Annotated in this window: 50 protein-coding genes and 1 pseudogene (2 of these 51 cut by a window edge); 34 read left to right on the top strand and 17 right to left on the bottom strand. The window is 66.0% G+C overall.

The features are described 5' to 3' along the window. From tsaD to groL, 3 genes are all read left to right on the top strand, one after another. Positions 1-840 carry the 3' portion of a tRNA (adenosine(37)-N6)-threonylcarbamoyltransferase complex transferase subunit TsaD gene (gene tsaD, locus ACOQPH_RS14115; RefSeq protein ID WP_420622003.1) on the top strand. Its footprint begins 168 nt before the window's first position, so the window shows 840 of its 1,008 coding nt (coding positions 169-1,008); the start codon falls outside the window, past its left edge; it ends in the stop codon at positions 838-840. A 157-nt stretch (positions 841-997) separates the two neighbouring features. Beyond that, the gene (gene groES, locus ACOQPH_RS14110; RefSeq protein ID WP_419554702.1) at positions 998-1,288 is read left to right on the top strand and encodes a co-chaperone GroES; all 291 of its coding nucleotides are present in this window, start codon (positions 998-1,000) and stop codon (positions 1,286-1,288) included. A 34-nt stretch (positions 1,289-1,322) separates the two neighbouring features. Beyond that, entirely contained in the window at positions 1,323-2,978 is a 1,656-nt protein-coding gene (groL, locus tag ACOQPH_RS14105; protein ID WP_420622002.1) for a chaperonin GroEL, read from the top strand. 404 nt (positions 2,979-3,382) lie between these two features. Here the strand turns inward: groL and ACOQPH_RS14100 are convergent, their stop codons facing one another. Continuing rightward, entirely contained in the window at positions 3,383-3,712 is a 330-nt protein-coding gene (locus ACOQPH_RS14100) for a hypothetical protein (RefSeq protein ID WP_420622001.1), read from the bottom strand. Between the two features lie 319 nt (positions 3,713-4,031). Here ACOQPH_RS14100 and ACOQPH_RS14095 point away from each other — a divergent pair, with 319 nt between their 5' ends. The 5 genes from ACOQPH_RS14095 (at position 4,032) to ACOQPH_RS14075 (ending at position 8,828) form a co-directional block, all read left to right on the top strand. Next, positions 4,032-4,721: a response regulator gene (locus tag ACOQPH_RS14095; protein ID WP_420622000.1), complete on the top strand. Its 690-nt coding sequence runs from the start codon at positions 4,032-4,034 to the stop codon at positions 4,719-4,721. 50 nt (positions 4,722-4,771) lie between these two features. Then, the gene (locus tag ACOQPH_RS14090) at positions 4,772-6,325 is read left to right on the top strand and encodes a sensor histidine kinase (RefSeq protein WP_420621999.1); all 1,554 of its coding nucleotides are present in this window, start codon (positions 4,772-4,774) and stop codon (positions 6,323-6,325) included. 137 nt (positions 6,326-6,462) lie between these two features. Next, on the top strand, positions 6,463-8,040 hold the full coding sequence (guaA, locus tag ACOQPH_RS14085; protein ID WP_420621998.1) for a glutamine-hydrolyzing GMP synthase: 1,578 nt from the start codon (positions 6,463-6,465) through the stop codon (positions 8,038-8,040). A gap of 94 nt (positions 8,041-8,134) precedes the next feature. Beyond that, complete coding sequence (locus tag ACOQPH_RS14080) at positions 8,135-8,521, top strand: hypothetical protein (RefSeq protein WP_420621997.1); 387 nt, start codon at positions 8,135-8,137, stop codon at positions 8,519-8,521. Between the two features lie 151 nt (positions 8,522-8,672). Continuing rightward, positions 8,673-8,828 (top strand): hypothetical protein, encoded by a 156-nt coding sequence (locus ACOQPH_RS14075; RefSeq protein ID WP_420621996.1) that lies wholly within the window; start codon positions 8,673-8,675, stop codon positions 8,826-8,828. A 239-nt stretch (positions 8,829-9,067) separates the two neighbouring features. On the opposite strand, the gene ACOQPH_RS14070 is transcribed toward ACOQPH_RS14075, so the two are convergent. The 3 genes from ACOQPH_RS14070 to ACOQPH_RS14060 all read right to left on the bottom strand — a co-directional run bounded on the left by ACOQPH_RS14070 (position 9,068) and on the right by ACOQPH_RS14060 (position 11,042). Beyond that, positions 9,068-9,349: a hypothetical protein gene (locus ACOQPH_RS14070; RefSeq protein WP_420621995.1), complete on the bottom strand. Its 282-nt coding sequence runs from the start codon at positions 9,347-9,349 to the stop codon at positions 9,068-9,070. Between the two features lie 83 nt (positions 9,350-9,432). After that, positions 9,433-9,714: an HNH endonuclease gene (locus ACOQPH_RS14065; RefSeq protein ID WP_420621994.1), complete on the bottom strand. Its 282-nt coding sequence runs from the start codon at positions 9,712-9,714 to the stop codon at positions 9,433-9,435. A 44-nt stretch (positions 9,715-9,758) separates the two neighbouring features. Next, positions 9,759-11,042 (bottom strand): ATP-binding protein, encoded by a 1,284-nt coding sequence (locus ACOQPH_RS14060; RefSeq protein WP_420621993.1) that lies wholly within the window; start codon positions 11,040-11,042, stop codon positions 9,759-9,761. Positions 11,043-11,459: 417 nt separating this feature from the next. On the opposite strand from ACOQPH_RS14060, the pseudogene ACOQPH_RS14055 reads away from it, so the two are divergent. The 3 genes and pseudogenes from ACOQPH_RS14055 to ACOQPH_RS14045 form a co-directional block, all read left to right on the top strand. Next, positions 11,460-13,010, top strand: a pseudogene (locus ACOQPH_RS14055) (thiamine pyrophosphate-dependent enzyme); the annotation flags it as partial. A gap of 204 nt (positions 13,011-13,214) precedes the next feature. After that, on the top strand, positions 13,215-14,411 hold the full coding sequence (gene argJ / locus ACOQPH_RS14050; protein ID WP_420624355.1) for a bifunctional glutamate N-acetyltransferase/amino-acid acetyltransferase ArgJ: 1,197 nt from the start codon (positions 13,215-13,217) through the stop codon (positions 14,409-14,411). A gap of 69 nt (positions 14,412-14,480) precedes the next feature. Then, positions 14,481-16,862 carry an ATP-dependent helicase gene (locus tag ACOQPH_RS14045; protein ID WP_420621992.1) on the top strand — a complete coding sequence of 794 codons (2,382 nt, stop codon included), beginning with the start codon at positions 14,481-14,483 and terminating at the stop codon, positions 16,860-16,862. A 33-nt stretch (positions 16,863-16,895) separates the two neighbouring features. Here the strand turns inward: ACOQPH_RS14045 and ACOQPH_RS14040 are convergent, their stop codons facing one another. Then, positions 16,896-17,195 (bottom strand): hypothetical protein, encoded by a 300-nt coding sequence (locus ACOQPH_RS14040; protein WP_420621991.1) that lies wholly within the window; start codon positions 17,193-17,195, stop codon positions 16,896-16,898. Positions 17,196-17,371: 176 nt separating this feature from the next. Between ACOQPH_RS14040 and sucC the strand changes: the two genes are divergently transcribed. From sucC to ACOQPH_RS14025, 3 genes are all read left to right on the top strand, one after another. Beyond that, positions 17,372-18,520 (top strand): ADP-forming succinate--CoA ligase subunit beta, encoded by a 1,149-nt coding sequence (sucC, locus tag ACOQPH_RS14035; protein ID WP_420621990.1) that lies wholly within the window; start codon positions 17,372-17,374, stop codon positions 18,518-18,520. Positions 18,521-18,606: 86 nt separating this feature from the next. Further along, entirely contained in the window at positions 18,607-19,491 is an 885-nt protein-coding gene (sucD, locus tag ACOQPH_RS14030; RefSeq protein WP_420621989.1) for a succinate--CoA ligase subunit alpha, read from the top strand. Between the two features lie 63 nt (positions 19,492-19,554). Beyond that, entirely contained in the window at positions 19,555-19,767 is a 213-nt protein-coding gene (locus tag ACOQPH_RS14025) for a hypothetical protein (protein ID WP_420621988.1), read from the top strand. Here ACOQPH_RS14025 and ACOQPH_RS14020 read toward each other — a convergent pair. Then, on the bottom strand, positions 19,764-20,978 hold the full coding sequence (locus tag ACOQPH_RS14020; protein WP_420621987.1) for a glycosyltransferase: 1,215 nt from the start codon (positions 20,976-20,978) through the stop codon (positions 19,764-19,766). The two genes, ACOQPH_RS14025 and ACOQPH_RS14020, sit on opposite strands and share 4 nt — an antisense overlap. A gap of 403 nt (positions 20,979-21,381) precedes the next feature. On the opposite strand from ACOQPH_RS14020, the gene ACOQPH_RS14015 reads away from it, so the two are divergent. Further along, complete coding sequence (locus tag ACOQPH_RS14015) at positions 21,382-21,582, top strand: hypothetical protein (protein WP_420621986.1); 201 nt, start codon at positions 21,382-21,384, stop codon at positions 21,580-21,582. Positions 21,583-21,586: 4 nt separating this feature from the next. Here ACOQPH_RS14015 and ACOQPH_RS14010 read toward each other — a convergent pair whose 3' ends face one another. Together ACOQPH_RS14010 and ACOQPH_RS14005 are read right to left on the bottom strand one after the other, a co-directional pair. Next, positions 21,587-21,715 carry a hypothetical protein gene (locus tag ACOQPH_RS14010; protein ID WP_420621985.1) on the bottom strand — a complete coding sequence of 43 codons (129 nt, stop codon included), beginning with the start codon at positions 21,713-21,715 and terminating at the stop codon, positions 21,587-21,589. 18 nt (positions 21,716-21,733) lie between these two features. Continuing rightward, positions 21,734-21,925, bottom strand: coding sequence for a hypothetical protein (locus tag ACOQPH_RS14005; protein ID WP_420621984.1), 192 nt, complete (start codon positions 21,923-21,925; stop codon positions 21,734-21,736). A 127-nt stretch (positions 21,926-22,052) separates the two neighbouring features. On the opposite strand from ACOQPH_RS14005, the gene ACOQPH_RS14000 reads away from it, so the two are divergent. From ACOQPH_RS14000 to ACOQPH_RS13965, 8 genes are all read left to right on the top strand, one after another. Further along, entirely contained in the window at positions 22,053-23,039 is a 987-nt protein-coding gene (locus ACOQPH_RS14000) for a lysylphosphatidylglycerol synthase transmembrane domain-containing protein (protein WP_420621983.1), read from the top strand. Positions 23,040-23,072: 33 nt separating this feature from the next. Continuing rightward, the gene (locus ACOQPH_RS13995) at positions 23,073-24,344 is read left to right on the top strand and encodes a geranylgeranyl reductase family protein (RefSeq protein WP_420621982.1); all 1,272 of its coding nucleotides are present in this window, start codon (positions 23,073-23,075) and stop codon (positions 24,342-24,344) included. A gap of 37 nt (positions 24,345-24,381) precedes the next feature. Next, positions 24,382-25,227 carry a bifunctional 5,10-methylenetetrahydrofolate dehydrogenase/5,10-methenyltetrahydrofolate cyclohydrolase gene (locus tag ACOQPH_RS13990; RefSeq protein WP_420621981.1) on the top strand — a complete coding sequence of 282 codons (846 nt, stop codon included), beginning with the start codon at positions 24,382-24,384 and terminating at the stop codon, positions 25,225-25,227. 223 nt (positions 25,228-25,450) lie between these two features. Next, positions 25,451-25,993, top strand: a complete 543-nt coding sequence (locus ACOQPH_RS13985) for a hypothetical protein (protein WP_420621980.1) — start codon at positions 25,451-25,453, stop codon at positions 25,991-25,993. Positions 25,994-26,062: 69 nt separating this feature from the next. Continuing rightward, a complete protein-coding gene (locus ACOQPH_RS13980; protein ID WP_420621979.1) occupies positions 26,063-26,608 on the top strand; it encodes a PIN domain-containing protein in 546 nt (181 codons plus the stop codon). A gap of 57 nt (positions 26,609-26,665) precedes the next feature. Next, positions 26,666-27,670, top strand: coding sequence for a malate dehydrogenase (locus ACOQPH_RS13975; RefSeq protein ID WP_420621978.1), 1,005 nt, complete (start codon positions 26,666-26,668; stop codon positions 27,668-27,670). Positions 27,671-27,765: 95 nt separating this feature from the next. After that, on the top strand, positions 27,766-28,089 hold the full coding sequence (locus ACOQPH_RS13970; RefSeq protein WP_420621977.1) for a helix-turn-helix domain-containing protein: 324 nt from the start codon (positions 27,766-27,768) through the stop codon (positions 28,087-28,089). 293 nt (positions 28,090-28,382) lie between these two features. Beyond that, positions 28,383-28,544 (top strand): hypothetical protein, encoded by a 162-nt coding sequence (locus ACOQPH_RS13965; RefSeq protein ID WP_420621976.1) that lies wholly within the window; start codon positions 28,383-28,385, stop codon positions 28,542-28,544. 38 nt (positions 28,545-28,582) lie between these two features. Here the strand turns inward: ACOQPH_RS13965 and ACOQPH_RS13960 are convergent, their stop codons facing one another. Both ACOQPH_RS13960 and ACOQPH_RS13955 read right to left on the bottom strand, forming a co-directional pair. Beyond that, the gene (locus ACOQPH_RS13960; protein ID WP_420621975.1) at positions 28,583-28,960 is read right to left on the bottom strand and encodes a hypothetical protein; all 378 of its coding nucleotides are present in this window, start codon (positions 28,958-28,960) and stop codon (positions 28,583-28,585) included. After that, positions 28,936-29,070 carry a hypothetical protein gene (locus tag ACOQPH_RS13955; RefSeq protein WP_420621974.1) on the bottom strand — a complete coding sequence of 45 codons (135 nt, stop codon included), beginning with the start codon at positions 29,068-29,070 and terminating at the stop codon, positions 28,936-28,938. The genes ACOQPH_RS13960 and ACOQPH_RS13955 overlap by 25 nt, the downstream gene beginning before the upstream one ends. Before the next feature lie 471 nt (positions 29,071-29,541). Between ACOQPH_RS13955 and ACOQPH_RS13950 the strand changes: the two genes are divergently transcribed. Both ACOQPH_RS13950 and ACOQPH_RS13945 read left to right on the top strand, forming a co-directional pair. After that, complete coding sequence (locus tag ACOQPH_RS13950) at positions 29,542-38,997, top strand: Calx-beta domain-containing protein (RefSeq protein ID WP_420621973.1); 9,456 nt, start codon at positions 29,542-29,544, stop codon at positions 38,995-38,997. A 1-nt stretch (position 38,998) separates the two neighbouring features. Then, entirely contained in the window at positions 38,999-39,439 is a 441-nt protein-coding gene (locus tag ACOQPH_RS13945; RefSeq protein WP_420621972.1) for a cell wall-binding repeat-containing protein, read from the top strand. A gap of 28 nt (positions 39,440-39,467) precedes the next feature. Here ACOQPH_RS13945 and ACOQPH_RS13940 read toward each other — a convergent pair whose 3' ends face one another. After that, positions 39,468-39,911: a hypothetical protein gene (locus ACOQPH_RS13940; RefSeq protein WP_420621971.1), complete on the bottom strand. Its 444-nt coding sequence runs from the start codon at positions 39,909-39,911 to the stop codon at positions 39,468-39,470. Positions 39,912-39,975: 64 nt separating this feature from the next. Then, complete coding sequence (locus ACOQPH_RS13935) at positions 39,976-40,218, bottom strand: AbrB/MazE/SpoVT family DNA-binding domain-containing protein (RefSeq protein ID WP_419554638.1); 243 nt, start codon at positions 40,216-40,218, stop codon at positions 39,976-39,978. Between the two features lie 303 nt (positions 40,219-40,521). Between ACOQPH_RS13935 and ACOQPH_RS13930 the strand changes: the two genes are divergently transcribed. The 9 genes from ACOQPH_RS13930 (at position 40,522) to ACOQPH_RS13890 (ending at position 51,526) form a co-directional block, all read left to right on the top strand. Next, positions 40,522-41,598 carry a DUF917 domain-containing protein gene (locus ACOQPH_RS13930; protein WP_420621970.1) on the top strand — a complete coding sequence of 359 codons (1,077 nt, stop codon included), beginning with the start codon at positions 40,522-40,524 and terminating at the stop codon, positions 41,596-41,598. After that, positions 41,595-43,151, top strand: coding sequence for a hydantoinase/oxoprolinase N-terminal domain-containing protein (locus tag ACOQPH_RS13925; protein ID WP_420621969.1), 1,557 nt, complete (start codon positions 41,595-41,597; stop codon positions 43,149-43,151). The genes ACOQPH_RS13930 and ACOQPH_RS13925 overlap by 4 nt, the downstream gene beginning before the upstream one ends. Further along, positions 43,148-44,206, top strand: a complete 1,059-nt coding sequence (locus ACOQPH_RS13920; protein WP_420621968.1) for a dipeptidase — start codon at positions 43,148-43,150, stop codon at positions 44,204-44,206. The genes ACOQPH_RS13925 and ACOQPH_RS13920 overlap by 4 nt, the downstream gene beginning before the upstream one ends. Before the next feature lie 8 nt (positions 44,207-44,214). Next, positions 44,215-45,801 (top strand): helix-turn-helix domain-containing protein, encoded by a 1,587-nt coding sequence (locus tag ACOQPH_RS13915; protein ID WP_420621967.1) that lies wholly within the window; start codon positions 44,215-44,217, stop codon positions 45,799-45,801. Between the two features lie 8 nt (positions 45,802-45,809). After that, complete coding sequence (locus ACOQPH_RS13910; RefSeq protein WP_420621966.1) at positions 45,810-46,937, top strand: NAD(P)/FAD-dependent oxidoreductase; 1,128 nt, start codon at positions 45,810-45,812, stop codon at positions 46,935-46,937. 128 nt (positions 46,938-47,065) lie between these two features. Next, complete coding sequence (locus ACOQPH_RS13905; protein WP_420621965.1) at positions 47,066-48,247, top strand: sugar ABC transporter substrate-binding protein; 1,182 nt, start codon at positions 47,066-47,068, stop codon at positions 48,245-48,247. Continuing rightward, a complete protein-coding gene (locus tag ACOQPH_RS13900; protein ID WP_420621964.1) occupies positions 48,244-49,785 on the top strand; it encodes a sugar ABC transporter ATP-binding protein in 1,542 nt (513 codons plus the stop codon). The genes ACOQPH_RS13905 and ACOQPH_RS13900 overlap by 4 nt, the downstream gene beginning before the upstream one ends. Next, on the top strand, positions 49,785-50,762 hold the full coding sequence (locus ACOQPH_RS13895) for an ABC transporter permease (RefSeq protein WP_420621963.1): 978 nt from the start codon (positions 49,785-49,787) through the stop codon (positions 50,760-50,762). The genes ACOQPH_RS13900 and ACOQPH_RS13895 overlap by 1 nt, the downstream gene beginning before the upstream one ends. Positions 50,763-50,797: 35 nt before the next feature. Next, positions 50,798-51,526, top strand: coding sequence for an aspartate/glutamate racemase family protein (locus ACOQPH_RS13890; protein ID WP_420621962.1), 729 nt, complete (start codon positions 50,798-50,800; stop codon positions 51,524-51,526). A 40-nt stretch (positions 51,527-51,566) separates the two neighbouring features. Here the strand turns inward: ACOQPH_RS13890 and ald are convergent, their stop codons facing one another. The 5 genes from ald to ACOQPH_RS13865 all read right to left on the bottom strand — a co-directional run. After that, a complete protein-coding gene (ald, locus tag ACOQPH_RS13885; RefSeq protein WP_420621961.1) occupies positions 51,567-52,679 on the bottom strand; it encodes an alanine dehydrogenase in 1,113 nt (370 codons plus the stop codon). A 66-nt stretch (positions 52,680-52,745) separates the two neighbouring features. After that, positions 52,746-53,744 carry an ABC transporter permease gene (locus ACOQPH_RS13880; RefSeq protein WP_420621960.1) on the bottom strand — a complete coding sequence of 333 codons (999 nt, stop codon included), beginning with the start codon at positions 53,742-53,744 and terminating at the stop codon, positions 52,746-52,748. After that, positions 53,741-55,249, bottom strand: coding sequence for a sugar ABC transporter ATP-binding protein (locus ACOQPH_RS13875; RefSeq protein ID WP_420621959.1), 1,509 nt, complete (start codon positions 55,247-55,249; stop codon positions 53,741-53,743). Before ACOQPH_RS13875 ends, ACOQPH_RS13880 begins: the two co-directional genes overlap by 4 nt. Before the next feature lie 118 nt (positions 55,250-55,367). Further along, positions 55,368-56,459 carry a sugar ABC transporter substrate-binding protein gene (locus ACOQPH_RS13870; protein WP_420621958.1) on the bottom strand — a complete coding sequence of 364 codons (1,092 nt, stop codon included), beginning with the start codon at positions 56,457-56,459 and terminating at the stop codon, positions 55,368-55,370. 136 nt (positions 56,460-56,595) lie between these two features. Then, positions 56,596-57,671, bottom strand: the 3' portion of a protein-coding gene (locus ACOQPH_RS13865) for a hydantoinase/oxoprolinase N-terminal domain-containing protein (RefSeq protein ID WP_420621957.1). Its footprint extends 478 nt past the window's final position; only the last 1,076 of its 1,554 coding nucleotides appear in the window; the start codon falls outside the window, past its right edge; it ends in the stop codon at positions 56,596-56,598.

Below are 57,671 nucleotides of genomic sequence, written 5' to 3'. Positions count from 1 at the left end.
ACCCCGGTGGTGGCCGAAGCGCTGGTGGAAGCCGGCGCGGCCGACAGCGACATCGACGCCGTGGCGGCCACCTGCGGCCCCGGCCTCATCGGCAGCCTGCTCGTGGGTGTAGCTGCCGCCAAAGCGCTGGCGCTCGTGTGGGATGTCCCCTACATCGGCATCAATCACCACGAGGCGCACCTGTACGCAGCATTGCTCGACGAACACGACGCCGAGGTCCAGTTCCCGCTCGTCACCCTGCTGGTCTCGGGCGGGCACACGATGCTGGTCACGTTCGAAGGCCACGGGCGCTATCGCCTGCTGGGCGCCACCCGCGACGACGCAGCTGGGGAAGCCTTCGACAAAATCGCCCGCTACCTCGGGCTGGGTTACCCGGGCGGTCCTGCCATCGACCGTTTGGCAACCGACGGAGACCCCACTGCGGTTCCGCTGACGAGAGCCATGCTGGACGACGGCTACGAGTTTTCGTTCTCGGGCATCAAGACCGCGGTTATCAACTGGGTGCGAGTGCACCCGGAGGTTGACACCGCCGACGTTGCGGCATCGTTCCAAGCCTGCGTGGTCGATGTGCTGACCCACAAGGCTCGCCGGGCAGCTCGCGATGTCGGCGCCGCGGGCATCTGCCTGGCCGGCGGCGTGGCGGCCAACAGCGCTCTGCGCGAACGCACGCTCGACATCTGCATGGAAGACGGCCTCAACGCCTACCTGCCCAGCCGTGCGATGTGCACTGACAACGCAGCGATGATCGCCGCGACCGCCTGGTATCGACTGGCCAGCGACGGCCCGTCAGCCCTCGACAGCGGCGCCGATCCAAACCTGCGGATCGACTTCCAAGTCTGAACCACGGCGCCGCCGTCAGACCCGTCGAAATCGGGTGTCTGGGAGGTTGTGGCCCGTTCCCTGGGCTCGTATCGTTAGCACTCGCCCGGTGAGAGTGCTAAGTGCTGCCGGGCAGTCCAATTGGACCCGTCATGAGCCACAGGAGGCACATCCGACCATGAACCTGAAGCCACTTGAGGACCGAATCGTCGTGCGTCCCAGCGACGCAGAGGAGACCACCGCCAGCGGGCTCGTCATCCCCGACACCGCCAAGGAAAAGCCCCAGCAGGGCGAGGTACTTGCGGTCGGCCCCGGCAAGCGTTCCGACCATTCGGGCGAGATCATCCAGATGGACGTCGGCGTCGGCGACACCGTCGTCTACAGCAAGTACGGCGGTACCGAGATCACCGTGGCCGGCGAGGACCTGCTCATCCTGAGCGCTCGCGACGTCCTGGCCGTCGTCGCCTAACTCACTACGCGACGACAAGAAAGAGAACCAACACATGCCGAAGATTCTGAAGTTCAGCGAGGAGGCCCGCCGCGGCCTTGAAGCTGGTGTCAACAAGCTGGCCGACGCTGTCAAGGTGACGCTGGGCCCCAAGGGCCGCAACGTCGTGCTCGAGAAGTCGTTCGGGGCGCCGACCATCACCAATGACGGCGTGAGCATCGCCCGTGAGATCGAGCTCAGCGACCCGTTCGAGAACATGGGTGCGCAGCTGGTGAAGGAGGTCGCCACCAAGACCAACGACGTCGCTGGCGACGGCACGACCACCGCGACGGTGCTGGCCCATGCAATGGTACGCGAGGGCTTGCGCAACGTGGCAGCCGGCGCCAACCCGATGGAGCTCAAGCGGGGCATCGAGGCCGCTGTTGCTGCAGCCGTCGACTCCATGGGCGCCATGGCCATCGACGTGTCCGATGACAAGGACAAGATTGCCAGCGTGGCTGGCATCTCGTCTGCGGACAGCACGATTGGCGAGACGCTCGCCGAGGCTTTCGACAGGGTCGGCAAGGACGGCGTCATCTCGGTCGAGGAATCCAACACGTTCGGCGTAGACCTCGAATTCACCGAGGGCATGCAGTTCGACAAGGGCTTCCTGTCGCCCTACTTCGTGACCGATCCCGACCGCCAGGAGGCCGTCTTCGACGATCCCTACCTGCTGTTCGTGAACGGCAAGATCGGCTCGGTGACCGAGCTGGTCCCCGTGCTCGAGAAGGTGATGCAGGCAGGAAAGGGCCTTGTGATCATCGCCGAGGATGTCGAGGGCGAAGCGCTGGCAACGTTGGTGGTCAACAAGATCCGCGGCACGTTCTCATCGGCGGCGATAAAGGCCCCCGGCTTCGGCGAGCGTCGTAAGGCGATGCTGGCCGACATGGCCATCCTCACCGGCGGTGAGGTCATCTCTGAAGAGGTGGGCCTGAAGCTGGAGAACACCACGGTCGATCTGCTCGGCACCGCCCGCAAGGTGATCATCACCAAGGACGAGACCACCATCGTGGACGGCGGCGGCGGGTCCGGCGACGTTGAGGGTCGCGTGGTGCAGATCAAGCGCGAGATCGACGACACCGACTCCGATTGGGATCGCGAGAAGCTGCAGGAACGGCTGGCGAAGCTGGCTGGCGGCGTGGCGGTGATCCAGGTCGGCGCGGCCACCGAGGTCGAACTCAAGGAAAAGAAGCACCGCATCGAGGACGCCGTGTCGGCGACCCGTGCCGCCATCGAAGAAGGCATCGTGCCTGGTGGCGGCACCGTGCTGCTGCGGGCTCGTGCCGCTGTCACAGCGCTGGACCTCGATGGCGATGAAGCCACCGGGGCCCGCATGGTGCACCGGGCGCTCGAAAGCCCCAGCCGCCAGATTGCGCAGAATGCCGGCTACGAGGGCGCCGTGATCGTCCAGCAGATCGAGCAGGCCGAAGGCAACACGGGCTTCAATGCCGATACCGGCAAGTTTGAAGACCTGGTTGCCGCTGGTGTGATCGACCCGGCGAAGGTGGTCCGTGCGGCGCTGCAGAACGCGGCGTCGATCGCGGCCCTGCTGCTCACGACCGAGACGCTGGTTACCGACAAGCCCGAGGAGGCTGACCCCGCAGCCGCTGCTGCCGCTGCTGCTGCCATGGGCGGCATGGGCGGCATGGGTGGCATGGGCGGGATGATGTAGCTCCCGCTACTTCTCTCTACAACGCACGCACAGGGTCGGCGGATTCGCCGGCCCTGTGTCATTTCCGGGTGCCGTATCCCGCAGAGCGCCGAAGGTCCAGCGACAAGGCTGTGTGACCGTCGCGGCAGATACTCGGAGCCTGACTATCGGGACAAGTCGAGAAGTTCCTCGAGAGGCTGATCGTCGAAGTAGTGGAGCCGTGCTGGCTGGCTAGGAGGGTGGTCGGCAATAGGTGTCAGACCCAGACCGCAAGTCTCTGACCTGTGGTTTCGCGTTCACCAAACGGCCGAAATGCGACTTTCCGACCACCCTCCTAGGGCGGCGGCGACGATGGCCCGAGCCGTGGTGCCTTCGGGTAGCTCATCATGTCGGTCGGCACCGCCGGCTCGGTCAGGCAGGCGATTTCAGGAGCCGGCCTGCTCGTCGAGGTCCTCGAAGAGGTGATCGTCTTGGACCGTTTCCGGATCGATGTCGGGCAGCTCGAAGCTGCCGCTGTCAGCCTGCTCATCGAGCGTCTCGTAGAGCGCGGCGTTTGGGCGGACCTTCTCGGGATCGTTCGGGTCAGTGGACACCCCATCACCGATCATGCCGGTGACGTCGACCCCGCCGGGTTCGAGGGCGACGCCAGCCTCGGTGGGGCTCGACTGCGACTCGATCGAAGGCGGCGAGTCCGACGCTTGCGCGGCGTTGGCTTGAGTCGCGGCGAGGGCCAAGGTCAGTGCAGCGACGGTCACCGCAGCCGCCGTTCGTGTTCGAGTTGAGAGGGAAGGCATTGAAGCTCCTTTTCTGTGTTGGTGGTTGCTTCCCTCGGCAAGGTAACGACCCCGTATAAAGCGGTGATGAAGATGACGTCACATACCGGACAAGATCGACAAAGATCGCATCGGCTAGCCCGCTGCCGTCGCCGAAGCCGGGGAGCTTGTGGTAGCGGTTTGACCTACACGATTCCTTGATGAGGATGAAGGCATCCTTGATCAGTCCCGCTCACAGCAAGGGCGGGCCAACACTGAGTCGGCCTGCACAACTGCGGCGACGACAGGGGAGGCGAGGAGCATGAGAGGACGGATTCTGGTCGCGGAGGACGACCCGAAACAGGCTGGCCTCATCCGCGTCTACCTCCAGCAGGCGGGATTTGCGGTGGTGGTGTCGAACACTGGAAGCGAGACCCTCGCTCAGGCGCGACGCCGTCAGCCAGACCTGGTGCTTCTCGACATCATGATGCCGGGGATCGACGGCCTCGATGTGTGCAGGATCTTGCGCCGCGAGTCGCAGGTGCCCATCGTGATGCTGACAGCTCGCTCGGCCGAACACGACATGCTCCACGGCCTCGAACTCGGTGCCGACGACTATATAGTCAAGCCCTTCAGCCCCCGCGAGTTGGTGGTCAGGGTGAAGGCCATTCTGCGCCGCGCCGGCCGCGCCGACGCTCCCAGTGAGCTCGCTGTGCGAGGACTGCACATTGATCTCGACCGCCATGAGGTCACGAGGGACGGACTGAGCGTGGACTGCACCCCCCGCGAGTTCGCGATCCTCGTGGCTCTCGCCAAGCGACCGGGACGGGTGTTCAGCCGAACGGGACTTCTCGAAGCCGCTCTCGGCTTCGACTATGAGGGTCTGGAGCGAACGATCGACGTCCATGTCGGCAACCTGCGAAAGAAGCTCGAGCCCGACCCGACCAACCCCTCCTACATCGTTACGGTGTTCGGGGTCGGCTACAAGCTCGACGACAGCGGCAGCCCGTGAGGGCTGTCGCTCGTCGCCTCTCGATCCGGGTCGCGCTTGGAGTTGCATTGGTGGCAGTCGTCTCCATCGTGGTGACCGCCCTTCTCGTCGAGCGCCTGGCCGAGCGAGGACTCCGATCCGAGATCACACGCAACCTCGACGCAGAACTGGAGATACGTGATGCCATTGCCAACCACGGCATCCAGTTTCAGGGGTGGAACGGAATCGAAGATACCGTCATCGAACTCGCCCGTCGCCACGACGAACGCATCGTTGTCGCCACCCTCACCGGAGAGGTCCTTGTTGACACAGCCGTCGAGATCGGCGGCGCTGCTGCCCCCCTGCCGAGTCAATCATCCGTCATCGATCCAACCGACAGCCTGATCAACTACGGCCGGTTGGACGCATCCCTGCTGCAGTCGGCCCTTGAGATGGTGTGGCTCCGCGAGTGCTTCGACCAGGCCGACGTGCCCTACCAGCTTGGCCGAGACGAGACGGACGGCCTCGACGTCCCAAGGCCCGACCGCTCACTGACCCCAGCAGAATCCGACATTGCGACATCGTGCCTGAAAGGGCGCGGAGTGGGTGACGGCGAGTTCTATCTCCACCGGGACTTCACATTGGACACCGCAGGCCGGGACCCTGAGCAGGAGCATCTTGACGTTGAGCCCGTGCGGCTCTTCATCGGCTACGGCGACGACAGCAACGACCCGCTCGCAACCTCACTGCGATCAAACACGTTCTGGGTGGCGATCGGAATTGTTATCGCCGCAGCAGCCATCTCCGCGGTTGCTATCTCGCGGCGCCTCACCCGGCGACTCGATGCCGTCACTCGTGCGGCCGACCGAGTGCGCTCAGGTGACCTCGACTCACGCGTCCAGGTCGGCGGCATCGACGAGATCGCCAGGCTCGGCGACTCGATCAACAGCCTTGCCGCATCGCTACATGCCGAACACCAAGCACGCAAGACCCTCACCAACGACGTAGCCCACGAGCTTCGCTCCCCGCTCGCGAACCTCACGGGCTATTTGGAAGGTATCGAGGACGGCCTCATCGACGCCGACCGGGCAACGATCGCATCGCTGCAGGAAGAAGCCAACCTCATCGCAACGCTGGTCCAGGACCTGCAACAGCTATCCGAGGCCGAGTCGGGGTCCCTCAACCTCGAGCCAGTCGACGTCGCAGACCTGGTCCACAGAGCCGTCGTCGCCCACCAACCAGCCGCGGACGCGGCAGGGGTTGTCCTGAGCGGGGATCCGGCACCCGGGCGGATCGGGCTGCTCGATCCCGAACGCATCCGACAGATCCTCAACAACCTGATCACAAACGCCATACGCCACACACCGCCAGCAGGCTCCGTCTCCGTCTCAGTCGCGCAGACCCACGGTGCAACAGTCGTCACGGTCAAAGACACCGGCGAAGGCATATCGGCACACCATCTGCCCCACATCTTCGACCGCTTCTACCGAGCCGACCACTCCCGGTCGCGCAGCACCGGCGGCATCGGACTAGGTCTGGCGATCAGCCGGGAACTCGCTCACGCTCATGGCGGCTCACTCACAGCATCGAGCACGTTTGGTGTCGGTTCCACACTGACCCTGCGAATCCCGCGGCTCGACCCTTGAATCCAGCCGCCGCGAGCGACGCTGAGCAGCCGAGCGAGACGTCGGCACCCCGCAGGCGTCGAATCCCACGGTGAGGCGAAGGCTCAGCGGTAGCCTCGTTGTTTTCCCGAACTTGGCGCAGCTGCGACGCCGGACCTATGCCCCCACACTCGCCGGCGGCCAGCTCGGTCGCCCACCCGACGGTCCTCGTGGTGGATTTCGGCGCGCAGTATGCGCAGCTGATTGCGCGGCGGGTGCGCGAGGCGCAGGTCTATTCCGAGATCGTTCCTCACTCGTCGAGCGCTGCCGAGCTGGCCGAGCGCTCGCCCGCGGCCATCATCTTCAGCGGCGGGCCGGCCTCGGTGCACGTGGACGGCGCCCCCGGCATCGACTCGGGCGTGTACGAGCTGGGCGTTCCGATCCTGGGCATCTGCTACGGATCGCAGCTGCTGGCCCGCGACCTCGGCGGTCGGGTGGACCGCAGCGGGCGGGGCGAATACGGGCGCACCACGCTGAGCCGCTCCGACGCCGCATCGGAGTTGCTCGACGGCTCGTCTCCGGGAGAACCCTCGACGCAGTCGGTGTGGATGTCGCACTTCGATGCGGTGACCGAGCCTCCCGATGGCTTCGTGGTGACGGGCACGACGCCCGACAGCCCGGCCGCGGTGATCGAGGATTCCCAGCGGCGCTTCTACGGAGTGCAGTACCACCCTGAGGTGGCTCACACCCCGAGCGGGCAGACCCAGCTGGAGCGCTTCCTGCACGAGGTGTGCCGGATCAACTCCGAGTGGACGATGACCAATGTCATCACCGAGAGCGTCGAGGCCATCCGGGCTCAGGTCGGCTCGGCACGGGCAATCTGTGGGCTGTCGGGCGGCGTGGACAGTGCCGTGGCCGCCGCGCTGACCCAGCGGGCCATCGGCAGCCAGCTCACGTGCGTGTTTGTGGACACGGGGCTGATGCGGGCCGGCGAAGGCGAGCAGGTCACCGAGACGTTCCGTCGCACACAGGGGATCGAGCTGATCCACGAGCGGGCTGCCGACGAGTTCTTCGAGGCGCTGACGGGGGTGACCGATCCTGAGGACAAGCGCAAGATCATCGGCGAGAAATTCGTGCGCATCTTCGAGCGAGCCGCGGGTGGCATCACCGATGCGCGCTTCCTGGTGCAGGGAACGCTCTATCCCGACGTGATCGAATCCGGCTCGCCAACCGCGGCGAAGATCAAGAGTCACCACAACGTCGGCGGGCTGCCCGAAGACATGACCTTCGAGCTCGTGGAGCCGTTGCGAAACCTGTTCAAAGACGAGGTTCGTGCCGTGGGCACCGAGTTGGGCCTGCCGCCCGAGATCGTGCAGCGCCAGCCGTTCCCGGGGCCGGGCCTAGGCGTGCGCATCGTGGGCGAGGTCACACCCGAAGCCGTCGAGACGGTGCGGGCTGCCGACGTCATCGTGCGCGAAGAGATCTCGAAGGCCGGACTCGACGGCGAGGTGTGGCAGGGGTTTGCCGTGCTGGCCGACATCCGCAGCGTCGGCGTGATGGGCGACGAGCGCACCTACGCCCGCCCCATCATCGTGCGGGCTGTCACCAGCGAGGATGCGATGACCGCAGACTGGGCTCGCCTGCCCCACGATCTGCTCGAAACCATTTCGTCGCGGATCGTCAACGAGGTGCCCGGCGTGAACCGGGTCGTCTACGACATCACCTCCAAGCCCCCCGGCACCATCGAATGGGAATAGGCGCTGGTGTGAATGCGCGCACAAGGACGGGCGACGCGGTGGTGAGAGGGTTCGCAATTGTGTCGATCTGCATGCTCACGTTGACATCGCTGGCTTGCGCGACAGCGATACATCCCATACCTACCGAGGCTTCGGGCGTGCCAGCGGCGACGGCACAACCGATCCGAACTTCCATCCCACCCAGCACCACCACGACTGCTGCGCCGCCGAATACGACGGCGACCACCGTTGCACCTGCCGCAACCACGACCGCCACTGCAGCGATCGCAACCACGACGACGACGAGGCCTCCATTCGTCTGCTGGGACGGATCGACCGCCAAGCGCTCGGACCTGTGTCCGAGCCAACCCGGCTGGATACCGCAGAGGGGAACCGACCCCTTCGGCGATCTGATCTCGAGGGCGACGATGATCAGCGACGACGGGGGCGCAATGATCTTCTTGAGTTGCTACGAAGACGTGCTGAGCGTGTTCGTAGGTGATCAGGCAGATCTTGGTGAAGGAGAGTTTGCTTGGCGACCGGACGCCCCGGGAAACTCGTCAGGGCGCTATCGAGGTGGGGGTCAGGAATCTTCCACGAATGTGCATTGGCAAGCCTTGGTGAAGGCTTCTGGCGAACCGACTGTTCGTGGGGTGTTCCTTCCGAAGTCGAACCGCCGAGACTTCGTCGCAGCACTGCGTTCCGGCACCAGCCTGACCATCGACTGGTTCTACGGCGTCAGCACCTTCGAATGGCACGTCGCCGATTACGTCATCTATGAGATGCCATTGGTTGATTGCGATTGGTAGGCGCTACCGGCATGCCAACCTGAGTCATGTGATGGTGCCCAATCAAGTCGGCAGGACGAGGCATCGCGTGCACGTCAGCAATGCAGGAATCACCGCTGACAGGGTCGAGGTTCCTGTCGATCCGGACGCGTTGACCGTTCAGCGCGGGAGCCCCTGTGATGTTCGAGCGACACATCGCTGGTAGCGCATCGGCGTGATCCTGACGAATGAATGGCGCGGGCATGGAGCCCTTGCCGCCGTCATCCGATTGCCCACCAAGCGAACCACGCTCGGAGGATCTGCTTGTACTTGGCTTGCGTGCTGGGAGCCATCAGCGTGCCGGGTTTGGTTAACAGGGTGAGCTGGCTGACCCAGATGTTCACCGCTGGCTCGTCCCGCCGAGTGGGATCAATGTTCTCCGACAGGCAGTGCTTGACCCACCGCCCGAGGCGTCGCTTGACCTCGGCGGGCGTCTGTGACGTGGTCTGATTGGCAGCGAAGTCGAGGATGACGCGCTGCCAGTGCTCAAGATCCGTTGACATAGCTGGAGTATCGCATTCCATGACCAGGGTGACGATCAGCTGGTCCTTGAGTGGCGCGCTCTGATCTCAGTCCTTGGAGTGATCTAAACGCCGAGAGAGCGTCTGAATCGTCGACGCCGCCAATACTCGCCGTTCTCCCGCATCACCTCGGTTACCTTTCCCGAAGCGAGCCACTGCCCCGGCGCCATGTCTCCCTTGGACGCGTTGCACTCGCGGCACGCCGGTATGAGGTTGCCGCGCCGGTTCGTCCCTCCGCGGCTGCGGGGGTACACGTGGTCGCGGGTACGAACGCCGTCACGCAGCGGAGCACCGCAGTACGCACAGCGGCGGTTCTGGTAGCTCTTGCGGGTTCGCTTGGCGGGCATTGACAAGGACTGCAACCACCGGCCGCTCAAGCTGGGAGAGAGACTCAGGTGGTCCAGAGCGACGAGATCGGCCACATGCTGAGCCGGTCTCCGAGGCTGAGATGGTGTTCGCCCATGTGCAGCAGCACGCCTCCGGTGAAGGTGCCCGGCGCAGTGTCGTCGAGGCGGTCTCGAAGCCATCGGAGGTGGTCTGCGGCCCGTGGCGAGGGCGAACTGCTGGCCTTCACTTCCACGGCGACGATCGAGCCATCGGGCCGCTCGAGTATCAGGTTCACCTCATGGCGGGCATCTCGGAAGTGCCACAGGCTGAGGCGACTCGCCGAGCTAGCGGCTTGGCGGGCAATCTCGGCCACCACGAATGACTCGGTCAGCGGACCGAGTGCTCGCGATGTCGGTACGAGCAACGCATCGGCATCGACACCGAGCAGGTGGGCAGCGAGGCCGGTGTCGGAGACATGGAGCTTGGGTCGCCGGACAGCCCGTGCTGACAGGTTCCGTGACCAAGCTGGCAGCTCGTGAACGAAGAACACCGTGCGGAGCCGCTCGAGGTAGGCGATCACGGTGGGCTGGCCGATGCCGAGCCGTCTCGATGCCTCAGCGACGATCAATTCCTGCGACGTCTGGGCCGCAGTCCATCGAAGCAGCGGAAGCAGCGCTGTGGCGCGTCGGATGTCGGCGAGCGCTGTGATGTCGCGCTCGACGACCGTCTCGATGTAGCTCTCGAACCAGCCGGTTCGAAGCCGGTCCGGCAGCCGAAGGACCTCGGGATAGCCGCCGGTGCAAATCAGGCGCGTGTAGTCACGGCGGGTCGGCGGAGGCGCCGCGCCGTGCTGGGTGGGCACGCGGGCGGCGCCGGCTCGCTCCATCCATGCGTCGAGCGGCGGAGTCGCGGTTTGGGCGCACTCGGCTTGCGATAGCGGCGAGAGTCGTAGCAGGCGAGCCCGTCCCGCGAGTGATTCGCTGATGGTCGGAACGGTGAGGAAGTGAGAAGAGCCGGTCAGCAAGTAGCGGCCCGGTGTCTGATCGGCATCGACGAGGCGCTTGACCGCCTTGACTAGCCGGTCGCCGGCGACTTGGATCTCATCGACGGCCAGCGGCATCGGCCAGCCCTCTAACAGCGCGATCGGGTCGTCGAGCGCCGATCGCAGGATCTGCGGATCTTCGAGCGTGAGGTAGGTACCGCCTGCGCGTTGTGCCGCTCGCTGCGCCAGTGTCGTCTTGCCCGATTGACGCGCTCCGTGGAGGACGACGACCCGGAATCCTGTGAGCGCGTCATCGACATGGACGCTGAGATGACGGGCGATGTGGGCGACCGCTTCCGTCTCCATGCAGCAAGGCTAGCGTTAAATTGAATTTTGCATGCCTGCTATTGAGAATGTTGCACGCACACTACGTGGACGTCTGCACACGACCGGGCTAACGATCAGGCTCCCATCATTCTCTCCGGTCCGGCTCAGGCGAGTGCCAATTGGAAGTCGAGTTCTCATCAGCCACCTTCCGCCATGACGGCACGAGGCTGGTTGAGCGGGAACTGTCGGGTCGGCTGCGCGAGGCCACAGCGCCACCTCAATGCCCGAGGGGGTCTGACGGCTTCAGTCTGGCGCCGCAACCGGCGCTCGTCGAAGCGGCCGATCCATCAATCCCACTGGGCAGCGAGGATCTGAACCTGAGACTCGGGCCGGAGTTGGCTGTCTGAGGCCGGAACAGCAGCGTCGGGTACGGTCGCCTCGGTCCGGAGGGGATCCATGGCGAACACGGTTGCGAGCTTGACGGTCGAGTCGCTCATCGCGAACGGCTTCACCGACTTGTACTGCCTGCCGGGGGTGCAGAACGACCCGTTCCTCAATGCGCTGTACGACCGCCGCGACGCCGTGGCACCGATCCAAACGCGGCACGAGCAGGGCGCGGCCTACATGGCGCTCGGCGCGGCGCTGGCAACAGGCGAGCCCCAGGCATTCTGCGTGGTGCCGGGGCCAGGTCTGCTGAACACCGCTGCGGCACTTAGCACGGCGTATGCCACCAACGCGCCGGTGCTGGGGTTGGTCAGCGAGATCGCGACTGCGTCGATCGGTCAGGGTTACGGCGCCCTGCACGAACTGCCCGATCAGTTCGGCGTGCTGCAGCGGCTCACCCGCCACGCCGAGCGCATCAGCGACGGTGCGGGCGCCCCCGCTGTGCTGCAGCGCGCCATGACCGCCCTGCGCTCGGGGCGGCAAGGGCCGGTCGGTGTGGAGGTTCCGACCGACATCTGGAACGCGACAGTCGAATCCGCACCCGGTGATCTCGTTGCCCCGGTGCGCCCAGGCCCGGAGCCTGACCAAGCAGCCGTCGTCGAGGCGGCGCAGCTCATGGCCGTCGCAGAGCGGCCGATGATCGTCGTGGGCGGTGGCGCACAGGAGTGCTCGGAGCACGTCACCCGAATCGCCGAGCGGCTGTCTGCGCCGGTCGTCGCCTTCCGAAGCGGGCGCGGTGTGGTGTCCTCGGATCACCCGCTGAGCATCACCACGCCGACCGCCTACCAGCTCTGGCCGCGGGTCGACGTGGTGATCGGGCTGGGCACCCGGATGGCCATGCAGCAGTCCACGTGGGGCGTCGACGACGATCTCAAAGTCGTCCACATCGACATCGACGCCGATGAGATCGGCCGCTTCGGACCTCCGACCGTGGGCATCCATGCCGATCTCGCCGACGCGCTGCCCTTGCTTGCCGATGCGCTCGGTACCACGCAGGCTGAGCGTTCGGAGTGGCGAGCCGAACTCGAGATCGCGCGGGCCGATGCCGAATCCGCCACCGCCGCGGCGCTCGCGCCCCAATATGGCTGGCTCGGTGCCATCCGGGCCGAATTGCCGCCCGAGGGGATCTTCGTAGACGAGATGACCCAGTGCGGCTATGTGTCCTGGCTCGGGTTCGACGTGTACCGGCCGAGGACGTTCCTCAGTGCGGGGTACCAGGGGACGCTGGGTTACGGATTCGCCACGGCGCTGGGGGCAGCACATGCCCGGCGCGACGTGCCGGTGCTGTCGATCGTCGGCGACGGTGGAGCCCTGTTCACCATCAACGAGCTGGCGACCGCGGTGCACCACCGGATCCCGCTGACGACGATCGTGTTCAACGACCATGCCTACGGCAACGTTCGCCGGATCCAGCGGGAGCGCTTCGATGGCCGGGTCATCGCCAGCGATCTCACGAGCCCGGACTTCGTGAAGCTGGCGGATTCCTTCGGCGTCAGGGGCATGCGGGCGAGCACGCCCGACGAATTGCGCCCGTGCCTGCGCGAAGCGTTGAGCTCCGATGAGTCGACCGTGATCGAGGTGCCCTTCGGCGAGGTGCCCTTCCCGTGGCCGCACATCGTCTTGCCCGCGTCCGGGGCCAGCAACCCGATCGTTAGCGCCCGTCCCGCACCTGCCCGCTGGATTGGCAGAGGCTCTGGGCACAACCGCAACTACCTTGGCCCCACAACCGCGGCCGGGCCGCGGGAAAGCGTGCGACAAGGGTTGATCATGACTTCGACAGGGGCCGGAAATGCGGCTGCATCGGTGGACTTGCCGGCTGGCTTCGCCTGCCATGCTGGCAATGTCGGCATGAAGGACGAGTCCGACGATGTGATGGTCTTGGCTGCTGATCGGGTGTCGGCCGTAGCAGGCGTGTTCACCAAGAGCCTGTTCGCCGCGTCCAGTGTGAGGCTGAGCCAGATCAACGTCGCCGATGGGCAGGCACAGGCAGTCGTGGTGGTGTCGAAGAACGCCAACGTGGCAACCGGCGAACAGGGTGAGCGGGACACGGCGAACCTCGCGCAGCGGGTCGCCGAACTGGTGGGTTGCAAACCCGACCAAGTCTTGGTGGGCTCCACCGGCGTGATCGGCGTGCCCTACCCCGAAGGCGCCGTGGACAGGTATTTCGACCGGCTGGCGCAGGCGCCGTCGCAGGCCTTGAATTCCCGGGACGCTGCGGCTGCGGCGACTGCGATCATGACCACCGACACGCACCCCAAGACCGCCCGTGCCTCGGCGGGCGTAGCCGAGGTGGTGGGCATTGCCAAGGGTTCGGGGATGATCGAGCCCGACATGGCCACGATGATCTCGGTGATCACCACCGATGCCGAGATCGCTCCCGACCGGCTCGACGCGATGCTGCGCCGCGTCTGCGACGTCACGTTCAATGCGCTCAGCGTGGACACCGACACTTCCACCAACGACATGGTGGTGATGCTGGCGAACGGAGCGGCTGGCGCGGTCGACGAGGCTGAGCTGGAGTCTGCGCTCGGTGCGGTCAGCCTGGACCTGACGCGTCAACTGGCCTTCGACGGCGAGGGTGCCGAGACTCTCATCGTGGTGACGGCGAACGGCGCCCGTGACGATGTGCAGGCCAAGCGTGTCGTCAAGGCGATCGTGAACTCCCCACTGGTAAAGACCGCCGTGCACGGCCGTGACCCCAATTGGGGCCGGGTCGCGATGGCGATCGGCAAGTGCAGTGACGAGACCGACATCGACCCGGATCGCGTCAGGATTCGCTTTGGCGACCAAGAGGTGTATCCCACGCCCGCAACTCCCGAGGCGCTTGCCGAACTTGAGGCCTACTTGGCGTCCGACGAGGTGCTGATCTCGGTGGACTTGGGCATCGCGGGCGGGTCGTTCACCGTGTACGGCTGCGATCTCACCGACCAGTACGTCCGCATCAACGCCGACTACACAACGTGAAACGACCCGCATGAGCCAACCTGCGCCGAACCCTGCTCACGGACGCCACGCGAACCGCCATTGCCCCCAATGAGCGCAGACGACGACCCGATCCTCGCGCCGCTGAATGCTGGCCAGCGGGCCGCCGTGTTGCATGGCAACGGTCCGGCGCTCGTAGTAGCCGGGGCTGGGTCGGGCAAGACACGCGTGCTGAGCCACCGCATCGCCTACCTGCTCGCACACCGCCACGTCAGCCCGTTCGGCCTGCTGGCGATCACGTTCACCAACAAGGCGGCAGGGGAGATGCGCGAGCGCATCGGCGGGCTCGTCGGCCAGGTGGCACACCGGATGTGGATCTCCACCTTCCACAGCGCTTGCGCCCGGATCCTGCGCAGCCACGCCGACGTGCTCGGCTACCCCTCCACGTTCAGCATCTACGACCAGGCTGACTCGCGGCGGCTCACTCGTGATGTCGTCCGCAAGTTGAAACTTGACCCCAAGCGATTCAGCGATCGAGGGGTGCATGCGACGATTTCGATGATGAAGAATCGCCTCACCACGCCATCTCAGGCAGCCGAATTGGCTGAAGGACCAAATGGCTCCGGTCCGTTCGACCGCCATGTTGCGCGCATCTACGCCGAGTACCAGAAGCGGCTGCAGCAAGCCGGTGCGATGGACTTTGACGATCTGATCATGCTTGGTGTGTGGCTGCTTGAGAACCATGCCGATGTGGCCGAGTATTACCGGCAGCGCTTCGAGCACATCCTTGTGGACGAGTACCAGGACACCAACGCAGCACAAGTACGGCTGATCGGCCAGTTGTGCGGGCCGGCACGCAACGTCTTTGTGGTGGGTGATTCCGATCAATCTGTGTACGCATTCCGTGGTGCCGACATCACAAACATTTTGAATTTCGGCACCACGTTTGGCGACAGCGCTACGTATGTGTTGGATCAGAACTATCGCTCCAGTCAGGCGATTCTCGACGCTGCGAACTCGGTGATCCGCAACAATCTCGGCCGGCCGCCCAAGAACCTGTGGACCGACCGATCCGGTGGCGCAAAGCTGATTCGCTACCGCGGAACCGACGCCGAAGACGAAGCCCGCTATGTCGGTGCCGAGCTGCGACGCATGTACGCCGACGGCCAGATCGATTGGTCCGATGCTGCAGTCTTCTACCGATCCAATGCACAATCGCGTGCGATTGAAGCAGCGCTCGTCGCTGGCAAGGTGCCGTATCAGATCATCGGCACCCGCTTCTACGACCGCCGCGAGATCAAGGACGCGCTGGCGTTCTTGCGGGTGACCGTAAACCCTTCCGACGAGGTGTCTCTCAAGAGGGTTGTCAATGTGCCTGCTCGTGGAGTCGGCGAACGCACGATCGCAAAGCTTGAAGACTTTGCCGAGCTAGAGGGCGCGCCGTTCGCTGCTGTGCTCGACCGAGTTGATAAAGCGGGTGTGCGCGGAGCGGCTCGTGCTGGGCTGCTTCAGTTCCGCAGCGTTATCGAACGTGCTACAGCCCAAGTTGCCAACGGCCCCGCTGCGGTTCTGAGGGCAGCGCTCGAGGCTTCCGGTTACTTCCAGCAACTCGAAGACGAGATCAGCGCGCAACCGGAAGCAAGTATTGAGCCCCGTGGGCGCATTGAGAATCTTGAAGAGCTGATCGGGGACGCCGAGGGATCCGAATCGTGCGGTGAGTTCCTTGAGCGAGTGTCGCTTGCGAGCGATGTGGACGCAATGCGCACCAACTCGCAGGTGACGCTCATGACGCTGCATTCCGCCAAGGGGCTCGAGTTTGACGTGGTCTTCGTGACCGGCATGGAGGAGGGTGTTTTCCCACACTATCGATCCATAGCCGATCCCGGCGAGCTGGAAGAAGAGCGCCGGCTGGCCTACGTCGGCATTACCCGCGCTCGCGAGCAGCTGCACCTGACGCACGCTTGGAGCCGGATGCTGCACGGTCAGACTCAGTACAACCCGCCCAGTCGGTTTCTCTCGGAGATACCCGAGGACTTGCTCGACGACCGTTCACCCGACACCGGCCGCTACGGCTCGTCGTGGCGGTCGGCGACGAGCGACTGGGGCGCCAATCGCGGTGCTGGCGTGCGTAGCGGCAGCGGAACTGGCCCTGCCAGCGAGTACAGCCAGCTGGACGAGACAGAGCTAGCCGGCCGGAGCCAGCCGCGGACTGAACCTGCCCGCCACGATGACAGCACCGCAAAGGGCCGCGAGACTCGGCGGGAGGAGGCTCGCCGCCGGGTCGCTGCCCGGATGGGGGAGCCCAAGCCTGCGCCGTCGGCAGGGCTCGATTACGGCGTCGGCGACGACGTGTTGCATGCCAAGTTCGGCGCTGGCGTCGTCCAGGACGTGCGTCCAGATGGGGATGACTGGGAGGTCACCGTCCACTTCGCCGACGGCGGCCCCAAGACGCTCGTCGCCAGCTTCGCCGACCTCCGCAGCATCCGATCCTGACCGACGCCGGTGCGTCGGCGGGCCGGGTATAGCTCAGGTGAGCGCGCCGATGGTCAACGGCACCCAGATCGTCAGCATGAAGCTGGCCATTGTCAGCATGAGCATGCGTGTCTGCTTGGCGAGAGCCGTGCTGATGGCCGCGTCGACGTAGTGCTCCAGTGCGCGCAGGTCGGCTTTGGTGGCTGTCTGCAGTGCACGCAGGTCGGCTTTGGTGGCCACTTGGTCTGCGCCGTCGGGGAGGATGCACTTCATGAGCGTGTTGGCGGGCTGCTCGCCCAGGGTGTTGATGAGCTGCTGCACCATTGCGGTGCGTTCGATCTCGTCGATCGCCACGCTGGTCTCCTTTACGATAGAGGGTGCCCGAAGGGCCGGATGGCAGGGAAGGACGCCACTCAGCAGCAATGGGCAACTGTAGGCAGGGGGTGCCGGGCCGCTGGCTCGATTTCTTCGGCAGCGTCCGTGCGGCGGGCAACAGCGGGCGACAAGCCTCCCCTCCTATGCTCCCCGCCGTGGATCTCTTCGAGTATCAGGGCAAGCAGTTCTTCAAGAGCTATGACATGCCGGTATCCGACGGCGAAGTTGCCTTCAGCGTCGACGAAGCAGTAGCCGCTGCGCAGCGCCTGGGTACGCCGGTGATGGTCAAGGCGCAGGTGCACACGGGCGGTCGTGGCAAGGCGGGCGGCGTGAAGTTCGCCGCCACCGTCGACGACGCGCGCACGCACGCTGACAACATCCTGGGGCTCGACATCAACGGCCACATCGTGCGGCGGCTGTGGATCGAACAGGCGTCCGACATCTCCGAGGAGTACTACGCCAGCTTCACGCTGGATCGCTCGGCCAAGAAGCACCTCGGGATGCTGTCCGCCGAGGGCGGCGTGGAGATCGAGACCGTTGCGGCCGAGAACCCCGACGCCATCAGCAAGGTGTTGGTGGATCCTGCCGAGGGACTCACCGCGCAGGCCGCTCGGGCCTGGGTCGAGGGTGCCAACCTCAACCCGGTCGCCACCGATCAGGCCGTCGAGATCCTGCAAAAGCTCTACACGGCCTACACCGAAGGCGACGCCGACCTCGTCGAGATCAACCCGCTCATCCTCACGCCCGACAACCGGGTCCACGTCCTGGACGCCAAGGTCACGCTGGATGCGAACGCGGTGTTCCGCCATCCGGACTATGCCCAGTACGACGAGACGCAGCCGCGTGACGAACGCGAGGAAGCCGCGCACGCCAAGGGGCTGCAGTACGTCGGCCTGGCCGGAAGCGTCGGCGTGATCGCCAACGGCGCCGGACTGGCAATGAGCACCGTCGACGTCGTGAACCAGGTGGGCGGGCGCCCCGCCAACTTCCTGGACATCGGCGGCGGTGCGAATGCTCAGGTGATGGCCAACGCACTCGAGGTGATCAACAACGACTCCGACGTGCGAGCCATCTTCATCAACATCTTCGGCGGCATCACCCGCGGCGAGGAAGTGGCCAACGGGATCATCGGGGCGCTCGAGGCCGTTGACATCGAGGCGCCGATCGTGCTGCGCCTCGACGGCACCAACGCCGCAGAGGGTCGCGAGATCCTCGCCCCCTATCTCAACGAGAAGCTGATGATGGAACCGACCATGCTCGACGCTGCCCGTCGAGCCGTCGCGCTGGCCGCGGTTGCGAGCTGAACGGGAACGTCAGATGAGCATCCCCCGAAGGGCAATTCGTGCAGATCATCGTGATGCGGTCGCGGCGGCCGTGACAGGAGCGTGACGTGAGCATCTTCGTCGACAAAGACACCAAGGTCGTCTACCAGGGCCTCACGGGTTCCCAGGGGCGCTACTACGGCATGCTGAACCGCGACTACGGCACGAACGTGGTGGCGGGCACCAATCCTCGCAAGGCCGGCACGGACGTCGAAGGTGTGCCGGTGTTCGCCAACTGCACCGAAGCCGTTGCAGCGACGGACGCCAATGCCTCGTGCATCTTCATTCCAGCGCCGGGGGTGTTCGGTGCGGTGCTCGACGCCGCCGAGGCTGGCATCGAATTCGTGGCCTGCATCACCGAGGGCGTGCCGGCACACGACGAGGCCCGGTTCTTCAACATGCTGAAGCGCGACTATCCCGGGGTACGGCTGCTGGGGCCGAACTGTCCAGGCATCATCACGCCTGGCGAGTGCAACATCGGCATCACCGCAGGGCACATCGCCAAGGAAGGCGGGCCGGTCGGGATCGTGAGCCGCTCGGGCACGCTGACCTACCAGGCGCTCTACGAGCTGCAGCAGAAGGACATCGGCGTCACCACCTGCGTGGGCATCGGCGGCGATCCCGTGCCGGGCACCTCGTTCATCGACTGCCTCGAAGCGTTCGAAGCCGATCCTGACACCAAGGCAGTGATGATGATCGGCGAAATCGGTGGTTCAGCCGAGGAAGAAGCCGCTGAGTTCATCAAGCACAACATGTCCAAGCCGGTGTCGAGCTACATCGCGGGGGTGACCGCGCCCCCGGGCAAGAAGATGGGCCACGCTGGCGCCATCGTCTCGGGCGGCAAGGGGACGGCTGCGGCCAAGATGGATGCGCTGCGTGATGCTGGCGTTCGGGTTGGGCTCAATCCGACTGAGGCTGGCGAGCTCATGGCGGAGATTGTCGCCGCTTTGTAGGGCATCGATGGCGTTCACGTAAATCTGAGCCGACCTGAATGGCCAGCGTGTTACGGTGCCGGCATGGACCCGGCGGCGTACGTGCAGATCGCCTCGATCCTTCTCGGCGTGCTCGCAATCGTCTGGCATCAACAGCGCAGTCTTGACAAGGTGCGGACCGAGGTCGCGCAGCTTGGGCAGCGGCTGGCGCGCATAGAGGGCTTCCTCGGCATCGGCGTTCCTGCCGAGGCATCTCAGCGGACTCCAGGGGCTGCCGCGCCGCAGGCCGACGCTTAACCCGCCGCTGCGGCAATCTCCTCGTAGATCCGCAGCAGGGTCGCTGCATGGGCTTGCGGGCCGAACGGCGCGAGCGCGGCCGTGCTGGCTGAAGCCGCGACGTCAAGGTTCGACTGCAGGGCGGTGCCGAGCGCATCAGCCAGGGCGTCGGCGTCGCCGGGCGGGACGAGGCGGCCGTTGTCACCGTCTGCGATGAGGTTGGGCGCGCCTCCCACTGCGGTTGCCACGACGGGGCGTCCTGCGGCGAGCGCTTCGGCGACCACCATGCCGAAGCCCTCGCGGCGGCTTGGCACGCACACCAGGCGGGCTCGCTGATACCACTGGCCGACTTCGCTGGGGGCCACCGCGCCGACGAACTGGACTGTCACACTGCGTCGCAGAGCCAACGCTTCGAGCAGAGTCCGGTCGGGGCCGTCACCGACAATGACGACCTCGGGCCGTTCGGCGGTCGGCATCAGCGCCACGGCCTCGATCAGCACGTCGAAGCCCTTTTCTGCCATCAGGCGTCCGACAGCGACTACGGGGCCGTCGGTGGGCAGCAGCGTGGGCGATCCGAGTCGTTCGGTCCTGACGGGCATAGACACCACTTGAAGCAGCGGCCCGGCTCGGCGTCCCGTTCGTTCGGCACTGGGCGGCGGATGCAGGTCACCCGGGCGCGGCACCAGCGATGCCGCCCAGCCACGCAGGTCTTCGGACACAGTGACCACGGCGCCTGTCCGGCGCAGCACCCGGCGTGCCAGCCAGCGATGCACCGCGTTGGTGGTGACCGCGGCGTCGGAACCGTGAATCTGCACCACGCTGGCGGCACCCCTCCCCGCTGCAGCGGCTGCAACTGCCACCAGCCCGCAGGGGAACCACCAGTGGCCGTGAATGACAGCGGGGCCGCCACCTGAGCGGGAACGAGCCTGGCGCGCGGTGGCCAGGGTGAGCCTGGCGATCATCGGGATGACCCACAGCGCTGACGGGCCGGAGAACACCCGGTAGCTCTCGCCGAGCGCCACCCGGGCCTCGACTCGGCTGGGGGCGAAGCGGACCCGGTGCACCTTGACGCCGCCCACGTCGTGGCGACGTGGTGCATCGGGATGGGCGGGGCACACCACCGTCACATCCGCACCTGCAGCGGCGAGCGCTCGAGCATGATCGGCAAGGAACGGCTTGTGATGGTCATCAAGCGAGGTCGGAAACCCCGGCGCAACCAACACCACTCGCATGCGCCCAGTCTGGCAAGCGAACCGTTGGCGGCAACGGGAGCGCGAAGTACTCCCCGCTGTGCACTCGCGGCAAGACGTATGAGTTGAAGATGGCCCTCAGTTCGCGTGCCGATGTGGGGGTTGTGTACTGCATGCCACGGAGAATGTGAATGTGCCCTCCGGCGTGACCTCAAAGATCGTTTGGTCATCATTCTGGGCTCCGACCACATATGATACAAAGACATTGAAATATATTGAAAATGATTTACACAGCTTGCTATCTGGCTGCTAGATTGGTTGATCGGTGAGTGCAGACGGATCGATGGCACGTTCTCGACGGCCAACGTCGAAAGGTGATTCGCGCGCAATCTTGGAGTCGTGGCTGCCGACGGGACCCGCTGATGTGACAGGCCTCCTCGCTGACTTGACGATGTTGACGGTCAATGGCGACTGGTCGCCGCTGACACTCGAAGCGTCACGCCTCGTGAGCGAAGCCACATCCGCATGCTGGGCCGATCACCGGCTGGTCGAGGCGCTCGACGAAGTCTTGGCGGCTGATGCGCGCGGTGAACTCGGCGACCAGCCGATTGAGCTTGCAGCGCCGGGAGCGAGCCCGCTCGACTGAATCGCTAGTTCGGGATTCCCGCGTTGGGGATCATGAATGCCCACCACGCGAGCTGCACTGGCAGCGACGCCAGCGCGGCATAGCGCACGACGCGGACACGCATGCACCACCCGATGACGGCGATCGTCGCCATGGAGATGAGCGCGACGGATCAAGCGGCGATTGGGTTCGGCGGGTGCGGATCGTCCCAATCCCCGATGAGGCCCATCCACACCACTGCGGACGACTGCCACCACACGAAAGCGCTCGAGAGCGCCCACGCGGTGAGCCGGCCGAACTTCGACCACCCGCCGAGTTCCCGGGGCGGCACGTTCGCAGGTGGTGCTGCAGGCACTGGACGCACATGATCAGTCTCGCGTTGAAGCGGACGCCGGTTGCTTCATGCTTGAGCGGGTGACCTCTCGAGGCCTCAGTACGCTCGGCGGGATGCTGGCGGGGCGCCATGCGGATGGCTTTGAGGGCCCACCGTCGTGAATAATCAGACCGGCAGCAAGGCGCAACGCCGAGTTGGCACAGCCGTGCGGTGGGTGCTCGGGTTGGCGACCGCTGCGGTGATCATCTGGCTGGCCGTCCGGAACTGGGATGATCTGCGCCAGATCGACCTCGATGTCGAAGCCGGCTGGCTGATCGGCGCGATCGCCACGTCTTTCGCGGCGACTCTGCTGCTGGCGGCCGGGTGGCGCGAGCTGATCGGCGGCTACGGCACACCGTTGGCGTGCCAGCCCGCGCTTCGCATCTGGATGCTGTCCCAAGCCACCCGCTACTTGCCCACTGGCCTGGTACCCATCGCTGCCCGTGCCTCCTTGGCTGCCCCGTTGGGTGTCAACCGGGCTGCCGCGGGCGCCTCAGTCGTGGTCGAAACCGCCACGCTCGTCGGTTGGGCCGCCGTATTCGCAGCGCTGTGGGCCCCGAGCGACTGGCTGGGCACCGCCGGCGGCTGGCTTGTGCGCATCGTGATCGGAGCCGGCGCAGCAGTCGGCCTGGCGACGCTGCCGTGGACGCTCGCTGGTGCCAGCACCTGGTGGCGGCGCGTCGACCGGCTCATGCGGCGTGTGGTGCTCCTGCGGCCGATTGCCGACCGCATCCCTCCCAGCGCGCTCAGCGCACAACGGTCGACGGTCTGGCAGGCGACGTTGATGTACGGCTCCTCGGTGGCGCTGCGGCTCGTGGCAACGGTGCTCCTGGCCCTTGCCGTGGTCGGAGCCGGTACCGGCGATGTCTGGCTAGTCGCGGGCGCAACGGCAGCCGGCGTGCTCGTTGGCATGGTCGGCATCACGCCGGCGGGGCTTGGCGTGCGGGAAGTCGTCGTGGCGGCGCTGCTGGCCGATCGTTTCGGCATCGGCGACGCGGCCGCGTTCGCCATCGCCGTGCGAGTGCTGGAATTCGCCCATGAGCTCGTGTTGCTGCCCATCGCCGCCGCAGTGGGCCGAGCGAGTTCGGCAGAAGCTCCCCGTTGAGCGATCCGGCGTCTGGGTCGGCAGGCTGTAGCGGTGCCGCACCGTGACATGATCGTGATCGGGGCTGGTCCCGCCGGTGCGGCGGCGGCCATGCGTGCCGCGGGCGCCGGTATCAAGGTGACTGCGTTCGAGAAGGCACCGCCGGGTCGCGACAAGGTCTGCGGCGACGGCCTGACGCCCCGTGCGGTCGCAGCGCTCGACGAGCTCGGCGTTTCGCTGGACGAAGCGCATCGCATTGCGGGGCTGCGGATGATCGCCGGGCGGCGTGTGCGCGAGCTGGACTGGCCCGCGAACGGGCAGTTCGGCCCGTACGGCGCCGTATGGCCCCGGCGCCGTCTCGACAGCGCTCTGTGTGAAGGCGCCGCTGCGGCAGGTGCCGAGCTGTGCTTCGGCACCGAGGCGCTGCCGATCGTCGAGGACGGCCGTGCGGTGGGGGTCACCGCCGCTCGAGAGCGCTGGACCGCCGATCTCGTCGTGCTCGCCGCCGGTGCTCAAGGCCAGGCCGCCCGCATGCTCGGCGCGCTGCGCGACCCCGCCGAGCCGTTCGGCCTCGCCATCCGCACCTACGCCGAGACGCCCCGCCACGCAGACGAATACCTCGAAGCGTGCCTGACGCTGCGTGACCCCGACGGCATGGCGGTGCCCGGCTACGGCTGGCTGTTCCCCGCTGGCGACGGCACGGTCAACATCGGTGTCGGTGCGCTCAACACCATGAAGGGCTTCGCGAAGCTCAACCTGAATCGGCTGTGTGACAGCTACCGCGACCTGGTGGCCGACAGCTGGCAGCTCGGCCCGTATCTGGAGCGCCCGCGTGCCTGGCGACTGCCGATGAGCGCCACGAAGCGCCACGGCCCCGGCTGGGTGGCCATCGGCGACGCGGCCGGGCTGATCAACCCGATGAACGGCGAGGGCATCGACTATGGCCTCGAGACCGGCATCCTCGCCGCCGACCTGTTCACAGTCGACCCGGCAGCGGTTGCCGACACCTACGACCGCATTGTCGCCGAGAAGTTCGACGCCTTCCTGCGCACGGGCCGACGATTCTCGTTCCTCATCGGGCACCCGCGCATCCTGCGAACGGGCCTGCGCCTCGCGGTCGGCACCGACGCGATCGCCAGCCTCACGCTGGCTGTGATGGGCAACCTCATCGACAACGAGACCCCCGGCACCGCAGGCCGGGTACTGGCCGCCGCCGACCGAGCGCTAGCGGCAGCGTCGCCTGCGCTGCGTCGCCTCCACAAGCGCCGCACCGCCCGCAACCGCAGCACCGCCTCCCACAACGCAGCCTCCAACGGCACTGCGTGAGGCCCGAGCACTCTGGGGTGGCACTACTGTTCACGCCGTGACGGCAGTGCTCTTGGACGGTCAGGCGCTGGCCGATCAGATCAAGGACAGCTTGCGAGCCAGGATCACCGCCCAGCGATTGGAACCCGGGCTTGGCACGATCCTGGTCGGTGACGACCCGGCGTCGCACAGTTACGTAGGCGCCAAGATCCGCGACTGTGCTGAGGTCGGCATTGACTCGGTGCACGAGCACCTCCCGGCCGACGTCACCCGAGCCGAGCTCAACGCCGTCATCGAACAATTCAACGCCGACCCGATGGTGCATGCCTACATCGTGCAGCTGCCGCTCCCGCGCCAGCTCGACGAGGAATCGGCGCTGCTCGCCATCGATCCCGACAAGGACGCCGACGGTCTGCATCCGGTGAACCTGGGCCGGCTGGTGATGGGCGCCGACGGTCCGCTGCCGTGCACGCCCCGTGGCATCCAGGTGCTGCTCGAGCACTACGGCGTGCAGATAGAGGGACGCCACGTGGTGGTCGTGGGCCGAGGCCTCACCATCGGACGCCCGATGGCGTTGCTGCTCGCGCTCAAGCGCCCGAACGCCAACGCGGCCGTCACCGTCGTGCACACCGGCGTGGCCGATCTCGGCGCTTACACCCGTCAGGCCGACGTTGTCATTGCGGCGGCCGGCGTACCTGGCCTCATCACGCCCGACATGGTGAAGCCGGGTGCAGCGGTGGTCGGCGGCGGGATCTCGCGCGAGGGCCGCCGGATCCTCTCTGACGTCGACGAGTCGGTCGGCGAAGTGGCTGGCTGGGTGACTCCCCGACTGGGCGGTGTCGGCCCGATGACACGGGCGATGCTGCTGGCCAACACGGTCGACGCAGCGGCTGAGATCGGCTGAGAGATCTCGCCTCAGTCATCAGAGCTCCGACAGATTTAACTGTTCGCGTCAGTATGTGATCGCTAGCGATCACATCTGAGCGCGGGCAGGCATACACTGAACTAGTCTTCCGTTGGGTGTACGCAGACAGAGGCACGCGATGACGAAGCATCCGGAGTGGCAATCTGCTCAAGAGTTTTTGGCTGCTGCGACCGCGACCGCGGCCGCAACGAGGAATACTCGATTGAGCAGGTGGGCAGTCGACGACGAGCGCCGCGAGTCCTGGAAGCGCCATTGCGTCAGGCTCGGACTCGAGGTGCTCACCCCGACTGCTTGCGCTTACCTCTACGACCGCAGCCCGACAACGGTGCGAGCCGTGAGGCGAAAGGAACAGGCCGAGGCCGTGGCGTTCACCGTCTGCCTTGGCGGAGAAAGCGAGCGCGATATGCACTTGCTCCGGCTCGCGTGGGCAGAGACCAAATGGCCGCGGCCCAAGGACTTCACCGATCGGCTCGCACTACTGCGCGAGCAGGGTGAGGTGATGAGTTTCGGAGGCGGCGTGTCGTATCTCGTTCTATCGCCGACGCCGATTCGAATGGCCGGCGACTCGGAGATCCCTCAGGCCATCGCGAGGGAGGCCGCTGAGCGCAGGGACCGCGCACGACGGGAAATCCTGAAGTCGCGTGGAAAATACCGAGGCGCTTCCGCTTACCTTGATGCAGCACGCAGAGAGGACGCGGAGATCGAACGGCGCCGAGAAGCAGAGCGCGTTGAGCGGCTTGAGTGATCCCAACAACAGCAGCCGCGCTCGCAGTCCACTCCCTCGATCGAGCTGTAGGTGCCGGAACGTCCGCCAGTGGTAGTTCTCGACGCGTGGGTCGTCGTGGGCTTCTACGACGGTGAGGAATTCGCAGCGTCCGAGTTCGGTCGACTGCTGGAGGCAGACGACGCTGTCACTGTCATGAGCACAGTCAATTTCGCTGAAGTGTGCAGCGGTCTGGCGCGTATTCGCGGCTTGGCCTCGACTTCACGCGACACCGAGTGGTTGCGTGGCTATGTGGTCCTCGATCCAGTGACATCGGACTTGGCTGAGACAGCGGCTCGGATCAAGCTCGGCTTTCACATGTCGCTCGGCGATGCCTTCGCTGCTGCTACCGCGCTTGCGTATGACGCGCCGCTGTGGACCGGTGACGCAGAGTTGTTGTTTGACAACGCGTTGTGGCAGGCGACCGATCTGCGACATGACGAGCGTCGTCAGCTGCACGCCGATCAGATTGAAGACGGCACGAAACAGGTCGGTCGACGTTCCTCTGGGCCGCTGGCCGGCCTTGATTCGGACACGCTGGCCGAGTATGTCACTGCTCCGCTTCGAACAGGTGCGGAAACGGAGGCGCTGCGCTAGAAACGCTCGCGCCTAGCGCGACGCAATCGTGCCCGCACGTGACCCATGGAGAACGCCGTGAACGATCCAGCCAGGAAAGAGCCAGTCCGGGTTGCCGTGACCGGTGCTGCGGGCCAGATCGGCTACAGCCTGCTGTTCCGGATCGCCTCGGGAGCGATGCTCGGCCCCGACCAGCCGGTTGAGCTGCGAATGCTGGAGATCCCGCCGGCGATGGGTGCGCTCGACGGCGTGATGATGGAACTTGACGACTGCGCGTTCCCGCTGCTGGCGTCGCGCACCGGCACTTCGGATCCGAACGAAGCGTTCGAGGGCGCCGACTACGCATTGCTGGTGGGCTCGATGCCTCGCAAGGCGGGCATGGAGCGCAGCGACCTGCTGGCGGCGAACGGCGGCATCTTCACCGTGCAGGGCAAGGCGCTGAGCGACGCTGCGAACCCGGGCGTGCGGGTGTTGGTGGTGGGCAATCCGGCCAACACCAACTGCCTGATCGCCATGCGTAATGCGCCCAACATCGCCAATGGGCAGTTCACCGCCATGACCCGCCTCGACCACAACCGCGCCATTGCCCAGCTGGCCAACAAGGCCGCCATGTCGGTGAATGACGTGACCCGCATGACGATCTGGGGGAACCACTCCGCCACGCAGTATCCGGACATCTTCCATGCCGAGGTGGGCGGCCACAACGCCGCGGCGCTGGTGGACGACCAGGCGTGGCTGGAAGACGACTTCATCCCGACCGTGCAGCAGCGGGGCGCGGCGATCATCAATGCCCGTGGCGCATCGTCGGCTGCCTCGGCAGCATCGGCCGCGGTGGATCACATGCGCGACTGGGCGTCGGACACTCCCGGCGGCGATTGGGTGTCCATGGCTATCCCCTCCACCAGCGACTACGGCGCACCCGAGGGCATCATCACGTCGTACCCGGTGACCGTGGCAGGCAGCCAGTACCACGTGGTGACCGGCCTCGAGCTCGACGGCTTCAGCCGCTCCCGCATCGAGGCCTCATGGGCCGAACTCGTCGAAGAGCGCGACACCGTCGCCGGAATGGGCCTCCTCGGCTGACTTCTCAGCTCGAGCGCCGCACTATCGACGATGTGCAGGTGGTTTAGCTGCGTATAAACTACCTGGCGATGGCGCCGGGACGCTGGAGGCCTCATATGAAGATCACCAACACCGGAAGTTCGGACGACTTTGAAGAGGTCGACGACGTCCTCGATGGAATCAACCTCACTCACGCCGAACGATCCCGGATCGAGGACAGAACTGCCGGCTTGCTCGCCTTGGACGCCTGCTTGAAGAGCCTCCGAGTCGCCGCAGGAGTCCGCCAGACAGATGTGGCACGAGCGATGGATGTCACCAAGTCTGCTGTTTCCCAGCTTGAAGCCCGCGGCATGCTCGATGCCAAGCTCAGCACGTTGACTCGGTACTTCGCTGGCCTCGGATATCAGATCGAAATCACCCTCACCCCCATCGACGCGTGACAGCAAGGCCATCTGAGGTTCGCTTCGGCGCGAAATGCCTGCCGGGCAGAGGTCTCGTCGGTGCTAGCAGAACGGAATGCGGATCATCCGGTCTCGGCTGTTCACCGAGTCGCTCAAACGACTCAGGGCAAGCGACAGCGATCTGTTCATCGCCACTGCAGCTGATCTGCGGTATCTGATCGAGAAGCGCCGCGCCGCCGAACTCCCCCAAAGTCCGGTTCGGACTCGCCCAGTCGCATCACCGCAATCTGATGGGGGAGGTCCGCACCCATATCCGTGGACACCCCGCGTTCGTGAGAACCATCTTTGCGATGCCCTCCGACGAGTCAATGTGCGCCTTCCTGCTGCTAGGCGACAAGAACTCCCAGACTGCAGGTGCAGCAACTGGCAACGACTGGTACGACGAGGCCGTCCCTCTTGCAGATTCCCTCTGGGAAGCCCTCAACGCTTCTTAGCCGTCGGGCTGAAGGACGGCGTGACGTTTGAGCTTGGGTTACTCCGCGTCTGCGCCGGATAGCGACTCTTGTATTGGGTCCGAGTCGGCGGTGCTGCGCAGGTCGGACCAGATCTGGGCAAGCGCGTCGGTGGAGCGGCCGGTGCGCAGCTTGTAGAGGGGGTGGGGGGAGATGCCGTTGTTGGCTGCAGCCTGCTGAGCAGCCAGGGCGAAGCACACCACGAATCCCTCTGATTCTTGTCCCCGACCGCCCTGCTTCGTCGCGGAGACCGCGTCGGCGAACGACAGACGATGGACCTTCGCCATCGGCCCGGGCCAATCGAAGTCGTGACTCGCCAGATCGCTGAGTGCGATGTCGGCCCCGGTCTCCATGTCGACGGCCGCAACCAGCACTAGGTCGCGCCGCCCGCCTGACATTTCTTCGTGTAGTTCAGGATGCGCAATCCTTCATGGCAGCGTTCGCGCACCAGCCCGTCACGAATGGCCGCACGCAGTTCGCGGGCAGGCACCAAGTCGTCGATATGCATGGGCGGGAGTTTCACCCACGAGTCCCGTAGGGCCAAAGCGGTTTATTTCAGCCGGCGACGTGAGCTCCCCGCCTCGCAGTTGCCGAGAGCGGCGATCTCGACTGCTCCTCCAGCGGCGATCCCCCATCGGCGGCGTGTCTCAACCGGCAGCGTTGGCTGACCGCTCTCCGAGACTCGATGCTGCGCGACTGCCATGGCGTCACTCCTGCAAGGGACACGCGTGCGTTTGCAAGTGCGCATGGCGCGTCGAGGTAGTCATCGAGCGCGACACCGTCGGAGGCAAGGTTGTGAGTAGCTCATGAATGAGTGCGAGTGTCACATAGGATGACCCGGCGACGAGGGGGGTATCTGCATGACGCTCGACAGACCGGTCCATCCAGCTGGGACGGGGGACGCAACGATGGTTCCGGCCATCGCTCCTGTGTCCGCGCTGGCGTCTTACCCCCCCCCCCCCGACTTTGGGGGTAGGCCATGACCACCGTCCAGCGTCTTGCGACGCTCCCGCTGCTGGTCCTGGCGCTGGTCGCCGTGCTCCTCGTGCCGGTGCCGCCGCCGGCGGATGCGCAGTCTCTGACGACCACCTTGGTCAAGAACACGGGGCAGTCCGCCGGAATCTCTATTAGTATGAGCAGTACCCAGCCCAGGCTGGCCCAGCAGTTCACCACCGGCACCAACGAAGCGGGCTACACGCTGGGCTCCATCGGCATCAGTTTCAACCTCATCACCCACACCGGGTTTGTCGGCAGCCAGCTGACTGTCACGCTGAACGCGGACAGCGGTGGCAATCCCGGCGCCGCTCTGTGCACGCTGAGCGACCCGGGGACCTTCTCCGGCTCGGGCCTGCATACCTTCGTTGTGCCGGCGACATGCGCCACCCTTGCGGCGAGTACGGACTACTTCGTTGTCGCCGAACGGTCGAGCTTCATCGGCACCATCTCATGGCGCGCAGCCAGCACGGACAACGAAGATGCTGGCGGCGCGATGGGCTGGTCAATCGGGAATGACCGCCATTTCTATACCAGCGGTTCGTGGGGATCCTTTTCGCAATCGCACAAGATTGAGATCAAGGGCTCCGCGTTCGTGCCGCCCCCGCCGAAGCGGGTGACGGGCTTTGACCTGCACAGCAGCAACATTGCTCCCACCGGCATGTGGGGCAACGAAGACACCTTCTGGGTCGTCAACAACGGAGCCGCCCTCGGCAACAAGATCTACGCCTACAACCGCTCCGACGGCTCCCACGACAGCGCCAACGATTTCGAAAACGTGACCGGCGCCGGCAACCTCAGCCCCACCGGTATCTGCTCCGACGGCACGACCATGTTCGTCGGCGACAGCGACGATGACAAGCTCTACGCCTACAAGATGTCCGACACGACCGCCGACTCGACCAAGGACATCACCCTCAACTCGGCCAACACCGAGCCCAGGGGCATGTGGTGCGACGCGACGACCGTATACGTGGCCAACGATGACGCCACCAGCGCCAACAAGGTCTTCGCCTACAAGATTGCCGACGGCACCCACGACACCGCCAAGGACTTCGAGCAGCTCTACCTCTCAACCAACACCGCCGCCCAGAACGCCGAGACACCGCGCGGCATCTGGTCCAACGGCACCACCATGTTCGTGGCGGACAGCGACGACGACAATGTCTTCGCCTACAAGCACTCGGACGAGTCCCAGGACTCGGCCAAGAACCTCGCCCTGACCAGCGCCAACGACAACCCTAAGGGAATGTGGTTCGACGGCCGGGTGCTGTGGGTGGTCGACGACACCGACGACAAGATCTACGCCTACGACCTGCCCGACGCCCAGCCGGACAACACCCCCGCCGACGGTGCCCCGCAGATCAGCAGCCCGTTGTTCACCCAGGAGGTCTTCACGGCAACAGTGACGCCTGCGGAAGTGATCGTCGGTTCGTCATTCGAAGCAAGTGGATACGCCACGGCGGACGCAACTGCGAACCTTCTCGGTTTCGGATCCATCTCTGAGTCGCTGTTCACCGTGGATGGGGTCACCTACACCGTTCTCGCCGTATTCGACGATGAACGCGCCGTCAACTCCGGTGATCTGGTCATTGTGCTGGACAGGGAACTGCCACGCGGGTTCACGTTCAAAGTGAACGGTGTGTCTTTCTCCTCCGACGACGCCGCTGAGAGCGAACCGGGCGCAGGCCTCTATCAGTACCAGTGGGCCGCCAGCCTCCACTGGCCCGGCAACGTGACGGTGGTTTTGAACGTCGAGACGCCGAAGGAGGGCGAGGAGGTGACCGCCGACGTCTCCGGCATCACCGACTCCACCGACGGTGTCGCAAGCGCCTACTTCCAGTACCAGTGGATCCGGGTGGACGGAACCGACGAGGCCGACATCGACGGCGAGACCGGCGCTACATACACGCCGACCGCCGACGACGTGGACAAACACCTCAAGGTGCGGGTGGTCTTCGACGACGACGCGGGCTACCGGGAATACCCCCGCACCAGCCCCCAGCTCGGCCCCGTCGTCGGCCTGCCGCCGGAGATCACATCGGTTGCCATCACCTCGGACCCGGGCGCCGACAAGACCTACGCCATCGGCGACGACATAGTCGTGACGTTCACCTTCGACAAGAACATCACGCTTACCGACGCCAGCCCACATACACCGCACATCTTCCTCTACTTGGGAATTGGCTTTGCAGATGAGAAGGAACCGGAATGCGCGCTCGGCACGGCGCCGACGAAGGTCTTGGCCTGCACCCACACCGTCGATGAAGACGACGAGGACACCGACGGCATCGTGGTGTGCGGCGTCGCCGTACAGCACTTCGATCGGATCGTCGGTCCTTTCGGGCAGATAGTGGACGCCCATCATTCCGGAATCACCGCCGACTCGAACCACAAGGTCGACGGCGTGCGGCCGACGCTCACCGGGGCTAGGGCCTCTGCCGACAAGTCGAAGATCACCCTCACCTTCAGCAAGGCCATCGGCAGCGTCGACCGCACGAAGATCACCTTCCTGTCGGGCACGACGACGCTGACCACCACGGCGGACTCCACGAGCGACAACGAGGTCGAGATCACCCTCACCACGGCGCTCACCGCCACCGACACCAACGTGACCGTTGCGCTGGCCGCCGACGCGGTCACCGACGCGGTCGGCAACGGCAACGCCGTCCTGGCGGCCACTGCCATCGTCGACGAGACCGCGCCCACGCTGTCGGAGACGTCCACCCCGTCCAACACGGAGGTGCTGCTGACCTACAACGAGCCCCTGGATCCCGATTCGGTCCCGGCGGCGTCGGCATTCACCGTGTCGGGGGGGATCCGGACCGTTTCCGCGGCGGCGGCCAGCGGCACCTCGGGCATCGTGCTCACGCTCAGCCCGGCCTTCCGCCCCGGCGACTCGCTGACGGTCAGCTACGCGGTGCCGGCAATGAATCCCATCCAGGACATCGCCAGCAACGACGCCGCGGCCCTGGCCGGCCAGGCCGTCGTCAACACCCTCGCGCCCACCGCTCCGGAGGCGGTGGCGTCTTTGACCGCCTCGAACACTTCGACATTCGGCGAGGTGGATCTCCAGTGGAGCGGCGGCACCTGGGCCAACGGCAGCGCCATAACCAGCCACGAGGTGCGCTACTACGCGCCCGTATTTTCGGCGACGCTCGCGGTCAAGGAGCTGCCCTCCTCCAACCTGGGATGCGACTCCTTGCTAGCCAATCAGGGATGCACGCCGGCCGATCTTCTGACCGACAACACTTTCTCCTATGACTCGGTGGACTACACGATCACCGCACTAGACCTCAATGGCGGCAACCTGCAACTGCATACCGACCAGAGCGGCTTCACCGCGGCGGCGCTCGCCGACCTGGTGCTTCAGGTGGGCGACGCCTCGTTCCCGTTCGCGGACACATCCGGCTCGGCGGGCGCACTCTCCTGGACCAGCACCGGCCTGAGCTGGAGCGAGGACGATGCGGTCCCGCTGGCGATCAGCGATTCCTCCTCCCCGTGGACGGCGGTGGCGGACAGCGCCCCGGGTGAGGCCAACGAGACCAGCCACACGCTGGAGGGCCTCGATCCGGGCGAGGAGTACACGTTCGAGGTCCGCGCCGTGAACGACATCGGCGGCGGCGGTGAGGCCAGTGACACGCTGACGCTGCTCGCGCCGGTGTGGGGATTCACGCTGCGCGACGGCGGCGGCGACGTGACCGAGCTGACCGAGGGCGGCGATTCGGCGACCGCGAGGGTGACCATCACCAACGCCGGCCAGGCCACGTTCGGCACCGACCAGGAGATCGCCTTGGAGTGGAACGGCCGCACGCTGGTGGGCGGCCGGATCCAGGGCGCGGGCAACACCTCGACCATCACCATCGTGGCCGGAGCGTCGACCGGCCACCTCGACACCAGAGCGCCCAACAACGAGGCGAACCCGGTCTATTTCCCCGACGAGCCCGCTGACCTCACCGCCACGTGGGAGGACGCCGTCATCGGGACCATCATGGACCTCCGCCGCATCGAGGACGAGAGCCCGCCCGCGGCGCGGATCACCGACGCCCCGCCGTCGGTGAACGAGGGCGACACGATCGACATCGACATCGAGCTCTCCGTCCGCTACCCGGAACTCACAGCGGTCAAGTTCACCATCACCGACAGCGACAGCGCCCTCAGCGGGACGCTGCCCACCCAAGTAGTTCTGGCCCCGAGCGACCTGGACAACACCGTCACGCTGACCGCGGCCGAGAACACCACCCAGAACGACGGCGCCCGCACAGTGACCTTCACCCTCGAGACGAACCCGGATTTCCCCTACACCCTCGGCACCCCCAAGACGGTGACGATCATCGTGCGCGACGACGACACGCCGCCGCTGGCGCCGCGCAACCTGGCCGCCCGGGCGGGCAACACCGAGGCCACTTTGGTCTGGGACACGCCGACGGCCACGCCCGACCACGGTCAGCCCATAACGCACTACGAGTACCGGGTGAAGGCAGGGACGGGCTCGTTCAGCTCGTGGGCGACGCTTCCGGGCAGCGACGGCACCACCACCAGCCACAAGTTCAAGGGCCTGACGAACGAGACGGAGTACACCTACGAGCTGCGAGCCGAGAACGTCGCGGGCGACGGGGCCGAGGCCCAGGTGATGGTCACCCCCATCGTCGGCGTAGCGGTCTCGTTCGGCTCGGCGTCGGCATCGATCACCGAGGGCGGCTCGGCCACCGTCACGCTGACGCTGGCCACGGCGCCGGCGGCGGGAACGACGGTGACGGTGCCGATCACCGCGACGCGGGGCACGGGTCTCGGCGCGACGGAGTATTCCGGCGTGCCCGCGAGCGTGACGTTCGCCGCGGGCGACACCTCGAAGAGCTTCACGGTGACGGCGGCAAACGACACGCTGGACGAACCGGACGAAGATCTCACGCTGGGGCTGGGGACGCTGCCGGATGGCTACGTGGCGGGGACGAACTCCGAGGTCGCCATCACGGTGGTGGACAACGACGTGGCGCTGTTGGCGTTCACCCTTCGCGATTCGGGGCACAACGCCGTCACGCAGCTCGTCGAGGGCGGCGCCTCGGCGACGGCGACGGTGTGGATCACCAACATCGTGCGGTTCGAGACCGACCAGACGGTAACCCTCGAGTGGGGCGGCCAGGAGATCACCAGCGGGCCCCTCATCCAAGGCGCGAGCGGGAGCGCGACCATCACCATCACCGCCGGGCAATCGAACGGCACGCTCGCCGTCAGCGCCCCGCAGCGCCCGGGCGACCTGTATCACCCGCCGGAGACCGAGACACTGACCGCCACGCACGGCGGGGCCCAGATCGTCGGTGGCATCGAGCTCAAATACGTCGACGACGAGGACCCACCCGTATTCACCATCAGTCTGAGGGACACCAGGGTCGTCGAGAACAGCTCAGTGTTCCTGGACGGAACGCTCTCGCGGGGATACGACATCTCGGGGCTTGTCCCGCTGTATGCCTTGGCCACGGGGGCAACGCCCAGGCTCCCCATACTCGCGCTGAACGCCCAAGACGGACAGCCGGCGGCACCCCTCAATTTCTCAGGAGGACAGACCACGAGCCTCTCGAGCACCATGACGCCCACAGGCAACTCGGCGGCGGGGGACCACGCCACAGTCACCTTCACCATCCCGTCGAACCCGGACTACTACACCATCGGCACTCCGTCGACGGCGACGCTGCTGATCCTGGACGACGATGCCGCGCCGGGCGCTCCCCGGAACCTCACCGCAAGGCCGGGGGACACCGAGGCGACGCTGCGCTGGGACCACCCGGCGACCTACGACCAGATCTGGGTCAGCGACTACCAGTACCGCCAACGCGCCGGGACCGGCCCCTGGACGAGCTGGGCCGCGATCGGGGGCAGCGACGGCGAGACCACCGGCCACCCGTTCACGGGCCTCACCAATGACACCGAGTACACCTTCGAGATCCGGGCGCGCAACAGCAACCACAACGGTGCCGCGGCCCAGGTACAGGTCACGCCGAGGGAAGGGATAGCGGTGTCGTTCGCCGCGGGGTCGGCGTCGGTCAACGAAGGCGGCTCGGCGACGGTGACCCTGACGCTGGCCGTGACGCCCGCAGCGGGCACGACGGTCACCGCGCCGATCACGGCCACGCCCGGCGCCGGGCTCAGCGCCACCGAGTACTCCGGCGTGCCGGCGAGCGTCACGTTCAACGCGGGCGATACCTCGAAGAGCTTCACGGTGACGACGGTGGACAACACCGACGACGAGCCGCACCGCACCTTGACGCTGGGCCTGGGGACGCTGCCGGAGGGCTACGTGGCGGGGACGCACCACGAGTTCGTGCTGACGCTGCTGGACGACGACGTGCCGGTGGTCTCGGCGACGTTCGACCCGGCGTCGGCGTCGGTGCCCGAGGGCGCCCAGGTGAGCGTCACGGTGCGGCTGAGCCAGGCGCCCGAGCGCGAGGTGGCGCTGACGCTGTCGGCGGCGCGGGGCGCGAACCTGGACGCGGACGAGTTCTCGGGCGTGCCCCCCAGCGTGACCTTCGCGGCCGACGCCACGGAGGCGGCCTTCACGGTGACGTTCGGCGACGACGCCGCGGTGGAGGGCAACGAGACCCTGACGCTCGGCTTCGTGACGCCGCTGCCGGGGCGGTTGACGACGGGCGCGAACCCGCAGCTCGTGCTGACGGTGACCGACGACGACGGCCCGGCACAGGCGCCGGGGAGCTTGGCGGTGATCACCGGCCACGGCTACGCCGAGTTGTCGTGGGAGCTGGTTGTCAACGACAGCCCGGTGCTGCGCTACGAGGTGCGCTGGCGGGAGACCGACGGCGGGACGTTCAACGCCTGGCAGTCGGTGGGACTGGAGACGAGCTACCGGGTGGAGGGGCTGACCAACGGCGCGGCCCACACCTTCGAAGTGCAGGCGGTGAACGCCCACGGTTCGGCAAACGTGGCGTCGGTGGCGGGGACGCCGACCGAGCGGGTGACCGGGGTCCCGACAGCGCCGCAAGTGCTACAGGTCGAGGCGACCGACAGCGGCCGGGCGGAACTCAGCTGGGCCAGGCCCGCCAACGCGAGCAACTATGACTACAACACCCCAGCGCTGCAACATCTGGTGCTCCAGCTCTCTGCCCTGCGGGGCTACAGCATCGAGGTGTGCCGGACAGCCTGCGACGACGAGGCGAACTGGTATGAGATGGCCTCGACGAGGGGAATCTTCAGCACAAGATATGTGCATCAGGTGCTGGCGCCGGGCGTGATCCGGGAGAACCGCTACCGGGTGCGGGCCATCAACATCAACGGCGTTCCGGGCCCGTGGTCGAACGTGGCAACGCTCGATGCGACCGAGGTGGAGGGTCTGCGGGCGGTGGCGCCGGACTCGGGGACGCTGCGGGTTTGGTTCCAATTGCGCAACCCGGACGGCAACCCGATCTACGTGCGCTACGGGCCGAACGACAATTCTGGGTCGACAACGTACGGCGATCCGCTGCGCCCGACGGCGAAGGGCGAGGTCCGCTTCGAGCTGACCGACAACGTGCAGGCGTCGACGTTCTACCGGGTGGACCTGGACTGGGTGAACACCTTCGACTCCGGCCGGGGGCAGTCGTACTGGCTGTGGACGCCGCGGGCGGGGGAGACGCCGCTGCAGAGTCCCTACGCGGTGGACGCCCAGGTTTACGAGGGCGGCGCCTGGCGCGATGCCTCGACCACGGCGCTGACCGTCCGGATGGGGGAGGTGGGCAAGTACCGGGTGCGGCTCAAGCCCTGCACCCGCATCTACACCGTGATCCCACGGCGCATCGAGTCGCCGGCGGGACGGCTGCGGGCGAGCCCGGCACAGACCGGCCCGACGCTGTTCTCGAACCTGCGGTGCGAGAAGGAGGGCATCGGCTACAGGACCGACGAGAACGGCAACTACCTCACCATGAGCGACGTCTACGACATGACCAACTTCCCGGACCGGGCGAACGACCGCATCCCGATCTACGGGGGGAGCCCGAACGACTGGTACGAGGTGACGGTGACGGCGCGTGCGCTCGAGGACTACGCGGCGGACGTGCGGCCCGACGCGCTGCTGAGCGCGCCGTTTGCGGTGGTGTACAACCACGAGGTCTGGTACGGCTCGGACGATACGCGGTCGGGGCCGGTCTCGGATGGCTCGGGCCTGGTGCGGATCCTGGTGGACCGGCCCGCCGATGCGACGCTTCCGGTGCCGACCGGTGTCACGATCGGGTCGGAAAACCGCGTCATGAGCTGGGATGCGGTGCCCGGCGCGTGGGGCTACCTGGTGGAGTGGCGCTATGGCCCGCAGTACAGCGACCGGGCGAACCAGGACTGGAGCCCGCAGGAGGCGACCAGCGTGACGCTGCCCCTGGGGGCGTCGCGGCGCGGTCCGATCACGGCGCGAGTGCGGACCTACAGCGACAGCGGGGTGAGCGGCTGGATCGAGCGGACCTGGAACAGCCGCACGCCGACGCTGAACGTGCTCGACACGGCGGTGAGCGAGGCTGACGGATCGGTCGGGTTCCTGGTCACGCTGGACCCGGCGGCGACCGGGACGGTGACGGTGCAATACACGACCGTGGACGCCACGGCGGTGGCGCCGGCGGACTACACGACCACAAGCGGGACGCTCACGTTTGCGCCAGGCGAGACGAGCAAGCAGACGGCGCTGGTGCCGATCGTGAACGACGGCGAGGAGGACAGCGGCGAGACGTTCCGTCTGGTGCTGAGCAACCCGACGGGGAGCGATGCGAACAACGGGGCGGCGGTGCTGGGCGACGCGGAGGCGGTTGCGACGATCGGCGCATCGGACACGGGCACCGGGGATACGGCGAGTGGGTCGACCCCGGTCCGTGCGGACGACGGCGGCGGAGCTGCCGGCGGCGGCTCTGGCGGCGGCTCTGGCGGCGGCGGTGGTGGTGTTTTCGATGTCGGTGTTGCGACGTTTGTGGTGGCGAATGGGTGGAGTGCTGCTGATGTGGGTGTGGCGTCGGTGTTGGCGGCTCGTACTGAGGGCGCGGTGGTGGTCTATACCGCGGGCGGTGAGCTGTCCTCCGAGACCAGGGTGCTGCTGATGAAGGCGCTGCCCGCTGAGGTGGTGATCGTGGGCGGCACTTCGGCGGTGTCGCGTGATGTGCGCACCCAGATCCGTGCTGCGTCGCCCGATTCGGGCATCTCGCGGGAGTCGGGGGTGGATCGTGCTGCTACCGCGGCGGGCACGGCGCGGCGCATTCTGGGCGCTCCGGGCGATGCGGGTCGGGTCACGCTGATTGTGGCCAACGGCTGGTCGCCGCCTGACATCGGCGCCGCGGCGGCGTTGGCTGCGCGCAGCGGCCGTGCCGCGGTGCTGTACACCGAGGCCGCCACGCTGTCTGAGGCGTCCGCGGCGTTGCTGCGCGACTACGAGGTGGCGCGGGTGATCCTGGTGGGGGGGCACCGCCGCGATCGGCCCTGACGTGGCCGACGCGGTCGCTGACGCGGCAGACGGAGCCAGCATTTCGCGGCTCACCGGCGGGGACCGCATCGACACTGCCGCACAAGCAGCACGCCGCGTGCTGGGCAACCCCGCCGCGGCGCCTGACGGCGTCACCTTGGTGATCGCGAACGGCTGGTCCGCGCCCGACGTGGGCGTCGCCGCCGCACTGGCGGCGGCGACCGACAATGCCGTGGTCGCCTACACCGCACAGGACGGGTTGCCCGAGGCGACAGCAGCGCTGATACGCGACTACCGGCCGACCCAGGTGCTCATCGTGGGCGGCCGCGCAGCAGTCGCCGACAACGTGCGCACCACCATCACCCAAACAGCACCCGACAGCGCCGACATCCGACGCATCACCGGCCAGACCCGCACCGACACCGCCGCACGAGCAGCCCGACGCATCCTCGCCAACCTCTGACTCTCGACTCAGCAGCGAAGGCACCTGCTCAGATCTGCAGGCTGCGAATCGGTATTGCGTGGGTGTGAGCCGCGTCGATGAGCGGTTCGTTCTCGTTGGCCTGCGCGTAGCAGATCTCCGCATCCAGAAAGCGAGCAGCCGTCAGTGCTTCGAGTGAGAGCAGGTTGAGGCGGGCCCCGTCTCGTACGAGTTCGCCCATCGGCCAGCCGATCGCGCGAAGCGACACCAGCTCGATTGATGCCGGCAGCTCGAGGACAGCGGCAATGACCTCGGCTGCGACTTCGGGCGACACACCTCCGAGCCGGCGAGACATCGAGCCGACGACTGCTTGATCGGCGAGTGCACGGCAGAGACGGTGGTACCACAGCCCCGTCGTGGCGACGCCGCCGCCTCGGGGCCGCAACTCGCGTGGCTCCTCGCCGAGCAGCATCCTCAACAGGATGTGGTCGTCCACGAGGACGCCATTGCTCATGGGAGATGCGGGCTCATGGAAGATGCGGGCTCATGGAAGATGCGGGCTCATGGAAGATGCGGGCTCATGCGAGATCAGGCTCGCTGGCAGCGACGCGGCGCGCGAGCGACTGGTAGCCACCGGCCTCCTCGAGAGCCTCGCCGAGCATTGACCGCAGTCCGCCCCGGCCGGCCGGCACCACCACCACCGCAGCGCCGAGATCGGCGATCTCGACTGCTCCTCCCGCAGCGATTCCCCACCGGCGGCGTGTTTCAGCCGGTAGTGCCATCTGACCTCGTTCCGAAACCCGATAGTGCGCAACAGCCATGGCGTCAATCTACAAGGCACACAGACATAATTACAAGGTTGCATGGTCAAGCTGTTTCGTGCCGTGTGCCGGCCGCGTGTGCCGGTTCCGAGAAGTTCATTTGGCGAGTGTGATGCGCATGATCGCCGGGAGCGCAATTGTTTTCTGGGAGCGTCATTCCCGCCGTTCTCAGACACGGGCGCGCGGAGGGCAGAGCGCGCTGTTGGGCGAGCTTGGGGTTGCGATGTGCCCATCGATGGCGCACGCAGCGGCCACATACATTCGCTGGTCAAGCATTGGAGCCCTCCCAGCGGAAGGATGTTCGTGAGAGAGCTGACCCTCGACGACATCGACGACCTCGCGCTGGGAGCGACGCTGCTGGGCACCGGCGGCGGGGGCGATCCTTACGTCGGCAAGCTGCTCGTCAAACAGGCGATCGCAGATCACGGACCCGCCCGGGTGGTGACTGTCGACGAATTGCCCGATGACGGACGGGTGCTGACCACCGCCATCATCGGCGCCCCCACCGTCATCCTGGAGAAGATCCCGGCGGGCACCGAGTTCCGCTCAGGGATCCGGGCACTCGCTGCGTACCTCGGCGAAGACCCCGTCGCCTTGATGCCGATAGAAGTCGGCGGCGTCAACACGCTGGTTCCGATCGCTACAGCGGTCGAGATGGGACTGCCCGTCGTTGACGCCGACGGGATGCGCAGAGCCTTTCCGCAGATCGAGATGACGGTCTTCACGCTGCACGGCCTGCTGGCAGCTCCCATGTCCATCGCGGACGAGAAGGGCAACATGTGCGTGTTCGAGGCGAACACGAACCAGATAGCGGAGTCGTTGGCACGTGCCGCCGTCATTCAGCTCGGGCTTGCTGACGCAATCAGCTGCTACCCGATGACGGTGGCAGACGTACGGCGAGCCGGAATCCATGGCTCCATGAGCTACTGCACCGAGGTCGGCAAGCGCCTCGCCCAGGTGAAGCTCGGAACAGACGGAGCCTGGGACGAACTCCTCGACTACACCGATGCAGCGCCCGTGTTCAGCGGCAAGGTCATCGACATCGATCGGCGCACCACCGAGGGTTTCGCACGGGGCACGGTCGTGCTGGAGCACCTCGACGATCCCAGCCGAACTCTGCGCGTCGAGATCCAGAACGAGAACCTCATTGCCTTCGAAGACGGCGCCGCCGTGGTCACGGTGCCGGACCTGTTGTGCCTGCTCGACTACGAGTCGGCCGATCCCATCACTACCGAAGGCCTGGCGTACGGACAGCGCCTCAACGTCCTCGCGATGCCGTGTGCGCCCGAATGGCACCGCGACGGGATGCTGGAACTCGTCGGGCCGAGAGCCTTCGGATACGACATCGACTACGTCGATTTCCGGGAGCGAGTGCGATGAAGGACTTGCGGCTCGGCGTGGATGTCGGGGGCACCAACACCGACGCGGTCGTGGTTGACGGAGCGGGCCGCATCGTCGCCGAGACAAAGACCGCGACGACTCCGGAACCCATCGACGGCATCGTCGCCGCAATGACGGCCGTCATCGATCAGCTCGACGCCGCCGCGCATCTCGGCAAGGCGATGCTGGGCACGACGCACCCCACGAACGCAATCATCCGGCGCCGCGATCTTGATCGCGTCGGTGTGCTCCGTCTCGCCGCGCCCTCCTCTCTGGGCGTGCGACCGAGCGCCAACTGGCCTGAAGACCTGCGCGACATCGTGATCGGACGCAGCGAGATCACTGAGGGCGGATTCGAGTACGACGGCTCGCCCATCGCTGCGCTGGACGAAGACGCGATCCGGCGGTTTGCAAGCTCCTGCGCAGGCGATGTGTCCGCAATCGCCGTCTCGTGCGCTTTCAGCCCTGCCTGCACCGATCACGAACTCCGGGCGGCGGAGCTCATCGCGGAGGAGTGCGGGGATGACATGCCCGTGTCCCTCAGTCACACGGTCGGGTCACTGGGACTGCTGGAACGTGAGAACGCCACGATTCTCAACGCCTCGTTGCTCACCGTGGCACGACGGGTCGTGAATGGTTTTCGGGACACCCTCATGGGGCTCGGACTCGACGTCGAGAGCTTCTTGACTCAGAACGACGGAACGTTGATGACCGTCGAGGAAGCCGACAGGTACCCGGTGCTCACGGTGGGTTCGGGGCCGACAAATTCGATGCGTGGAGCATGCGCGCTGGCCGGTCTGTCCGATGCTCTCGTGATCGATGTCGGCGGGACGTCCACAGACATCGGCATTCTCATCAACGGCTTTCCCCGAGAGTCCACAGCAGCGGTCGAAGTCGGCGGCGTTCGCACCAACTTTCGCATGCCTGACCTGATCTCGGTCGGGCTCGGGGGCGGCACCATCGTGCGCCAGGGCGTCGATGGCGTCGCGGTCGGACCCGACTCGGTGGGGTACCGCGTCATCAGCGACGCACTGTGCATGGGCGGGACGACGCTGACGCTGTCCGATGTGTCACTGGCAGTAGGCCGTCTCACCGGATTCGGCGATCCGGCACTCCTGAATGGCGTGGAGGACTCGGTCTGCGAGGCCGCCATCGCCTGGGTTGACGAGAGAGTCCAGGTGCTGTGCGAGCGCATGAAGGCGTCCAGCACGGCGCTGCCCCTGATGGCGGTCGGCGGCGGAGCCCACCTGGTTCCGGCGCAGCTTGCAGGGATCAGCGAGGTCGTCTGGCCGCCGCATCACTCTGTGGCGAATGCGTTCGGAGCGGCGATCGCCGAGGCTGCCGGGTCGATCGACAAGGTTTACAGCTATGACGCGTCAAGCCGTGAGGACTGCCTGCGCAGCGCCACCGAAGAAGCGACGGACGCAGCGATTCGCGCCGGCGCCAACGCATCCGATGTGCGCATCACGAGCGTCGTGGAGATTCCGATGACCTACGTGCCGGGCGGAGGCTGCAGGGTCATCGTCAAGGCGGTCGGGCCGCTCGCAGCGTGAGCTTGGGCGAGATTCGCGTCGCCGATTCGCACAACGACTTGCTGCTTGCCGTCCTGCATCAGCGAGAGCGCGGCCATGCTGACCCCTTCGGGGACTACTGGCTACCCGAATTGCGTGGCGGCGGGGTCGACCTGCAGTTCCTCCCGATCTTCACCGAGAACCAGCACGTGGGTGAGGGTGCCCTGCGGCGTGCGTTGCTCCTGTTGGAAGAGGCGCGGCATCTCGCCGACGTTCACGCCGCCGACGTCGCGATCGTGGAAACCCGAGACGAACTTGAGCAGGCACTGGCGTCGAATCGGATAGCGCTGCTGCTGGCCATCGAAGGCTCGGAACCGCTGGGCGCCGACCTCGCGTTCCTCGCGACCTTCTACCGGCTGGGTGTTCGCTGCATGTCGCTGACGTGGAATCGTCGCACGATGATGGCCGACGGCGTCGGCGAGGCGGCAACCGGTGCGGGACTGACAGCGCTCGGCATCGACGCCGTGGCGGAAATGGAGCGACTGGGAATGGTGGTCGACGTCAGCCACTTGTCGGCGGCCGGTGTGAGGCATGTCGCCGACATCGCCATCCGTCCATTCGTTGCGACCCATTCGTCTTGCCACGCCCTGTGCCCTCACCCTCGCAACGTCACCGACGCCCAGATGCATCAGATCGCAGCCTCCGGCGGCATCATCGGCATCAACGCCTTCGGCGGCTTCCTCGCTCATGAGTCGCCGACTGTGGTCGATTACCTGTCCCACATCTCTCATGCCATCGGCGTCGTCGGGGACTCGGCCGTGGGTCTGGGACCGGACTTCCTCGACGACCTGCTGCACACGATCGACCCGATTCTGGGCGCCGGACTGGTCGACCCCGATTGCCTGCCGTTGTTGGACGGAATGCGGTCGCCATCTGATCTCGGGCCCCTGGTGGAAATCCTGTCCGCCAATCTCGGTCCTGTAGTCGCTGGGCGCGTCGCCGGAGGCAATTGGATCGATTTCGTCCTGAACAGCCTGCCGTCACACCAAGCGCCCGAAGTCGCGGAGAATAGAACCGCCGAGGCTGCCTGCGTGTAGGAGCCGGTGTGTTGCATTCCAACTCGCGAGCTCGACCACTGACCCTGCGGCAACTGCTCGCCGCGGGTGTGTTCGGCGATTGTCGCGTCGTCTCGGGCGGCCGAGGCCTCGACCGTGTCGTCACTGACGTGGCGGTGGTTGAGCGCTGCGACATGGACACGCCTATGTCGGCCGGACTCCTGATCGCCCTGAACGCGAGCTCGCTGGCGCCGAATTCCTACGCGTTGGACATCGCCCTGCGTGCGGTGCGCGATGGCGATGGTGTCGGACTCGTGGCGCTCAACGCCGTGACATCGCCTGGGCTCGCCACGCGCCGGCTAGCGGACCGTTTCGAAACCGTGCTCATCGAGGCCGCTGCGCCCGACGTGCTCGCCATGGCCGCCGCCGCACGCGAATTGCTACTGCAGCCCACCGTGCACCAAGCGGCGATGGTGTCCAGGCTGCTGAGCGGCCTGATCGATGTGGACACGGTGCCCGACACCCTCGCCCTTGTAGCGGACGTGATCGGCCGCCCCTGTTCGCTGGTCGAGGCCACCGGTGCGATCGTTGCGGGTCCGGACATGTTCGTCGAGACCGGGGCGCTACGGCACCGACCCTTCAGTTCGCCCCGCGTGGGCGGTAGCGGAACCCCGGGCATGACCTGTCCCGTCATCGTGGTCCCCGGAGAACCTGCTCGGTTCTGGCTTGTCTGCGTGCTCGACGAAGCCGACGAAGCGATCATGGGCACGGGTCTCGACATGCTCGGCGTGGCCTCATGGGCGGTCGGAGCCCACCTCGTGCGGGATCGCCTTGTCATGGAGCGCGACGCCCGCCACCGGTTGGCGCTGCTCAACGAAGTCGTGGGTGGCGGGGAACTGCCCGACGAGACCGTTCTGGCGCAGATGGCCACAGCCGGATGGTCGGCTGCGGGATGGGTGACCGCCTTCCACGTCGAGGTCTCCGGCGGTGTCGATGCCGCCTGGGTGCTGGTCAACACCGACACCTTTGGCGAGCTGCTGCGCTCGTGCGGAGTCGACGGTCCGCTCATCGAACGAACCGACGGCTGGTCGAGCTGGGTGAGTTCCCGCGCTGAACCGCCGGTCGAGGACTATCGAGGAATGGCACGGCGGCTGCGCGAAGCCATCGGGCAGCTCGTCGCCGGCATGGCAGATGTCATGGTGCACGCCGGTGTCGGGCGACCGTCGACGGGTCTGCCTGGTCTGCGGGCGAGCCTCACCGATGCCCGCCAGGCAGCCACTTTGGCAGGTGCTGGCGGACGGCGTGTCGCTGTCAGGCACATCGACGAGCTCGGCATCCAGCGGATCATGCTCGGCTGGTACGGCTCGGCCGACTTCGGGCGCGTGGTGGATGCGTTCTTGTCCCCGCTGGAGGCAACGGATGTCGACGAGACCCTCCTGCGCACCTTGGAGGTGTATCTCGACTGCCAGTCATCGGCGACCAAAGCGGCCGGCATGCTCGGCGTCCACCGCAACACGGTGATGAAGCGGATCGACCGCATTTCCGAAGCCCTGCACGTCAACTTGAACGACCCGGACCAGCGGCTGGCGCTGCAGCTCGTCATGCGCAAGCACCGACTCGATCGATCCCAGCAGTAGTGGCCCCGGTGAACCGACGGTTTGACGTCGTCATCGTGGGTGGAGGCATTGCCGGCGTTTCTGCGGCCTTCGAACTCGCAGGGCGCGGTCACGAGGTTGCCGTCGTCGAACGCGAATCGACGCTGACGGCGCACAGCACCGGACGCTCCGCTGCTCAATTCCTGGCCTCCTACGGCGAGGCCACCAACCGGCTGCTGAGTGCAGCGTCACGGTCCTTCCTTGACTCCAACGCCAATGGCCTCGCGGACAGCGACGTCCTGTTGCCGCGCAATGTGCTGTGGGTAGCTCCCACCGGGCACGAGGACCACCTCGTCGAGCGCCTGGAAGCCAACGTGACGACGTCGACCGCTTGCGAGGCGCTCGACATCCAACAGGCAACCGAGATCTGCGGTGCCCTCGACCCGGAGTGGCTGGCCGGGGCCGTCCTCGAGTTCGGAGGCTTCGACATCGACGTTGCGGGGCTCCATCAGGCGTACGTGCGAGGCGCCCGAGACCGTGGGGCCGCCATCCTGCGCCAGCACGGCGTGCGCGGTCTCGCCGGGGGCGACGATGGCTGGCAGGTGGAGACGGACGACGGAGTGCTCAGCTGCACAGTCGTCGTGAATGCAGCTGGCGCGTGGGCTGACGAAGTAGCTGCTCTGGCGGGCGTGCCTGCGCTCGGCATGCGGCCCCTGCGCAGGACGGTCTTCACGTTCGCGACGAGCTACGAGTGCACCGAATGGCCGCTCGTCATCTCGGCCGACGAGACCTTCTACTTCAAGCCCGAAGGCCCGGCCCAGTTGCTGGGGTCGCCAGCCGATGAACACCTCGACCGACCCTGCGATGCCCGGCCGCGCGAGATTGACGTGGCCACCGGCATCGAGGCCATCAACCAGGCGACGTTGCTGGCCGTGCGCTCGGTCCGTTCGACGTGGGCCGGGCTGCGGACGTTTGCGCCCGACCGCATCCCGGTCGTCGGGTTCGACGCTGCCGTTGCAGGATTCTTCTGGTGCGCTGGCCAGGGCGGCACCGGAATCCAGACCGCTCCAGCCATCGCACGGCTGACGGCCGATCTCATCGGCGACGAGACTCCCGACGAGGCCCTGGTCAAGCTCTTGCCCCAGCTGAGCCCGGAGCGGTTCGCCAACACGGGGTAGCAAGAACTTGTGTGCACGAACTGCACCGCAAGACCCTGCAATCACAGCGATCTGCCCATTGAGGGCTAATGAGCGCGTCCTTACGGTCGCCCCAATAGGCCTGAACACCCAGGCCCAAGGGGGATCCGATGAAGGCACGCCACTTGATGAAACTGCTCGGCGCCGTGCTCGCGTTCACGCTCTTGGCTGCAGCGTGCGCAGACAGCGACGACGACAGCAAGACGACGCAAGAAACTGCCGCAACTGCGCAGACCGTCGCTGCGTCTTCTGACGCCGGAGATTCCGGCGACGATGAGCCCGAGGGCGCCACCGACGACGGCCAAGCAGCCGCCGAGCCGGACGACGAAGGCACCGCGGACACTGTTGCGCCCGAAGAGCCTGCGGAGGACGAGCCTGCTCCCGAGCCACGCCGGATCGCGTACCTCTCCGCGAGTTCGGCCAACACGTTCCTGCTGGCGTCCGTCGGCGAGATGCAGCGTCTCGCGGATGAGAACAACATCGAAATTGTCGAGTTCGATGCGCAGTTCAACGCTGAGCTCCAGACCACCCAGCTCCAGGACGTCATCGCCAGCGGTCAATACGATGGCATCATCCTGGTAGCGCTTAACGGGCCGGGTCTCGTGCCCGACGTGGAGGCGGCGCTGGCGGGCGGGATGCAGGTCGTGCTGTTCAACCAGATCGTCGGTGCCGACCTCTCCACCAACGAACCCCAAGTGGACGGCATTGCAGCCTCGGTGCTCGCGCCCCCGGTCGTGACCGGTGAGCGGGCCGGACGGCTCACCATCGGGGCATGTGAAGGGCTAGACCCGTGCCGGGTCGTTTACTTCTTCGGCATCCGGGGCATTCCGCTGGACGTTGCGCTCCGGCAAGGATTCGACAGTGTCGTCGTTGACCATCCGAGCATCCAGGTGGTGGCCGAAGGCGAAGGCCAGTACCTCGGGCCGGAGCGAGGGATCAATGCGATCCAGGACATCCTTCAAGTGCAGCCCGAATTCGATGTCGTCGTCGGCGCCGACCAGTCGCTGCAAGGCGTCGAATTGGTGCTCACTGAAGAGGGGATGCTCGGTGACGTCGCCCTCATCGGCCTCGGCGGCTCCTCGCCGGCAGTTGAAGGCGTGAGAGATGGACGCTGGTTCGCGACGGTGTTCTATGCGCCCGCGAGCGAAGGCCGCCTCGCCATGGAAGCGATGATCGCTGCATTGGCCGACGGCACCATCACTGGCGGCGTGGACCCGAACGCAGGCTTCCTCGATGAGGGCCTGGTCACCTCGGCCAACGTCGACCAGTTCACCGCGGAGTGGGATGGGTGATCTCCCGGGCGATTCCCGGACCCGTCCACGTTGAGCTGAAGGACGTCTCCAAGCGGTTCGGATCGACGCAGGCGGTGGACGGCGCAAACCTCGCCGTCCACCGCGGCTCGATCCACGCCCTCGTCGGCGAGAACGGCGCAGGCAAGTCGACGGTCGGCAAGATCATCTCTGGGCTGTATGCCGCCGACAGCGGCTCGCTCAACGTGGATGGCCGGGCAGTTCGGTTCCGATCGCCGCGGCATGCCTTCGACGCCGGCATCACCACCATTGCCCAGGAGCTGGCGCTCGTCCCGGATCGAACCGTCGTGGACAACGTGTTCCTCGGCGTCGAGGCGACGAGGTGGGGATGCGTGCGTCGCTCAGTGTCGTTGAGACGGTTTCGGGAGTTGGCCGACCGCACCGGCATCCTCCTCGATCCCGCGGCGAGGGTCGGCGAGCTCAGCGTGGCTGACCAGCAGCGAACGGAGATCTTGCGTGCCGTAGCCCGTCGCACCGAATTGGTGGTGATGGATGAGCCGTCGGCCCGCCTCTCGACCGTCGAGCGCAGCCAGCTTCACCGGCTGGTGCGCTCGCTGCGCGACCAGGGCATCACCGTGTTGTTCATCTCGCACTTCCTCGACGAAGTGCTCGAACTCGCCGATGCAGTGACGATCATGCGCGATGGGCGAGTGGTGCGGACCTCGACACCGTCGTCGGAGACGGCTGACTCTTTGGTCGAAGCCATGATCGGTCGCGAGCTCGACGCCAGCTTCCCGCCGAAGCCGCCGCTTCCCGACGAGCAAGGAACCCCGGCCCTGTGTGTGAGGGGACTGCGGTGCTCGGGCTCGTCGCAGAGCACAGCAAGGCTCGATCTCGATGTAGCCGCTGGCGAGATCGTCGGGATCGCAGGGCTGGTCGGCTCGGGCCGAACGGAGCTTCTCAGAGCCGTCTATGGAGCAGATCCCCTCGCCAGCGGCGACGTCTCGGTCGACGGACGTGGTCTTCGACCAGCACGGCCCGATCGAGCGATTCGGGCAGGCGTGGGTCTCATTCCGGAATCCCGCAAGGACCACGGCCTGCTGATGGAGAGAAGCGTCCGGGAGAACGTGAGCCTGCCGCACCTGCGCCGGTTTGCCCCGGCGGGGGTCGTCAATCTCAGCGCCGAACGTCGACTTGTCCGGGCCGCAAACTCCGGCGCCGGCGTGCGCGATGGCGGTATGGAGTCCCCGGTCCGTCTTCTGTCGGGCGGGAACCAGCAGAAGAGCCTCTTCGCTCGCTGGCTGGTGCCGGGGCTCAGGGTGCTGATCGCTGATGAACCGACGCGAGGTGTCGACGTCGGCTCCAAGCGCGCCATCTACGACCTCATCGCCACGGCTGCCTCAGAGGGTCTTGCTGTGCTCGTGGTCTCCTCCGAGTTGGAGGAATTGGTGGGTCTGTGCCATCACATCCTCGTGATGCGCGACGGCCAGTTCGTCGCCGAGTTCACGCATCCAGACCTCGATGAGACCGAGTTGCTGCGTCATGCCTTCGGCGAAGCAACGTCGAACGGAATGAGTTAGTGGCCGAATCGACAGCCCCGTTGGCACCGGCTCCCAGTGCCGGGCGCTATCTCGGCGTGCTGGGTCGATTCGGCATCGTCTGGGTGACGCTCGCGCTGTTCGTCGTGCTGGCGGCGACGACCGATGGGTTCCTGACCGGACCGAATCTTCGCAACGTGCTGGACCAGCAAGCCACGCTGCTGATCGCGGCGTCGGTCGCGACGCTCACGATGATCGCCGGCGGGTTCGACGTGTCCATTGCCGCTGTGGCAGTGGTGTCGCCGCTGGTCGCACTGCGAGTGGAGAACGCCACGGGCTCGGTCCTGATAGCGCTCCTCGCCGGATGCGCGTTCGGTCTCGTGGTGGGTCTCGCCAATGGCTCGATCGTGGCGTTCGCCAGGATCAACTCGTTCATCACGACGCTCGCCACGTCATTCATCGTGTTCGGCCTGGGCTACATCGTGAGCGAGCGCAGCATTCTGCGGCCGGTCACCGAGAGCTTCCGGAGCATTGCGCGGACGCGCGTGCTGAACCTGACGACCGCGACTTGGATCTCGCTAGCGGTGGTTGCTGTGGCGTGGTTCGCCCTCGCAGGCACCCGTTTCGGCCGTCATGTGTACGCCACTGGCGGCAATGCCGAGGCTGCACGGCTTGCCGGCGTCCGGACGCGGCACATTGTCGTGTCGGTGTTCGCTTTGTCCGGACTCGCTGCTGGGCTGGCGGGTGTCGTTGCGGCCTCGAGAACCATCAGCGCGACGCCATCGGACGATTTCAGCTTCGTCTTCGGCGTGATCGCCGCCATTGTCGTCGGTGGCACCTCGATCGCAGGCGGCACCGGTGCCGTGTGGCGGACCCTGCTCGGCGCGTTCTTCATCGCTTTCATGGTCAATGGCTTCAACCTGCACCAAGTCGACCCGATCTGGCAGCGAGTCATCCAAGGCGTCGTGATTCTCGTCGCGGTGTCTGCCGACGCCTGGTCCCGATGGCGCCGAACCTGAAGACGGAATTCTTGACTCAATCGAAAGGACTTGCCATGAAGATCCACATCATCGTTCCCATCACCTCCGATTCGTTCAACGAACTCATCGCCCAAGAGGCACGTAGCTTCTTGGGGCCGGACATCGAGATCGAGGTTTCGTGTCTGACAAGCGGCCCGGCCTCGATCGAGTCGTTCTACGACGAGGCCTTGGCCGGCCCGGGAATCGTCTCGGAGACGATGCGAGCAGCTGCGACGGGAGCAGACGCCGTCTTCATCACGTGCTTCGGCGATCCTGCTGTTTCTGCGGCGCGAGAGCTTGTGGATATCCCGGTCGTCGGCGGATTCGAGCCTGCCGTTGCGACGGCGCTCAACCTGGGGGAGCGGTTCTCAGTGGTCACCGTTCTGAAGAACGTCGTGCCGATGATTTCGGGGCTCGCGACGCGCATGGGCATCGGGGATCGAATGGCGTCCGTTGAAGTGATCGACACGCCGGTGCTCGAACTGCATGACGGCGATGCGCTGCTCGACAGCCTCACGGCGGCGTCACATCGCGCTCTCGATCGCGGTGCCGATGTGCTGGTGCTTGGCTGCACCGGGATGCTGGACGTTGCGGCTGCGCTGCAGTCTCGCCTTGAGTCAGAACGAGTGAGGGTGCCCGTCGTCGATCCGACTGGTGCGTCGCTTGGGCTCCTGCTCACGTTCCAGTCCATGGGGCTGAAGCCGAGCCGGCGCACCTACATGCCGCCGCCCGACAAGGAACGAACCGGCGCCGCGGGCGCATAGCCGGCAGGCAAGCTGTGCGAGACCTCGGATCATCGGTCCGTCAGCCGAGAGCGACGAGGGGATCGGTGTAAGGGACACCAATGGCGGCGGCCACGCGCGGCTTGGTGATTCGACCCTTGTACACGTTGAGGCCGTCCCGAAGGTGCGGATCGGTACGCAGGACGTCGAGCCCTTGATCAGCGATGGACAGCACCCGCGGCAGCGTGGCATCACTGAGCGCGCGTGTGGCGGTCAGCGGAACCGCGCCCGGCATGTTGGCCACGCAGTAGTGGACGACCCGATCGTGGATGAACGTCGGCTCGGCGTGGGTGGTCGGCCGCGAGGTCTCAATGCAACCGCCCTGATCGATGGCTACATCCACCACAACCGAACCGGCACGCATCTTGCGGATCATCTCGACTGTCACGAGGCTGGGGGCACGGGCTCCGGTCACCAGCACAGCGCCGATGACCAGGTCGGCGCCGATCACTTCCGAATCCAGCGCCGCACGCGTCGACATGACCGTCACTACCCCAGTACCGAAGCGCTGGTCAAGTTGGCCGAGCACCTCAGAGTCGATGTCGAGCACCCGCACATCGGCGCCCATGCCAATGGCGATTTGTGCAGCGTTCTCGCCGACTACCCCGCCACCGATGATCACCACCCGTGCCGGTGGCACGCCAGGCACACCGCCGATGAGGATTCCCGCACCTCCGTGCACCTTCTCCAGCGCCCATGCGCCTGCCTGCACGGCCAAGCGGCCAGCCACCCGCGACATCGGCGCGAGCAGAGGTAGACCGCCACGCGGGTCGCTGACGGTTTCATAGGCGATGCATGCGGCGCCCGATGCCAGAAGATCCGCTGCCTGCTCTGGATCGGGAGCGAGATGCAGGTACGCGAACAGGATCTGATCGGGACGGAGAAGCTTCCGTTCTGAGGGCTGTGGCTCCTTCACCTTGACCATTAGCTCAGCGGTCCTCCACACATCTGGAGCTGCGGGGGCGATCTCCGCCCCCGCAGCTTCATAGTCGGAATCCGCGGATCCAATGCGGGTACCCGCCCCGGACTCGACGATCACTCGATGACGGTGACGCACCAGCTCGCCCACGGCATCGGGCGTCAGCCCGACTCGTTGTTCGCCGGACTTCGTTTCTCGAGGCAACCCAACGATCACGTGATCACCTCCATGATCTGCACAGCGAAAGAAGATTCGGGAGCACCGGTCGGGAGTCCGCCCAGGTCACCCGGTTGTGCGCGCCCGTCGAGCCCAGGCGTCAAGACCGACTGCCACCAGGATGACGACGCCTTGTATGACCCGCTGCCAGATCGGGTCGATCTGGTGGATGTTGAAGCCATTGACCATGAAAGCGATGAACAACGCCCCGAGCACCGTTCGCCACACGGCACCCTCACCGCCGGCGATGGATGTTCCCCCTACGACGATGGCGGCAATGACGGCGAAGACGAAGCTGAAGTCGTCCGACGGCAGCGCACTGCCGGACCGGGCTGCATTGAGTGTGCCCGCGAGCCCTGCTGCGGCACCCGACATGACGAATGTCGCGGAAGTGATGAGCCGTGTATTGACGCCGGAAAGCAACGCTGCTTCGGCATTCCCGCCGGTCGCGTAGACGTAGCGGCCGAACTTGGTCCGGCTGAGCACGAGCCACGCCAATCCGACTACGGCGATGCTGAACCACGTGGCAGCGGTGAGACCGAATATGCGCTCGCGTGCCAAGTCCGACCACGCTCGAGTCTCGGGACGCAATATGGAGCGGTCGCTGATCAGGAACCCGGCGCCGAACCATATGAACGATGTGGCGAGCGTCGCGATGAACGAGCCGATTCGGGCGTAGGCCACCACCACGGCGTTGAACACGCCGGCCCCTACGCCGAAACCCACGCCTGCCAAGACGCCGAGCAAGATGGAGTCGGACGCGTTCAGCGCTTGGATAGCGACGATGGCGGAAGTGACGAAGACTGCCGCCTGGGAGATGTCGAAGCCGCCGCCGATGATGGTCAGGGTGGCGAAGGAGGCCGCTATCAGGATCAGTGACTGCTGGTCGAGGACATTGCGGAGGTTCGCGCCCCGCAGGAATCCGTCCGTCGTCACTCCCAGGATCCCGAACAGAGCGATGGTCACCCACAGGATTCCGTAGCGAGTGAGCAGCACGCGCGCCCGCCGGGTCCCGGCATCGAACATCGATACGGCCGCGAGTCTGGATGCAGGAACGTCTGTCATCGGATCTCTCCGGCGGTAGTCGCGAAGGCGGCTCCGAGGATGCGGGTCTCGTCGAGTTCATCTTCTGCAAGTTCCAGCACGATTTGCTGATCTCGCACGACCAGGACACGGTGTGCAAGCCCCATCACCTCGTCGAGCTCGGAGGAGACGAACAGCACCGCCAAGCCCGCCGACGCGGCGTCGGTGATCAGGTCATAGATGGCTCGCTTCGCACCGACGTCGACGCCCCGGGTCGGTTCGTCTGCGATGAGCACTGACCTCGAGTTGAGGAACCAGCGAGCGAACAGGCTCTTTTGCTGGTTGCCTCCCGACAGTTCCATCACGGCCTGTTCGATCGACGACGACCGGATGTCCACCACCTCGGTCGCTTTGGTGACGGCTTGGTTCTCGGGCTGTCGTCGCATCCAGCCCAGTCGGCTCAGAACGTCGAGATGGGGCAGCGCCACGTTGTCTCGGATCGACCGTCCGAGCAGCAAACCTTGATCCTTGCGTGACTCGGGAATCAATCCCATACCGGCGCGTATGGAGCTGCGTGTCGATCGGCGCTTGACGGGTCTTCCGCACGTGGTGACCTCGCCTTCGGCGCGGCGATCCGCGCCGTAGATGGCCCGGGCGATCTCCGATCTTCCCGAACCCACCAGACCGGCAAGACCGACAATCTCCCCGGCCCGCACAGTCAAGTCGATCTCCGGCCCTGTTCCGCCGCATCGAAGCCCACGTACATCAAGCACGATCGGTGCATCGGGTGGCGGAACTGACTTGGGCGGAAAGCTGGTGTCGAGTGTCCTGCCGATCATCGCTTCGACAAGCGTCAGTTCTGTTTCCTCCCTCGCAGGCCTGCTGCTGACGAGTGCGCCGTCGCGCAGCACCGACACCACGTCAGCTGCCTCAAGAACTTGGTCGAGGAAGTGCGATACGAGTATCACCGTCGTGCCCTCTCGCGAAAGGCGGGCGACTATCGAAAGCAACGTCTGGGCCTCGTCAGTGGACAGCCGAGCAGTTGGCTCGTCCATGATGATCAGGTTCGCATTGCGCCCCAGAGCACGAAGGATCTCGACTTTCTGCTGGTCTGCCACTGCGAGATTCATGACGAGTGCGTCAAGCGGGACGTCAAATCCGACTCGCTCGATGATCGAATCGAAGCGTCGCCGTTGCTCACGCGTTCGCACGAAGCCGGCTCGGGACGGCTCGCCGCCGAGGAAGACATTCTCCCGGACGCTGCGTGCGGGTACCAGCGACAACTCCTGGGCCACCATCGTGATGCCCTGTGCCAAGGCGTCGCGGGGAGAGCGGAATATCACACGCTGCCCGTCGACCAGGATGTTTCCTTCGTCGGGGCGGTGAACGCCGGCGATGATGTTGCCGACGGTGGACTTGCCCGCGCCGTTCTCGCCCACCAGAGCATGGACTGACCCGCGGTCGATCGAGAGCGACACGCCGTCGACTGCTGTCGTCGCCCCGAACAGCTTCGACACGCCGCGTAGCTCGACGTGTGCCTCTGGCATCTTGCCGTGACTTGATGGAGGCCGGACCGTCGAGTGCGACCCGCGCGGGCGGGATCGGGCGGGATGCGCGCGCTCCGGTGTCTCAAATGACCGCATCCCGCCCGATCCGTTCAAGAGATCAACCGTCCCACTGTCCTGTGAACTGGTCCACATTCTCAGCGGTGACCAGACCGTTATCCGTCACGTTCGCCAGGGGATTGATTCCTCCCGAGAACGTGCCTTCGGTCAGAGCCAAGATCATGGCGTTCATGGCATTGGCGCCTTCGGATCCCGGCGCTCCGAAGACCACGCCGAACCAGCGCCCTTCGGCCACGGCCTGCAGACCGGTGATCGACCCTCCGAGTCCGATGAGCTTCACGTCGTCCATGTCTTCGTCTCCGAGCACGATCTCGACGCCTTGGATCGACTGGTCGGCTCCCATGACCACGTCGAACTCGGGCTGTGCGATCAGAATGTCCTGGATCGCATTGATGCCGCCTTCAGGTCCGAGGTACTGACCTTCGCCCTCCGCCACGATGTTCACGCTCGGGTTGCGAGCCAGGACGTTGTCGAAGCCCTCTTTCAGTGCCACATCGAGAGGGAATCCCTTGATGCCGTAGAGGTACACGACCCGGCACGGGTCGATCCCCTCGCAGGCCTGCACGGTCAGCTCGCCCATGCGCTCGCCGTTCTCTACAGGCGGCGCGAGTGAAGACGCTGCTATCCCTTCGACCTGCGGGGCGCCCTCTGCCAGGTCATCACCCACGACTGTGTTCAGCACGACGATTTGAATGCCTTGGGCCAGAGCGTCCTCGATGTCGGGTATGAGGCCGGGGCCGTTGACGGCCGCCACGATCACCCCGTCGTACTCGCCTGAAGCGATCACGTCCTGTAGCTGAGCAGTCTGAGCCGCTGGGTCGAACGCGGCATCGAATTCGACCATCTCGATGCCGTTCTCATCTGCGATTCGCTGCATCTGCTCACGCGAGCTCGCATACCAGGTGTTCGCCGAGCTGCCTGACAAGTAGGCGATGCGGAGGCCTTCGGTCGAGGTGACCTGCTCGCTCTCTTCGGCTGCCGGCTCGGGAGTGGGCTCGTCCGGTCCCTCTTCGGTTGCGGTCGTCTCAGCCGCGCTTTGGGACTGTTGCGCAGCGGCGTCAGTGGATTCGACTTCGTCCTCGGCCGACGGCGTGTCGTCTTCGCCGCATGCAGCAACTGTCAACACGAACACACAGAGGAGTGCGCCTATTCGCGGCGACAACCGCCTCTTTGTCCATCTCATTGCTGATTCCCCTTCCTCACACCTCTGGTGTGTTTGTCTCGTTGTGGAGCGCCTCTCACACGGTCCGCCGGCGAGACGGACCGACTTACTGCAGCGGTCCCGCAGCTTTGACTCGCAATCTCAAGACGTCGTCCTTCAGATAAGCCATCGTCAGTTCTTCCAGTGCCACGACTTCGGTCCGTTCGGGCTCGGCCCCCAAGGCGATGGCGGATCCGATGGCTGCGTCTCTGGCGCGCTCGATGACCTCGTCGCGACCGCCGGGGCCGAGGACCAACAGCTGGTCCACCTCGGCGCTGATGGGAGCGATCGCGGCGCCGATCGCATTCGCGACTTCGTAGTTTTCGGGCCGATGAACTTCGCTCACGCCGGCGAGCGAGTCCGGCAGCAACACACTGCCGCCGCCGACGGCGATGACCGGTTGCTCGGAACGAGTGAGCTTCATCCGGTCGATCGAGTCTTCGAACATTTGGTCGATGCGTGCGATGGCCTCGACGGCCCGCAGCCCACTGACCTCGTCGACCGGATGGTGTCCCATGGTCGCTCGGCCGGACCGGACCGCCATGTCGCTGAGGGTGAGCACCGGGCCACCGAAGCACAACGCCTCAGATGTCAGCTGATACCCCACGCTGTCCGGGCCGATCACGAGATCGTCGCCGTCTGTACGCACTCGCGTCCCGCCACCGAGTGCGATCGACAGCAGGTCAGGCATGCGAGAGTTCGTCCGCACACCGCCGATCTCCACCGGGATTGCCGACTCTCGCGGGAACCCGTTCGCCAGCACGCCGACATCGGTCGACGTGCCGCCGACATCCACGACAATGGCCTCGCGCAGGCCCGTCAGGTACGCAGCCCCGCGCATGGAGTTGGCTGGGCCGCTGCCCACCGTCAACACCGGAAACTCCAGCACCCGCTCGAGCGCCATCAACGTCCCGTCGTTCTGGGCGAAGTACGGCGTGGCCTCGATGGCTTGGTCGCGGAGCGCTGCGCTGAGACCGTCGACGATCTGCCGTGCGACGCGTCGCAGGGCTGCATTCAGCACGCACGCGTTTTCTCGTTCCAGGATGCCGATGGAGCCGATGTCGCAGCTCAACGAGATCGGCGTGTCCTCGCCGAGCACATCGGCCGCGACGGCGGCCGCGATGTGCTCATGTTCGGCGGAGA

It is taken from the genome of Candidatus Poriferisodalis sp. (assembly GCF_965221945.1).
Taxonomy (GTDB): Bacteria; Actinomycetota; Acidimicrobiia; order Acidimicrobiales; family Poriferisodalaceae; genus Poriferisodalis.
Note: the sequence above shows the minus strand (reverse complement) of the source record. Positions and strands in the feature narration are given on the sequence as shown.

What these genes read in the sequence shown, in the direction of transcription:
- groES (WP_419554702.1), top strand. Translation starts at nt 998, where the DNA reads ATGAACCTGAAGCCACTTGAGGACCGAATCGTCGTGCGTCCCAGCGAC.
- groL (WP_420622002.1), top strand. Translation starts at nt 1,323, where the DNA reads ATGCCGAAGATTCTGAAGTTCAGCGAGGAGGCCCGCCGCGGCCTTGAA.
- ACOQPH_RS14095 (WP_420622000.1), top strand. Translation starts at nt 4,032, where the DNA reads ATGAGAGGACGGATTCTGGTCGCGGAGGACGACCCGAAACAGGCTGGC.
- guaA (WP_420621998.1), top strand. Translation starts at nt 6,463, where the DNA reads ATGCCCCCACACTCGCCGGCGGCCAGCTCGGTCGCCCACCCGACGGTC.
- ACOQPH_RS14070 (WP_420621995.1), bottom strand. Translation starts at nt 9,349, where the DNA reads ATGTCAACGGATCTTGAGCACTGGCAGCGCGTCATCCTCGACTTCGCT.
- ACOQPH_RS14065 (WP_420621994.1), bottom strand. Translation starts at nt 9,714, where the DNA reads ATGCCCGCCAAGCGAACCCGCAAGAGCTACCAGAACCGCCGCTGTGCG.
- ACOQPH_RS14060 (WP_420621993.1), bottom strand. Translation starts at nt 11,042, where the DNA reads ATGGAGACGGAAGCGGTCGCCCACATCGCCCGTCATCTCAGCGTCCAT.
- argJ (WP_420624355.1), top strand. Translation starts at nt 13,215, where the DNA reads ATGACTTCGACAGGGGCCGGAAATGCGGCTGCATCGGTGGACTTGCCG.
- ACOQPH_RS14045 (WP_420621992.1), top strand. Translation starts at nt 14,481, where the DNA reads ATGAGCGCAGACGACGACCCGATCCTCGCGCCGCTGAATGCTGGCCAG.
- ACOQPH_RS14025 (WP_420621988.1), top strand. Translation starts at nt 19,555, where the DNA reads ATGGACCCGGCGGCGTACGTGCAGATCGCCTCGATCCTTCTCGGCGTG.
- ACOQPH_RS14020 (WP_420621987.1), bottom strand. Translation starts at nt 20,978, where the DNA reads ATGCGAGTGGTGTTGGTTGCGCCGGGGTTTCCGACCTCGCTTGATGAC.
- ACOQPH_RS14010 (WP_420621985.1), bottom strand. Translation starts at nt 21,715, where the DNA reads ATGGCGACGATCGCCGTCATCGGGTGGTGCATGCGTGTCCGCGTCGTG.
- ACOQPH_RS13970 (WP_420621977.1), top strand. Translation starts at nt 27,766, where the DNA reads ATGAAGATCACCAACACCGGAAGTTCGGACGACTTTGAAGAGGTCGAC.
- ACOQPH_RS13960 (WP_420621975.1), bottom strand. Translation starts at nt 28,960, where the DNA reads ATGTCAGGCGGGCGGCGCGACCTAGTGCTGGTTGCGGCCGTCGACATG.
- ACOQPH_RS13955 (WP_420621974.1), bottom strand. Translation starts at nt 29,070, where the DNA reads ATGCATATCGACGACTTGGTGCCTGCCCGCGAACTGCGTGCGGCCATT.
- ACOQPH_RS13950 (WP_420621973.1), top strand. Translation starts at nt 29,542, where the DNA reads ATGACCACCGTCCAGCGTCTTGCGACGCTCCCGCTGCTGGTCCTGGCG.
- ACOQPH_RS13940 (WP_420621971.1), bottom strand. Translation starts at nt 39,911, where the DNA reads ATGAGCAATGGCGTCCTCGTGGACGACCACATCCTGTTGAGGATGCTG.
- ACOQPH_RS13935 (WP_419554638.1), bottom strand. Translation starts at nt 40,218, where the DNA reads ATGGCTGTTGCGCACTATCGGGTTTCGGAACGAGGTCAGATGGCACTA.
- ACOQPH_RS13925 (WP_420621969.1), top strand. Translation starts at nt 41,595, where the DNA reads ATGAAGGACTTGCGGCTCGGCGTGGATGTCGGGGGCACCAACACCGAC.
- ACOQPH_RS13905 (WP_420621965.1), top strand. Translation starts at nt 47,066, where the DNA reads ATGAAGGCACGCCACTTGATGAAACTGCTCGGCGCCGTGCTCGCGTTC.
- ACOQPH_RS13890 (WP_420621962.1), top strand. Translation starts at nt 50,798, where the DNA reads ATGAAGATCCACATCATCGTTCCCATCACCTCCGATTCGTTCAACGAA.
- ACOQPH_RS13880 (WP_420621960.1), bottom strand. Translation starts at nt 53,744, where the DNA reads ATGACAGACGTTCCTGCATCCAGACTCGCGGCCGTATCGATGTTCGAT.
- ACOQPH_RS13875 (WP_420621959.1), bottom strand. Translation starts at nt 55,249, where the DNA reads ATGCCAGAGGCACACGTCGAGCTACGCGGCGTGTCGAAGCTGTTCGGG.